This is a genomic window from Klebsiella sp. SWET4, from assembly GCF_024296565.1.
Lineage (GTDB): Bacteria > Pseudomonadota > Gammaproteobacteria > Enterobacterales > Enterobacteriaceae > Klebsiella > Klebsiella variicola.
On sequence record NZ_JANCOB010000012.1, the window covers coordinates 41,664 to 82,526 of the forward strand.

Below are 40,863 nucleotides of genomic sequence, written 5' to 3' on the forward strand. Positions count from 1 at the left end.
CGCCATCCGGCACAACCGCGGGTACGGCGTCTGATGTGTATCGCCCGGCGGCGCTGCGCTTGCACGGGCCTGGGGGATGAGGAAACGCCTGCGCAAACGCAGGCCGGATAAGACGAAGACGTCAGGCAAACGCCATGAAGAAATGGATTACTCGGCGGCCGTTTTCCCTTTGCCGGGCAGCCTGAACGCTTCGCCATAGGGCTTCGCGATACCCATGCGATATTGTGTCTCTTTGGCCGCCTGGTGGAGGTCGGCAAACTCCTCTTTCGGCGCTGGCGGACGTTGCGCCTTTTTCAGACACTGATTACGATGGTGACGGATCCACTCTCTGTCATCATCGTTCAGGCAGCGCTGCATCACCTCAATCCATCTGGATGCCGCTCGACGGTAGAGCCCACTCGCCTCTAACCGTTCAGCAATACTGTCCCTTATTCTCATCCACCTCGCTCCTCTGATGCTTTCACGATATCCCATGGTATTCCGACACCTGGGCCGGAATACCATGGTAGAGTTAATTTATGACAAAACTATTCCTGTGCAGCGCAAGGAATATATTCATTATAATAATCGCTGTGCATAGCAAACCGCATTCGCGGTAATTACTTCCAAAGAGCTCCGGAATTATATGTCGAATGCCGCCATGGATACCGGATGGTATCGACGGTTGTACCTATCAATAGCTATTTAATTTATTATATTTCCGTTATCAAATACCTTGCGATGTCATCCACTCCCTGTACAACCAAGCCTCATGGCGACCTAACGGAGTGCTCCAGCAGTTTATTTCTGAAGATAAATAAGCAGGCTTCATTAAAATTATCTAACCCCAGTCGCTCATAAAGCGCAGTGCGCTTCCGGTAAAGGCTTTTTACCGAGGTATTCAGATTCACCGCCACCTCCTCCATGGTCATACCCGCCCCAAGCAAACGTAGCATTAACTGTTCAGACAAACTTAAGCGCAGATCGTCAAACCACTCTTTGGTCAGCCGCTTGCTCTTCATCTCCAGAAAAAGCCCAAATAATGTCGCCATATCGGCGGGTGATAATGACATGTTTAAAAACGATTTCAGACTCAGTAAATGCTCTTCCCGATGGCGCATATCGAGGACGATACAACATATTCGCTTTCTGGATTGTGCCGCCTCCATCACCAGGTAATCGTAATGACAAAGCGGCGAACGGCTATCAACCAGCAGAGAGACCTCATCAACCTCATTATCTAAAATCGTTTTTCCGCTAGAATCTAACTGAATGATATCAGGAAAGAAATTCTTAACCCCTTGAAAAAGATAGTAATCCTGAGTAACCAATATCATTGAAGTTGCCACAAATCGTCCCTTTAACATTTAATCAACAAATTCTCGTCAACCAGACGTTTTCCTTCCCCCTTTGGACGCTTCGCATGGCGGTAAAAATAACGAGACCTGTGATTTATCATTAGCGCGGCATCTGACTCTGGCTGTGAAAACCCTCCTTGCGTTCTGATGGAAAATAAACGGATTAATTATAAATAAAAAAAATCCACAGAAAAGATGCTTTTTTTGGCATTGAGAATTTTTGTCAGAAATCATCTTAAATATCCAGTGAAAAACACCAACCCCTTCACAATATAAGCAGCACATCAATTTTGAAACAAAATTCCAACCCTCTTTCTTTTTTATTTATTTCAGTAAGTTAAAGAAATCAACTTCAACAACGCCGCTCGAATTAAGTCGATTTTACAGAATTATCTTAAAACGCAGCTCATCATTTATCCATATTTATCCGCTGCCGTATCGGGTATAAATTATCCATTCAATTATCAGCAGGAGATATGTTTATTACTTTGCAATAAGTCATTCACCCGCAGTGCCAGTCAGCTAAATGGGACCATCCTCATCCTTTAACTCACTGTCAAAGGACGGTCGTGTTGTGCAATGGATTCTTGATGAACATATGGCAAATAGAAATGGAAAGATCACCTTATTCAAATACGTTATTGTTTAATCGCAACACGAAACTCTCGCTGTCAATCGGCTTGCTTTTGCTCTTCCCGGCGCTGGTTCAGGGAGCAGATTCGCTCTATGACCAGCAGATCCTGCAAGCGCGTCAAGGCCAGTACGCCCCCTTTCTCTCTTATCTTCAGCAGTACCAGCTGCGGCATGCCTTAACCCCTTCTCAGGTGGCGGACTGGCTGCAGGTAGCTCTCTGGGGCGGCCAGGACGATGAAGTGGTGAAAGTCTGGCGACGCTATCAGGTTTATATGCCGCTTCCCGCACGCGGTACCGCCGCGGCGGCACAGGCCCTGCGTAACCAGAAACAGTGGCAAGCCTCGCTCACCCTCTGGCAGCAGTCTCTCAGCCAGGCCCCTGACAGTGACGATTATCGTATCGGCTATATCAAAACGCTGGCCGATGCCCGCAAGGACGGCGAGGCGCTCAGCGAAGCGCGTCGCCTGGTAGCGGAGCAGGCGAGCGTTGCCCACCTGCAGACGCTCTCTTATGTCTACCTGCGGCTTGGCAAAAGCTGGGACCAGCTGTTGGTGGACACGCAGATCCTCGATCGCGAACCGCAAAACAAAGCCGCGCTGGCCAGCCTGATGGCGACCCTTACCCGCAACCGGATCGATTCCCCTGCTCTCGGCCTGGCGGATAGCGTCGAACTGACGCCTGCGGAAAAGCGCAATCTGCAGTTGAACGCCGCCGCCGAACTGGTGCGCCTTGCCGATACCCCTTCCCGCGAAGAAAACGCGCGTTACGCGCTGGCCCGCACGGCGCTCACGCAGTATGACGCGATGATTGCCGCCTGGCACCCCGACCCACAGGCTGCGCCCGACATCATCCGGGCGCGCATTGATCGTCTGGGTGCGCTGTACGCCAATGCAGATTACGCGCAGGTCATCCGTGAATACCAAAATCTCATCGCGCAGCAGCAGACCGTTCCCGACTGGGCCATCGGCTGGGTCATCTCCTCTTATATCGCCCTTAAGCAAATTGAGCCTGCGCTGACGCTTATTCACCAGCATCCCTCGTGGCTGACAAGCCAACAGAATGAGGAACACGAGCTTTTCTACGCCCTGCTGGACACCGGTCAGTACCCGGCGGCGCAACAGTATGTCGCCCGCCTCACCCGGAATGCACCCTACATCCGTCGTCTCTACGGTTCGCCGACGCCGCAGCCGAATGACGACTGGCTCACCGCACAGTCGCTTAACGTGCACTATTTAGCGGCCACCAACGCCCTGCCGCAGGCCGAAGCCCGGATGCAGCGCCTGGCGGCAACGGCCCCCGGCAATCAGGGCCTGCAGATAGATTATGCCGCCCTTCTGCAGGACAGAGGGCTACCGCGAGCCGCCGAAAGCCAGCTAAAAGCAGCGGAATCTCTGGAACCCGCCAGCTTGCAGCTGGAGCGCCAGCAGGCCTGGGTCGCCCTCGATCTGCAGGAGTGGCGGCAAATGGATCTGCTGACTGACGACATCGTCGCCCGCTCGCCACGGGATCTGAATACCCAGCGCCTGGCCAGAGCGCGCGAGGTCCATCATCTTTCCGAACTTCGCCTGAGCGTTGGCAAAGGGCTGCACTCCGACAACCCGGTGAGCGGCACCCACGACCTCAGTTTTGAGACGGCGATCTACAGCCCGCCGCTAGCCGACAGCTGGCGGTTGTTCGGCGGGCACCGCTTCGCTGAAGGCAATTTTGAAGAGGGGAAGGGCAGCCGTCGCCAGCTGTTCGCCGGCGTTGAATGGCGCCCGCGCGACTACTGGGGCGAGCTTGAACTCTCCAGTGTCAATTTTCACGGCGAGAACAAGCCCGGCGTCCGCCTTTCCGCCGCCCACGACGTCAGCGATCGCTGGCAGCTGGGCGGCGAACTGGAGCGGATTTCGCAGCAGACTCCGCTGCGCGCGTTACGCAACGGCGTCAGCGCCAACCGCGGCGAAGGCTGGCTGCGCTGGTATCAAAACGAACGCCGGGAATACCGCGTCAGCGTGGCCGCCAGCCGGTTTACCGATCGTAACCGCCGCCAGGAGTACATCCTCTCCGGTAAAGAGCGCCTCTGGCAGACGCCGTGGTTAACGCTGGATCTGCAGCCCGGTCTGTCGGCCAGCGCCAATAGCCGCACCGACACCGCCTACTACAGTCCGGCACGGGACCTCGCTGCCACCGCGGCGCTGGCCGTCGATCACACGCTTTACCAGCGCTATGACACCGTCTGGAGCCAGCAGCTGCTCGCCGGCGGCGGCAGCTACTGGCAAAAAAATCACGCCGCCGGGGCGATCACGGTGCTGGGCTACGGGCAGCGCCTGCGCTGGAACAACGTCGTCGACACCGGGGTGATGCTGAACTGGGACAAACGCCCCTACGACGGTAAACGCGAAAACAACCTCGCCATCACTCTTGATGCAAATATACGGTTTTAAGGATGACCATGCTGAACACGACCCTGCGCAACGGCCTGATGCTTCTCGTCTGGCTGTGCCTTATCTTCAGCGTGCGTGCTGAGGAAGTCCCCTTCCTCGCCCCGCAGCAGCGCCCCCAACCGGAGGCCAATCAACCCTGGCCGGCGGATCGCTTTCTGGTGCTGGCCTACCATGACGTGGAAGACGATGCCGCCGACCAGCGTTATCTTTCAGTGCGCACCAGTGCGCTCAACGAGCAGATCGCCTGGCTGCTGCATCACGGGTACCATGCGGTGAGCGTCCAGGACATTCTCGATGCACACCATGGCATTAAGCCGCTGCCGGCCAAGGCTTTTCTTCTCAGCTTCGACGATGGCTATAGCAGCTTTTACACCCGCGTCTGGCCGCTACTTAAAGCCTGGAATGTTCCGGCGCTGTGGGCGCCGGTGGGCAGCTGGGTGGACACTCCCGCTGACCAGCCCGTTAATTTTGGCGGCCTGATGACGCCGCGCGAGCGCTTCGCTACCTGGGAGATGGTGCGCGAGCTCAGCCGCTCGCCGCTGGTGGAGATCGGCGCGCACACCTGGGCCTCGCACTACGGTCTGCCGGCCAATCCGCAGGGCAGCCGCGAGCCCGCCGCCGCCAACCGCGGCTGGGATAAAACCACCGGCCGCTATGAAAGCGACGCGCAGTTTACCCGGCGCATGGCCGATGACGTGCAGAAAGTGACGGCGAAAATCCACGAGGTCGCCGGGAAAGCGCCGCGCGCCTGGGTGTGGCCCTATGGCGCCGCCAGCGGCAGCACCCTGGCTATCGCCAAACAGCAGGGGTATCAGCTGGCGTTTACGCTGAACGACGGCCTGGGCAATGTGAAAGATCTGGACAATATTCCGCGCATGCTGATCGCCGGTAACCCGTCGATCAAGGCCTTTGCCAACGCCGTAACCCAGATTCAGGAAGCCGATCCTGTTCGGGTGATGCATGTGGATCTGGACTATGTCTATGACCCCAATCCCGTCCAGCAGGCGAAAAATATCGATAAGCTGGTGCAGCGCGTCTATGACATGAAAATCAGCCATGTCTTTCTGCAGGCCTTTTCCGACCCGCAGGGCGACGGCACGGTCAAGTCGCTCTATTTCCCCAACCGCTGGCTGCCGATGCGCGCCGACCTGTTTAACTTCGTCTCCTGGCAGTTGCAGACCCGCGGCGGGGTGAAGGTCTATGCCTGGATGCCGGTGCTGGCCTTCGATCTCTCGTCCGATCTGCCGCGCGTTCAGCGCTGGGATCCGCAAACCGGGAAGGCGTTACTTGCCCGCCAGCCGTACGTTCGCCTGTCGCCCTGGGATCCCCGGGTTCGCCAGCAGATCACCGACATCTACGAAGATCTGGCCCGGCACGCCAGCTTCAGCGGGATTCTGTTTCACGATGACGCCGTGCTGACCGATTTTGAAGACGTGAGCCCGGAGGCGGTCGCCGCCTGGCGGCAGACGGGTCTGGGGCACGATGCCGGCCCGGTGCCCCAACGTCCGCAAGAGCGCCAGGCATGGATGCGTTTCAAAAGCCAAACCCTGACCCGCTTCACTCTGGATCTACGCCAGGCGGTGCAGGCCATCCGCGGCCCGCAGGTGAAAACGGCGCGTAATCTCTTCGCCCTGCCGATCCTGGAGCCGCAGAGCGAAGCCTGGTTCGCGCAGAATCTGGATGACTTCCTTGCCGCCTATGACTGGACGGTACCCATGGCGATGCCGCTGATGGAGTCCGTACCGATTGACGCCAGCCAGGCCTGGCTGACGCGGCTGGTCCAGGCCGTCGCCAGCCACCCGGGCGCGCTGAAGAAAACCATCTTTGAACTGCAGGCCCGAGACTGGAACCGACGCCAGCAAAACGCCATTCCCGACCAGCAGCTGGCGGACTGGATGCGTTTGCTGCGGCTGAACGGCGTCAAAAACTACGGCTACTACCCTGACGATTTTATTAACAACCAGCCTGATATCTCCCGTATCAGGCCGCAATTTTCTTCCTGGTGGTACCCTGACCATGACTGATCGCATTATCGCATTGTGTATTTTATGCCTCGTATTCGGGCTGCCGTTAGGTGTCGCAGCGGTATTTACCGGCGAGCTTATCCTCGACTTTGTCTTTTTCTGGCCGCTGTTTATGTCAGTGCTGTGGATCACCGGGGGCCTTTATTTCTGGTTTCAGCTGGAACGCCACTGGCCGTGGGGGGAGGATACCCCGCCGCCGACGCTGCCGGGCAATCCGCTGATTTCGATCCTGATCCCTTGTTTTAACGAGGAGAAAAACGCTCGGGAAACCATCAGCGCGGCGCTGGCCCAGCGTTACGCCAATCTCGAAGTGATCGCCATTAACGACGGCTCTTCGGACAACACCGCCCAGGTGCTCCAGCAGCTGGCGCAGGAGGAGCCGAGGCTGCGGGTGATCCACCTTGCCGCCAATCAGGGAAAAGCGGTAGCGCTCAAAGCAGGCGCCGCCGCCGCCCGCGGCGATCTGCTGGTCTGCATCGATGGCGACGCCCTGCTGGACCGGGATACCGCGGCCTGGCTGGTCGCGCCGTTGATCCACTATCCGCACGTCGGGGCGGTCACCGGCAATCCGCGGATCCGCACCCGATCCACGCTGATCGGCCGCATTCAGGTGGGTGAGTTCTCGTCGATCATTGGGCTTATCAAGCGGACGCAGCGGATCTATGGCCGGGTCTTTACCGTCTCCGGTGTGATTGCCGCCTTCCGGCGCCAGGCGCTGGCGGACGTCGGCTACTGGAGCCCGGATATGATCACCGAAGATATTGATATCAGCTGGAAGCTTCAGCTCCGCCACTGGGACATCTTTTTCGAGCCGCGGGCGCTGTGCTGGATCCTGATGCCGGAGACCCTCAAAGGGTTATGGAAGCAGCGTCTGCGCTGGGCGCAGGGCGGCGCGGAGGTTTTTCTGGTCAACCTCCGTCGCCTGTTTCACTGGGAGCATCATCGGATGTGGCCGCTGTTTCTGGAGTATGCCTGCTCCACGCTGTGGGCCTTTGCCTACGCGGTTACCATTCTGCTGTTTATCCTCAGCCGCCTGATGCCGCTGCCTGACAATCTGGCGGTGCACAGCCTGTTTCCGCCGGAGTTCACCGGCATGCTGCTTGGCGTGATGTGCCTGCTGCAGTTCGTCGCCAGTCTGTATATCGAGCGACGCTACGAGAAAAAAGTCGCCAAATCACTGTTCTGGGTGATCTGGTTCCCGATGGTCTACTGGATGATCGGCCTGCTGACCACGCTGGTCGCTTTTCCGAAAGTGATGGTGAAACGTCAACGTTCCCGCGCGCGCTGGGTGAGTCCGGACCGGGGAAAAGGAAGCCTGTGATGAATGAAAATACGCTCATCTTAACCGAACACCGTGTGCTGCCCCGGCTGGTCGACGCCGGTTTAACGCTGCTGGCCTGGCTCGGTTTTCTGTTCTTTCTGTACGCCAATTTGCTGATGCAGTTCATCGCGCCGCCCTCTCCGCGCTGGGAGTCGCTGATGGCTTCACTGAATACGGCGCTGGTGTATCTGCTGATTGCCGCACTGAACGGCTGGCTGTTGATCCTCTGGTATCATTACAACCGGCGCCGCGCTCGCACCCGGCATCATACCGCGGTGCTCACCCTGCGACATGATGAGCTGGCGAGCAGCTTTAACGTTGCGCCGCAGATTATCTCGGAGATGAGCCGCTATAATTTGCTCACCGTTTACCACGACCAAATCGGGCAGATTATTGATTTAAAAAGCCACGCGTTACCGCCGCCGCAGGAAGAGAGCGATCGCGCATGAGAGCAAGGCCGCCGTCGGCGGCCTGTATGGGTTACGACGCCGTGGATCAGCCGCCGGCTTTTTTGATGGCGGCTTCCAGCGAGGCCTGATCCGCCAGCCCCGGGAAGACGGTGATGCTGGCTTCCGTGGCGCCGGTGGTCGGCATCACGATCACGCCCGGCGTGCCGCTCAGACCAATCTCCTGCGCCAGATCGTTAATGCTCTGCAGCACCGGTTCGACGTCGGTGGCCTTCTTCGCATCAAAGCCGGCTTTCTTCGCCTGCTGCTGGATATCCGCCGTCGTCAGCTTACCTTCGTTATGGCCGGTAGCGTAAATCCCGTTATGGTAGGCCAGATAGGCATCCGCCCCTTTCTGCTGATAGATCTGCAGGCCGGTTTTTGCCGCCTCCAGCGAGCTTTCCCAGCGGCCGCCGAAAATCGGCCACTCTTTAAAGGCGAAACGGGTCTGCGGGTGCGCTTTAATCACCTGCTCCATCACCGGCGCCAGACGGCTGCAGTACACGCACTGGTAGTCGAAGAATTCGATCACCGTGACTTTGCCGTTGGCCGGGCCGTAGGTCGGGGTATTTTTATCCTGGGTCAATACAGCCGCGTTTTTCAGCACTGCCTGAGTGGCCGCGCTGGCCTGCTGTTCAGCCTGTATTTGCTGCAATTTCTGGCTCGCCTGCAGGAGGACTTCCGGGTGGGCGACCAGGTAGTCGGCGGCGATTTTGCCGATTTTCGCCTCCTGTTCCGGGGTGAAAGTCGCCGGCGCGTCAGCGGCAGAGGCCATCGCCGGCAGTAAGACAGCGCTCAGCAGGGCGACAGAGAGGTATTTCTTGTGGCCAGACATAGTGGGGATCCTTGCGATAAGTGAACGGCAGGTGAGTCTGGGTGACAAAATATCACCCTTTTTCGCCGAAGCCTTGCCCAACGGCGCGTTGATTCGTAACTTTATTTTTCAGGCACGCTTTTCCCGCGCGACGGCGTGGGTCTGCGTCAGTGGTCAATGCGCCCCAGGCGGAGTACCCTGCGCAGCGGTTTTTCTTGCTCTTTTTTCAGGTGGTTTCTCTCGAAATGAATGCGTTACTCCAACAATGGGACATGGCGGTGATTATGCTGCAGATTGTCGCCATCGATTTACTGCTGGGCGGCGATAACGCCGTGGTGATAGCCATGGCTTGCCGCAAACTGCCGCCACAAAAGCGCACCAAAGCGATCATCATCGGTACCGTGGGGGCGATCCTGGCGCGCGTGCTGCTGCTGGCGCTCGCCCTGTATCTTCTGTCGCTACCGTGGCTGAAAATAGTCGGCGCGTTGCTCCTGCTGTGGATTGGTATGAAGCTGGTGAGTAATGAGGAAGAAGAGAGCGAGGTCGGCAGCTCCGCGAGCCTGTGGCGCACCGCGATCACCATCACCGTCGCCGATGTGATCATGTCGCTGGATAATGTGTTGGCGGTCGCTGCGGCGGGAAAAGGGCACATTGCGCTGGTCGCCCTCGGCGTGGCGATCAGCATTCCGATTATCGTCGCGGGCAGTAAACTGGTCCTGGTCCTGCTCACCCGCTTTCCCGCCGTGGTGCTGTTGGGCGGAATGCTCATCGGCTGGATTGCCGGCTCAATGCTGGTCAGCGATCCCACCATTCAGCAACTGTTTCCCGCCGCCGGGGACGGCACCGCGCGCGTGGCTGGCGCCGTCGGCGCGCTGCTGGTGCTGTTTGAAGGATGGCGCCGCCGCCCACGGCCGCAGGCGAAAGAGTAGCCTCGCCCACGACACCGCCGACCCCGACGGCGTCAAGTTTCCGCCACTTTTCTTCCCCTTCAGGGCGCATTTGCCCTACGCTTTATACTGACGCCTGTTCCAGGGAATATGTAACCACCGCACTGAGCATAGATGAGATAAAATCATGGAATTGAAGGATTATTATGCCATTCTCGGGGTGCAACCAACCGACGATCTGAAAACTATCAAGACCGCCTACCGCCGCCTGGCGCGCAAATATCACCCCGACGTCAGTAAAGAAAGCGATGCCGAAGCCAAATTCAAGGATCTCGCCGAAGCCTGGGAAGTCCTGAAAGATGAGCAGCGGCGCGCCGAATACGATCAGCTCTGGCAGCATCGCAACGATCCCGGCTTCGGTCGCCAGCAGCAGACACACGAGCAGAGCTACAGCCAGCAAGATTTCGACGACATCTTCTCCTCCATGTTTGGCCAGCAGGCGCATCAGCGTCGCCGTCAGCATGCCGCACGCGGCCACGATCTGGAGATCGAAGTGGCGGTGTTCCTTGAAGAGACGCTGGCCGAGCAGACGCGCACCATCAGCTATAACCTGCCGGTGTACAACGTGTTTGGCATGATCGAAAGTGAAACGCCGAAAACGCTGAATGTGAAGATCCCCGCCGGGGTAGTCGATGGTCAGCGTATCCGCCTGAAAGGCCAGGGAACGCCGGGCGAAAACGGCGGCCCGAACGGCGATCTGTGGCTGGTTATCCACATCGCCCCGCATCCGCTGTTCGATATTGTCGGCCATAACCTGGAGATCGTCCTGCCGCTGGCGCCATGGGAGGCCGCGCTGGGTGCGAAAGTCACGGTGCCCACCCTGAAAGAGAGCATTCTGCTGACGGTGCCGCCGGGCAGTCAGGCAGGGCAGCGACTGCGTATCAAGGGCAAAGGGCTGGTGAGCAAAACCCACACTGGCGATTTGTTCGCCGTCATCAAAATTGTCATGCCGCCAAAACCAGATGAAAAAGCGCGTGAGCTCTGGCAACAATTGGCCGCCGCCGAAGCCAGCTTCGATCCGCGTAAGACATGGGGGAAAGCCTGATGGCTACAGTAACAGTGACGTTTACCATTACCGAATTGTGCCTGCGTACCGGGGTATCGGAAGAGGAGCTGACGGAGATCGTCGGCTTAGGGATGATTGAACCGCACCAGCCGCAGGCGGAAACCTGGCTATTCGACGACAGCGCGGTGACGATTGTCCATCGAGCGGTGCGCCTGCGTAACGAGCTGGAGCTGGACTGGCCGGGGATCGCGGTGGCGCTGACCCTGCTGGATGAGAACGCGCGACTGACCCGCGAAAATCGCCTGCTGCAGCAGCGCCTGGCCCGCTTCCTCGCCCACGGATAGGGGCGACATCCCGGGTGGCAGCGTTCCGCCTTCGTGCCGGATGGCGGCTACGCCTTATCCGGCCTACAAACTAAGCACAGCGCAAGCCGGGGAATTTCCCGGGTCGCGGCGTTCCGCCTTACCCGGGCTACCGGACTGGGCCCACCATTGCACTGGATCCGTAGGCCCGCGCAAGCGTAGCGCCGCCGGGCATGGCCACAGCCAGGGAGCCGCCTGTATGCCGGATAGCGGCTAAGCCTTATCCGGCCTACAAACTAAGCACAGCGTGACCCGGGGAATTTCCCGGGCAGTGCAAACAGTAGCCCGGCTAAGCGCAGCGCAAGCCGGGGAGTTTCCCGGATAGCGCAAACCGGGAATAGCGCTTAATCCGGTAACGAACCGGCGAGATTACGCGCGGAGACGCTCTCGCTGACCGGCGCGGGCGGCTCCGGCGCCTTAGCTGGAGCCGCCGCTGGCGCGGATGCCGGGGCGGAAGAGGCCGGCTGGATCTCAAGGAACGAAGCCAGCATCTTACGCAGCGTTTCCGGTTTAGTATCTTCCGCCAGCAGCGCCGCCAGCATCGACGGCAGGCGGCTATCGACTTCCCCTAACGCCAGCCCCGCCAGCAGCGCCGTACGCGACATATCGCCGCGGTCGCCACGGTGGTGGGCCTCAATTTTTGCGTCCGCGAAGCGCTCGCTGGCGCTGATATCCGGGCGCAGGTAAATCAGCACTTTTCTGCGATCCAGAGTCATAGACGCTCCTTAACCAATAATTTTCAGACCACGCACCAGGGCAAACTGCGGCTCTTCAGCCACCACGAAACGGTCCTCGCGCAGCCCCATACGTTCACGAATCGCATCGGCCACCAGCGGCGCGCCGCCGCCAATCACGATGGCGTGCGAATAGCCTTTAAAGCTATCAATCGCCGTCAGGACGCGGGTGGTCAGACGTTCGATGCTGTTATTGATCACCTTCTTCACCTCAGAAACAGCATCCGGATCGTTGATGTTGTCGGTCAGGTATTCTTCGTCGTGGCGGTTGATGATTATCTGGTCAACGTTATAGCTGGAAGTGTCGGTATTCGCCCGGGCCAGCGCCAGCTTAACGGCATCGGTCACCAGCGATACCCCCAGCTTCGGATCGCCGTAAATGCGCGAAACCGAGGTCATCTGCCCGGCGACCATTGAAATATCCAGCGTGGTGCCGCCAAGGTCGATAATCAGCACCGAATGCGACGGTTTCAGTTCATCGCACAGGCTGATCCCCGCCGGAATGGATTCCGGGCGCACGGTAACTTTCGTGATATTGAACACCACGCCTTTGTTCAGTTTAACGTCGCGCAGCAGGCTCTTTTTCTTACGCTCAATGTTATCAAGACGATATTGCGCATCTTCGTCGTAAAATTCGGTCAGCGGCAGGGTGACCACAATCTCGACATCCTGCGGCTCAAGACCGCTGGTCAGCAGCGCGTGATGGACAGCGATGGAGTTCAACGGGCTATATTGCCAGTCAATGTTATTGGTGGGGAGCGCATCGGGGGTGATCAGGTCGAATGAGTACTTTTCATCATCCACGGTGTAGTTAAAAGGCTTCCCGGAACCGAAGGTGGCAGACCAGCCGCGTTTGAAACTGTTGGGGCTGATATGGGTGAAAGTTTCGCCATCTTGCTCCCACAGCATTTTGATATTGGTTGAACCATCATCGATAAAAATGCGCATCGCATTGCTCCATCACTGAGACAAATAAGAGAAAAATGTAAGACCCCAAAAGAGTAGCAAGAGTTAAAAAGCCGCGCAAGTGCACGAAAAAGAGACAATTCCGAGTTTTATTTGAGAAAAAATGGAGAAACGAACAATTCAATGCGCCCTGAAAGAGAAATAACTGAGACAAAATAGAGAAATACAGTTTCTCTCTTTCTGTCTGTTTCAGACACTGTTCTTGTACAAAAAGAGAGCATCCCTCCCCTCTTTCCTCAGCGGTTTTCGCACGCTTTTTACACCTGGTTGGGTACCACAATCGGCCGTTCCGGCTCGACGACATTTTCCGGTACCCGGCGATATTTATCCAGCAGGTGAATCTGAATACGGCGCAACATATCGCCATTCAGTTTGTAATAACGGAAATAGAGAAACAGCGTCAGGGCGAAAAAGAGCGTCGGCAGCGCAATCATAATCGCCTGCATCCCCAGCAGCGTGTGAGATGACTGCACAACATTCGGCACGTAGCCGATGATACCGAGCACGATGGCAATAAACCAGGCCGCAAACGCCGAGCCCGCTTTCACCACCAGCGTCTGTACCGAGTAGGCGATGCTTTCGCAGCGGATATTCATCGTATATTCGCCGTAGTCGACGGTATCGGCCACCATAATAACCTGCAGCACCCAGAACAGCGCGGTGCCGATATTCAACAGCACCCCGGCCAGCGAAATCAGCGCGATGTTGTAAACGCCGCTCAGCGCCATCAGCAACAGCACGCCGCAGCCCAGCACGGGCATGATCGAAGCACCCGCCCACAGAATGCGCCGCGACAGCCCTTTCACCAGTCGTGGGAACAGGATCAGCGTCAGCAAATTCGCCGCCCCCGCGTAGGACATGTAATACGGGAACATCTCCGCGCTGCCAATCACGTAGGTAAAGTAGTAAATGGCAAAGCCAGCGATAATGTTCGCCGCCGTGTTATAGGCCAGCGCCATGCCTAACAGGCAGGCCAGCTGATCGTTTTTATAGATGAGCGCCACCATCTGGCGCAGTGAAAGATGGCTGGAATCCTCGCTCACGCCGCTATCCGAGGAGTAAACCTCATGCACGTTACGCAGGGTGACCAGGGTGGAAATCACAAAGAAGGCAATCAGCACCAGGGTAAACATCTGGAAACCGAAACCGCGGTCGGCGCCGCCCACGGCGCTGACAAACGGCAGCGTGACGCCGGCCGTCACAAACCCAGCAAGGCTGGCGAAAAAGCGCGGGTAAGGCACCAGTTGTTCACGTTCACGTTTATCGAGGGTAATAGTCGGCACCAGCGACCAGAACGGCACATCCATGATGGTATAGGTGAAGCCCCACAGCAGATAGGTCAGCCACACCCACGCCAGTAGGGCCCCGCCGCTGAAGTGATGGGCGCTGAACAGCATATACAGCACCACCGAGTTGGTTATCGTGCCGATCAGGATCCACGGTTTGAACTTCCCCCATCGCGATCGCGTGCAGTTGACGATCCATCCCATGATCGGATCGGCTATCGCATCGAGGATCCTTGCCACCAGGAACAAGGTGCCGACCACCCCAACCGACAGGCCAACAATATCGGTGTAGTAATACATCAGATACATGTAGACGATACCGATAGCGAAATCTTTACCAAAGGCACCGAATCCGTAGCTGAGCTTTGTTGTCATTGAAATACTCATAGGGTACAGGTCGCTGTCGCCAGCGCCTCCTTCAGCGTTTGATAGAGCGTGACAGGCACCGCCGGGTTCGTTGCCCCCGGCGGCATGAGAGGATTAACGGTGCAGCCAGGCCGGCAGCCAGTCGCCGTGGCTGGCGATCAGATCGTCCACCAGCGCGTAGATCTCTTCGATCCCCAGCACCGCGGCGGTGTGCGGATCCATCATCGTGGCGTAATAGACGTAATCCCGGTCTTCGTTGAGGATCGCCTGCGTCAGCAGCGTTTGTACGTTGATGTTGGTCTGCATCAGCGCCGCCAGATGCGCCGGCAGCGCGCCCACTTTGGTCGGCTGAATACCGTTGGCGTCCACCAGGCAAGCCACTTCCACGCAGCAACCCTGCGGCAGGTTGTCGATGAGATTATCGTTGCGTACATTGCCGTACACCACGCTTGGCTCGCCGGTCCAGATGGCGTTCATGATGGTGCTGGCATACTCGCGGGATGGTTTCACCTCTATGCGCTCGCCGCGCTGATAGCTCTCCAGCTCCTGATGCCAGTTGGCCAGCTGCTCGACGCAGCGTTTAGGGTATTCATCCAGCGGCACTTTATAGTGAGCGATAAGGTCATCGCGGCCCGGCTTGATAAACCATGGCGTATATTCCGCGAAATGCTCCGACGATTCGGTGACAAAGTAGCCCAGCTTTTTGAACATTTCGTAGCGGACGATGTTTTCGCAACGCGGGTTGCCGTGCAGGTTAGGCTTCGGCGCCCGGCCCTCGGCGTAGGCCTGCAGCAGGTCGGGATAGAGACTGACGTAGCTGCCATCCGCGAGCTTTTTCTCCAGCGACAGATAGAACGCCATATGGTTGATTCCCGCGCAGCGGTAGCGTAAATCCGCCGGATCGAGATCGAGGTCGCGCGCCAGCTCTTCCGCCGTCCCCTGTACCGAATGGCAGAGGCCAACCTGCTTGATATGCGGGTAGCGGGCGTACATGGCCCAGGTATTCATCGCCATTGGGTTGACGTAGTTAAGCAGGGTGGCGTCCGGGCAGACCTCGGTCATATCGTCGCAGATAGCCCACAGGTGGGGGATGGTGCGCAGCGCGCGCATAATGCCTCCCGGCCCCAGCGTATCGGCAATGGTCTGCTCCAGGCCGTGGCGCTTGCAGACGGTAAAATCGGTGACCGTACAGGGCTCATAGCCGCCAATCTGGAAAGCGACCACAACGAAATCGGCACCCTGCAGGGCGGTTTTACGATCGCGATGGCAGCTGATTTCGCCGTTCGCGCCCACCGAATCCATCAGCTTGCGCACCACGATATGCGACTCTTCCAGCCGGGTTTCATCGATATCCATCAGCGCGATATGCGCCGATTTCAGCGCCGGGCGCTGGAAAACATCACCGAGAATATTTTTGACGAACACCGTCGAACCGGCGCCGATAAAAGTAATTTTTGGGGCGGTCATCACGCACTCTCCATCAGGTCATTGAACACTTGCAGAGTGGCACGCCGTTTAGCGTTGCGCTGCCCTGTTCCCACCGGAGCATTCCCGTAAACTCAGATCGGCCATTAAACGCCACAAAATCTGAGTTTTTGGCAATAGATCGACTTAAAAGGAGAGAAAACGGGCCGGTTATTCCGCTAAGCTGTAGTCAGTTCTGGCGAAAAATGCAGCCACTCTGACAATCCAGGAATAGGTTAATCATGGAACACCGCTTTACTTCCCTGCCCCCCGATCCCTTTATGTGCAGCAGCGACGAAAAGCAGAGCCGCAGCCCGCTGGCGCTCTACTCCGAGTATCAGCGTATGGATATCGAACTGCGCCCGCCGCACGCCATGCCCACCAGCCACTGGCACGGCCAGGTGGAGGTCAACGTGCCGTTCGACGGCGATGTAGAGTATTTGATTAATAACGAAGTGGTGCGCATTGAGAAAGGCTATATCACCCTGTTCTGGGCCTGTACGCCGCATCAGCTGACCCGCCCCGGCGATTGCCAGCAGATGGCGATATTCAACCTGCCGATGCATCTGTTTCTGTCGTGGCCGTTGGACCGGGAGCTTATCAACCACGTCACCCATGGAATGGTAATTAAGTCCCTCGCCGCGCAGCAGTTAAGCGCCTTTGAAGTGCGCCGCTGGCAGCAGGAGCTGAACCACGACAATGAACAGATTCGCCAGCTGGCGATCGATGAAATCGCCCTGATGCTCAAGCGGCTGAGCCTCTCCGGCTGGCAGCCGATTCTGGTCAACAAAACCTCGCGCACCCACAAGAATAGCGTCTCGCGCCACGCGCAGTTTTATGTCAGCCAGATGCTGGAGTTTATCGCCGCCCACTATGACCAGGCGCTGACCGTCAATGCCGTTGCCGAGCACGTGAAGCTTAACCCGAACTACGCGATGGGGGTCTTTCAGCGGGTGATGCAGCAGACCATGAAGCAGTATATTACCGCCATGCGGATCAATCATGTGCGGGCGCTGCTGAGCGATACCGACAAGACCATCCTGGATATTGCCCTTACCGCCGGGTTCCGCTCCAGCAGCCGCTTCTACAGCACCTTTACCCGCTACGTGGGCATGCCGCCGCAGCAGTACCGTAAACTTAGCCAGCAGCGACGTCACGGGCTGGCCTTGCCGGAGGCATAAAAAATGCCGCCGGGGTCTCCCCAGGCGGCATGATTAACAGTGAAAACGGTTAGTCGTTGATACGCGGATGCTGCTGCACCAGACGCGACCGTTTTGCCTGCAGATCGGCGATCTCCTGATCGATATCTTCGATTTTTTGTTCGATGTTATCGTAGTGCTCGCCAAGAATTTCTTTCGCTTCCTGGATATCCGACGCCGCCGGGGTCGCCCCTTTCAGCGGGCGGTTAGCCGTCTCTTTCATCGACAGACCCGTCGCCATCCCCACCACCGCGATGACCATCAGGTAGTACGCCGGCATCAACAGGTTCTGAGTGGTTTCCACCAGCCACGCCGCCAGGGTTGGCGTCAGACCAGCAACCAGCACCGAGATGTTAAAGGCGCTGGCCAGGGCGCTGAAGCGGATGTGCGTCGGGAACATCGCCGGCAACGAGGAGGCCATCACCCCGATAAAGCAGTTCAGCACGACCGCCAGCAGCAGCAGACCAGCGAAAATCAGGCCAATCACGTTGCTGTTAATCATAATGAAGGCCGGGATCGCCAGGGCAAACAGCGCCACGCTACCAATCAGGATGAACGGACGACGGCCAAAGCGGTCGCTGAGCATACCGATAACCGGCTGCACAAACAGCATCCCGACCATGATGGCGATGATGATCAGCACCCCATGATCTTCCGAGTAGTGCAGGTTATGCGACAGGTAGCTCGGCATATAGGTCAGCAGCATGTAATAGGTCACGTTGGTGGAAATCACCAGACCAATACAGGTCAGCAGGCTACGCCAGTGCTTGGTGGCAATCTCTTTAAAAGAGACCTTCGGCCCGTCCTGCAGTCCTTCACGGTCGCCCTGCTCCATGGTGTCCACATGCTGCTGGAACGCCGGGGTCTCTTCCAGCGCATGGCGCAGATAGAGACCGATGATGCCTAACGGCAGCGCCAGGAAGAACGGGATACGCCAACCCCAGTCGAGAAAGTTCTGTTCCCCCACCACGCTGGAGATGAGAACCACCACGCCGGCCCCCATCACAAACCCGGCGATGGAGCCAAAGTCCAGCCAGCTGCCCATAAAGCCGCGTTTACGGTCAGGAGAATATTCCGCGACGAAGATCGATGCCCCGGTATATTCACCGCCGACCGAGAAGCCTTGCGCCATTTTACACAGCAGCAGCAGGATCGGCGCCCAGATGCCTATCGTGGCATACGACGGAATCAGGCCGATACAGAAAGTACTTATCGACATGATCACGATGGTTATTGCGAGGATTTTCTGCCGACCATATTTATCGCCCAACATCCCGAAAAACAGGCCGCCTAACGGACGAATTAAAAATGGAACGGAGAAGGTACCCAGTGCGGCAATCATCTGCACGCTTGGGTTGGCATCGGGGAAGAAGACTTTACCTAAGGCGTAGGCCACAAAGCCATAGACGCCGAAATCGAACCACTCCATCGCGTTACCCAGGGAGGCCGCGGTGATCGCCTTTTTCAGTTTACCATCATCGATGATGGTCACATCCTTAAGGGTGATGGGCTTTATTTTTTTCCTTTTAAGCATATTTTTCCTCTGCTACTCCGCCTTGAGTACACGCATCATCGCCGAATGACAAGGCCATTCGTATCGTGCGTCAGGAGCGGTGAATTGCTGTGCTCCTCATTTCAAGCGTAGCAGGTTTGCCTGCACTGTCTGCTGACAGAATGTACAACCGAACCTGTTGACGCCTGCTCTGGCTACTGGTGAATAAATAGAGCGGCCGATCGTGATACCTGATGAAATTGACCTGCTCCCCTTTTTTACCCTAACAGCGTTTATATCTGCGATCAACTTCACATAAATTTACCGCCCTATTACAGAGTGTCCGAAAATAAATAAGTTCATTTTCCTGGCTGCTCGCAAAAATTATTTCCTCACTCCCCCTTATCCTCTGGCGGATAATTTTGGCGGTTATTCTGCTTTCACCCGAATAGTGTGATGGGTAATTTTTACTAAAAAAACACCCGACAAAAGTGGGTGATTGCGCTATAATCAGCCACACTTTCGGCTATCAGCCGCTGTTTAGAGGACCAACGTCCTGTTTTCCGACGACATCACGAGGAACGTCATGCAACTGCCACACTGCCCAAAATGCGATTCGACTTACACTTATGAAGATAACGGCATGTACATCTGCCCGGAATGTGCCCATGAGTGGAACCCTGCCGAGGCGACAGAAGAGAGCGACGTTCTGATCGTTAAAGATGCCAATGGCAATTTACTGGCCGATGGCGATAGCGTTACCGTCGTGAAAGATCTGAAGGTAAAAGGCAGCTCTTCGATGCTGAAAATCGGCACCAAAGTGAAGAATATCCGTCTGGTCGAAGGCGATCACAATATTGACTGCAAAATTGACGGTTTTGGTCCGATGAAGCTCAAGTCGGAATTCGTCAAAAAGAACTGATTTATTTCCGGGAGGTCGGCGTCATTATTTTCCTGCACCACCGTCGCCGCTCCCGATATCATCGTGCCCCACCCGCTCCCTGTGCAACCTGTTATTTTCCGCCTCAGTCCCCGCTATTTTCACTGACCATTTCGCCGCTATGCCGCTACACATTTTCGCGCTGCCGTCTGGCTCAACAGCGTCCCCGGCGACTACGCTTTACGGGTTACGGTCACTGAGGTATTCACCATGTCCTTAAGTCCCTACCTTGCCTTTGCAGGCAACTGCGCCGAGGCAATCGCCTTCTATCAGCAGACGCTGGGCGCGGAGCTGATGTTTAAAATGACCTTTGGCGAAATGCCGCCCCCGGCGCAAGAAGCGTCAGACGGCTGCCCGTCTGGCCAGAAGATGGCAGATGATGCCATCGCCCACGCCAGCCTGCGCATCAATAATGGCGAGCTGATGCTGAGCGACAGCGCCTTCGGGCCCGATGTGCATTACGCCGGCTTCACCCTCGTCCTCGATCCCAGCGATGTCGCTGAAGGCCAGCGCTGGTTCGACGCGCTGGCCGTCGGCGGGCGCATTGAGATGGCCTGGCAGGAAACGTTCTGGGCCCACGGCTTCGGCAAAGTCGTCGACCGCTTTGGCGTCCCCTGGATGATCAACGTGGTCAAACAAGGCTGACCCCGCCAGGGCGGCCCGGCCGCCCTGTCATCCGTCTGGCACCAACTCTTCATCCTTTGGTCATCATCACTTAACCGAAATGCAACATAAACCGGTCAGGATCGGCCCACAACGCGAGGGACCTCCTCGCCTATGCTGTGTGAGGCTTGATGACTATGCACCTGTCCAGACATCCGACCAGTTATCCCACGCGCTATCAGGAAATCGCCGCCCGACTTGAGCAGGAGCTGCGCCACCATTATCGCTGCGGCGACTATCTGCCCGCCGAGCAGCAGCTGGCGACGCGCTTTGACGTTAACCGCCATACCCTGCGCCGGGCTATCGACCAGCTGGTGGAACGCGGCTGGGTCCAGCGCCGTCAGGGCGTCGGCGTGCTGGTGCTGATGCGACCCATCGATTACCCACTCAATGCCCAGGCGCGATTCAGCCAGAACCTGCTGGAACAGGGCAGCGATCCCACCAGCGAAAAGCTACTGTCGGTGCTGCGCCCCGCCAGCGCGCATGTTGCCGAGGCCTTTGGCATCAATGAGGGCGAGAACGTCATCCACCTGCGCACCCTGCGCCGGGTCAACGGTGTGGCGCTGTGCCTGATCGACCACTACTTCGCCGACCTGCGCTTCTGGCCGGTATTGCAAACCTTTAGCCACGGATCGCTGCACGACCTGCTGCGCGATGAGCTCGACGTCAAACTGACCCGGGCACGCACCAAAATCAGCGCCCGCCGCGCGCAGGCGAAAGAGAGCAAGCTGCTGGAGATCCCCAACATGGCGCCGCTGCTCTGCGTACGCACCCTCAACAGCCGCCAGGGCGAGCAGACCCCCATCGAATACTCCGTCAGCCTGACCCGCGCCGACATGATTGAATTTACCATGGAGCACTGAATGCACTTCGATACCGCCACCCGCCAGCGCTGGATGTCCGTGCTGGCCCACAGTGAACCGCAAGATCTTCTGGCGCGCATGCAGTCCCTGCAGCTGGCGCCGGCGTATGAATTGATTCGCACCCCGGAAACCGGGCTGGTACAGCTCCAGGCCCGCATGGGTGGCATCGGCGACCGTTTCTTTGCCGGCGACGCCACGCTCACCCGCGCGGCGGTACGTCTGGCCGACGGGACGCTCGGCTACAGCTGGATCTTAGGCCGCGACCGCCCGCATGCCGAACGCTGCGCGGTCATCGACGCCCTGCTGCAGTCGCCCCGCCATTTTCACACGTTAATGGAAACCCTGATAACCCCGCTGGAAGCGCTACGCAGCGCGCGCATTGAAGCCCGACGCGCCGAAGTCAATGCCAGCCGGGTCGACTTCTTTACCCTGGTTCGCGGAGATAACGCATGACCTTACAACCCGCTTTTACCCTGGCTGTGCAGGATGCCCAACACAGTTTTCGTCGCCTGCTGAAAGCGATGAGCGAGCCGGGGGTGATTGTCTCCCTGCAGCAGCTTCAGCACGGCTGGCAGCCATTGAACGTGGCCTCCACCAGCCTGCTGTTGACCCTTGCCGATCATGAAACGCCGGTCTGGCTCGCCAGCGCTCTGCATAACGATCTGGTGGGACAGAATCTGCGCTTTCATACCGGCGCGCCGCTGGTGGATCAGCCGCAGCAGGCGGTTTTTGCCGTCGCCAATGACGGCATCAGCGCCGAGCAGCTCAACGTCCTTTCCGCTGGCACCGTCACTGCTCCGGAAACCGGCGTCACGCTGATTGTTCAGCTCGCCAGCCTCAGCGGCGGACGCATGCTGCGCCTGACCGGGGCAGGCATTGCCGAAGAGCGAATGATTGCGCCGCAGCTGCCGGACTGCATCATAGACGAATTAACTGAACGCCCGCATCCGTTCCCGCTGGGCATCGACCTGATCCTCACCTGCGGCGAGCGCCTGCTGGCGATCCCGCGCACCACCCACGTGGAGGTTTGCTAAATGTATGTAGCCGTCAAGGGCGGCGAGAAGGCGATCCTCGCCGCTCACGCCTTACAGGAACAGAAACGGCGGGGCGATGGACGGCTTCCCGAACTGAGCGTTGATCAGATAGGCGACCAGCTCAACCTGGCGGTGGACCGGGTGATGACCGAGGGCGGCATCGCCGACCGCGAACTGGCGGCACTGGCGCTCAAGCAGGCCAGCGGTGATAACGTCGAAGCGATCTTCCTGCTGCGCGCCTACCGCACCACCCTGCCGCGGCTGGCGGTCAGCGAACCGATTAACACTGCGGAGATGCGCCTCGAACGCCGCATCTCCGCAGTGTACAAAGACATTCCCGGCGGCCAGCTGCTGGGCCCCACCTACGACTACACCCATCGCCTGCTCGATTTTACCCTGCTGGCCAACGGCGAAGCGCCGTCTGTGCAGCAAGCCGATGGCGAAGCAGAGCCGACGCCGCACGTCTTTAGCCTGCTCACGCAGCAGGGGCTGGCGAAGGCCGAGGAAGATCGCGGCACGCCGCCCGACGATATCACCCGCACCCCGCCGGTCTACCCCTGCTCGCGTTCCTCGCGCCTGCAGCAGCTGATGCGCGGCGATGAAGGTTACCTGCTGGCGCTGGCCTATTCGACCCAGCGCGGCTATGGCCGCAACCATCCGTTTGCCGGCGAGATCCGCAGCGGCTACGTGCAGGTGGAAATCGTGCCAGAAGAGCTGGGCTTTAGCGTCAATATTGGCGAGCTGCTGCTCACCGAATGCGAAATGGTCAACGGCTTCGTCGCCCCGCAGGATGAGCCGCCGCACTTCACCCGCGGCTACGGTCTGACCTTCGGCATGAGCGAGCGCAAAGCAATGGCCATGGCCCTCGTCGACCGCGCCCTGCAGGCGCCAGACTATGACGAAGAGATTGCTGGCCCGGCTCAGGATGAAGAGTTTGTGCTGGCCCATGCCGATAACGTCGAAGCGGCCGGCTTCGTCTCGCATCTGAAACTACCGCACTATGTCGATTTCCAGGCCGAACTGGCGCTGTTGAAACGCCTGCAACGGGAGAACGAACGTGGCTAACCCACTGACTGGCTATAACTTTGCTTATCTCGACGAGCAAACCAAGCGCATGATCCGCCGGGCGATCCTCAAAGCGGTGGCCATTCCCGGCTACCAGGTGCCGTTCGGCGGTCGCGAAATGCCAATGCCCTACGGCTGGGGCACCGGCGGCATCCAGCTGACCGCCAGCGTCATCGGCGAGAACGACGTGCTGAAGGTGATTGACCAGGGCGCGGATGACACCACCAACGCGGTGTCGATTCGTCAGTTCTTTAAGCGCGTCACCGGTGTCGCCACCACCGAGCGTACCGAAGACGCCACCCTGATCCAGACCCGCCACCGGATCCCGGAGACGCCGCTGGTGGAGGATCAGATCCTGATCTATCAAGTGCCGATCCCGGAGCCGCTGCGCTTTATCGAGCCGCGCGAAACCGAAACCCGCACCATGCACGCGCTGGAAGAGTACGGCGTCATGCAGGTGAAACTGTATGAAGATATCGCCCGCTTCGGCCATATCGCCACCACCTACGCCTACCCGGTGAAGGTCAATGGCCGCTACGTGATGGACCCTTCGCCGATCCCGAAATTCGATAACCCGAAAATGCACATGATGCCGGCGCTGCAGCTGTTCGGCGCCGGGCGCGAAAAGCGGATCTACGCGGTGCCGCCCTATACCCCGGTGGAAAGTCTCGATTTCGATGACCATCCATTTACCGTGCAGGAGTGGGATGAGCCCTGCGCCATCTGCGGCTCGCGCCACAGCTACCTCGACGAAGTGGTACTGGATGACAGCGGCCAGCGGATGTTTGTCTGCTCCGATACCGACTATTGCCGCCAGCAGAGCGAGGGGCAGAAAAAATGAGCCAGCCATTACTTGCTGTGAATAACCTGACCCATCTCTACGCCCCGGACAAAGGTTTTCGCGATGTCTCCTTCGAACTGTGGCCGGGAGAAGTTCTCGGCATCGTCGGGGAATCCGGCTCCGGTAAAACCACCCTGCTGAAGGCGATCTCTGCCCGCCTGACGCCGCAGCAGGGCGAGGTGCTGTACCAGCAGCGCTCGCTGTATGCCATGAGCGAAGCCGAACGCCGCCGCCTGCTACGTACCGAATGGGGCGTGGTGCATCAGCACCCGATGGACGGCCTGCGTCGCCAGGTCTCCGCCGGGGGCAACATCGGCGAACGGCTGATGGCCACCGGCGCCCGCCACTACGGCAACATTCGCGCCACCGCCGAAAAGTGGCTGCAGGAGGTGGAGATCCCGCCCTCACGCATCGACGACCTGCCCACTACCTTTTCCGGCGGCATGCAGCAGCGTCTGCAGATCGCCCGCAATCTGGTTACCCAGCCGAAGCTGGTGTTTATGGATGAACCCACCGGCGGGCTGGATGTGTCCGTGCAGGCGCGGCTGCTTGATCTGCTGCGCGGCCTGGCGGTGGAGCTGAATCTCGCGGTGGTGATTGTTACCCACGATCTCGGCGTCGCCCGTCTGCTGGCGAACCGTCTGCTGGTGATGAAGCAGGGCCAGGTAGTCGAGAGTGGCTTAACCGACCGGGTGCTCGACGATCCGCATCACCCTTATACCCAGCTGCTGGTGTCGTCGGTGTTGCAGAATTGATGCTGTTTTGCCGGGTGGCGGCTACGCCTTACCCGGCCTACAGGTGCGTTATTCGTAGGCCGGGTAAGCGAAGCGCCACCCGGCAACCCAACCCCGCGAGGGCTAACATGATCCGCGTTGAAAACATCCATAAAACCTTTGTTCTGCACCAGCAGCACGGCGTGCGCCTGCCGGTGCTGGCCGACGCCTCGCTGACCGTTAACGCCGGGGAGTGCGTGGTACTCCACGGTCACTCCGGCAGCGGCAAATCGACGTTGCTGCGTTCGCTGTATGCCAATTATCTGCCGGACAGCGGCCATATCCACATCCGCCACGGCGAGGAATGGGTGGATCTGGTCACCGCCACCCCACGCAAGGTACTGGAAGTGCGCAAAACCACCATCGGCTGGGTCAGCCAGTTTCTGCGGGTGATCCCGCGCATTTCAGCGCTGGAGGTGGTGATGCAGCCGCTGCTCGACCTTGGGACGCCGCGTGAAGCGAGCGCCGCGAAAGCCGCCCAGCTCCTGACCCGCCTCAACGTTCCGGAACGCCTGTGGCACCTTGCGCCGTCGACCTTTTCAGGCGGCGAGCAGCAGCGGGTCAACATCGCCCGCGGCTTTGCGGTCGACTATCCGATTCTGCTCCTTGATGAGCCCACCGCCTCACTGGATGCCAAAAACAGTGCTGCCGTGGTCAACCTGATCCATGATGCCAAAGCGCGCGGCGCGGCCATCGTGGGGATTTTCCATGACGAAGGGGTACGCCGTCAGGTCGCCGACCGACTGCACCCCATGGGAATGACAGCATGATTATCAATAACGTAAAACTGGTTCTCGACGACGATGTGGTCCACGGTTCACTGGAAGTCCAGCACGGTCGCATCCTCGCTTTCGCCGAAAGCCAGAGTCGGCTGCCGCAGGCGCTGGATGGGGAAGGCGGCTGGCTGCTGCCGGGCCTTATCGAACTGCATACCGATAACCTCGACAAGTTCTTTACCCCGCGACCGAAGGTGGACTGGCCGGCCCACTCGGCGATGAGCAGCCATGACGCCATGATGGTCGCCAGCGGCATCACCACCGTGCTCGACGCCGTGGCGATTGGCGACGTGCGTGATGGCGGCGATCGTCTTGAGAATCTGGAGAAGATGGTCAATGCGGTGGAAGAGACGCAAAAGCGCGGCCTCAACCGCGCCGAGCATCGCCTGCACCTGCGCTGCGAGCTGCCGCATCACACCACGCTGCCGCTGTTTGAAAAGCTGATTGACCGCGAGTCGGTGAGCATGGTCTCTCTGATGGACCACTCGCCAGGCCAGCGTCAGTACGCCGATCGCAGCAAGTACCGCGATTACTATCAGGGCAAATACCATCTCACTCACGACGAAATGGACCGTTTTGAAGCCGAGCAGATGGCCCTGGCCGCCACCTGGTCGCAGCCGAATCGTCAGACCATCGCCGCCATGTGCCGCGCCCGTCGTATCGCCCTCGCCAGCCACGACGACGCCACCGAGGCGCATGTGGCCGAATCCCGTCAGTTAGGTAGTGTCATCGCCGAGTTTCCCACCACGCTGGCCGCAGCGCAGGCTTCACGTCAGCATGGGATGCACGTCCTGATGGGCGCCCCCAATATCGTGCGCGGCGGTTCCCACTCTGGCAACATCGCGGCGCACCAACTGGCGAGCAGTGGTTTGCTGGACATTCTCTCGTCTGACTATTACCCCGCCAGCCTGCTGGATGCCGCTTTCCGCATCGCCGACGCCGAGGATAACGCCTTCACCCTGGCGCAGGCGATCCGTCTGGTCAGCAAGCATCCGGCGCAGGCGCTGGGCCTTGACGATCGCGGCGTCATCGCCGAGGGGAAACGCGCCGACCTGGTGCTGGCGCACCGTCGCGGCGAGCATGTGCACATCGACCATGTCTGGCGCCAGGGAACGAGGGTCTTTTAATGCCGGGAAAACTGATTTGGCTGGTGGGCCCCTCTGGCTCCGGTAAAGACAGCCTGCTGGCGGCGCTGCGCGAGCGCGAGCACCCGCAGCTGCTGGTGGCCCATCGTTACATTACCCGCCCGTTTAACGCGGGCAGCGAGAATCATATCGCCCTCAGCGAACATGAATTTTTTACCCGCGCCGAGCAGCATCTTTTTGCTCTCAGCTGGCACGCCAACAATACTTACTATGGCATTGGCGTGGAGATCGACCTGTGGCTACACGCTGGCTTTGACGTGGTAGCCAACGGCTCCCGCGCCCACCTGGCGCTGGCCCGGGAACGCTACGGCGAGGTGCTGGTGCCGATCTGTCTCGCCGTCTCGCCGCCGGTGCTCCGCCAGCGGCTGGAGCAGCGCGGCCGGGAAAACGCACTGGAAATCGCCCAGCGTCTGGATCGCGCCGCGCGCTATAAGCCCGACAATTGCCTGACGTTGAATAATGACGGGAGTCTTCGACAATCGGTTGACGATTTCTTCCGCCTGCTGCGCAGCCACGTGGCACGCGTAGAAGATCAGCCGGTATGAGTGAAAGGTGACACGATGAGCCTGACAATCCGTTTAACCGGCACCGGCGGCGCCCAGCTGGTGCCCGTCTTCGGTTGCGACTGCGCGGCCTGCCGCCGCGCCCGCCGCGAGGAGAGCCACCGACGCCGCCCCTGTAGCGGCGTGGTCACGTTCAACAGCGCCGTGACGCTGCTTGATGCCGGACGACCGGATCTGATGGAACATCATCCCGCCGGTAGTTTTCAGCAGGTGCTGCTGACCCACTACCATCTGGATCATGTGCAGGGGCTGTTTCCGCTGCGCTGGGGAGTCGGCGCGTCGATCCCGGTCTATGGCCCGCCGGACGACGCCGGCTGCGACGATCTGCTCAAGCACCCCGGCCTGCTCGATTTTAGCCATACCGTCACGCCGTTTGTGGTGTTTGACCTGCAGGGGTTGCGGGTAACGCCCCTGCCGCTCAACCACTCGAAGCTCACCTTCGGTTATCTGCTGGAGTCGGCCCACAGCCGGGTGGCCTGGCTCTCGGATACCGTCGGGCTGCCGGACAAGACGCTGAAGTTTTTACTCAACAACCGCCCGCAGGCGATGATCATCGATTGCAGTCATGAGCCGCGCGCGCAGACCCCGCGTAACCATAACGATCTAAACACCATCCGCCACCTTAACCAGGTGATAGGCTGTCCGCGGGTGATCCTCACCCATATCAGCCACCAGTTAGATGTCTGGATGATGGATAACCCGCTGCCGACAGGTTTCGAAGCGGGATATGACGGGATGGAAATCGTGCTGGATTAAGTGCAGGTCCGTTGCGGAGCGATCAGTAGCTATCATCCAGACGACGCTGGTCGCTTTCTAACTGGCGACGATCCTGATCGAGCTGGCGCTGGCGTTCGTCAAGCTGGCGGCGGCGATCGTCCAGTTGCCGTTGTCGATCGTCATACTGACGCTGGCTGTCGCGGCTCTGCTGACGGCTCCCCTGATAGCGCCCGTCATCATACCGGCCATCATCATCGTATCTGTCGTCGTCATCGGAGCGGTTGCTACCCGGGTTATAGGCGTCGTTAATGGCTTGCTGAATATTGCCGATCGCGTCATCGATAATATCGGCGCGAGCGGCCAGGCTGGTCAGCGACAGGGTGCAAAAGAGCAGTGCGGTTGCGTAACGTTTCATCGGGGCCAATCTCGTCAGAGTCCTGCCGCTACCTTAATCAAGCGTACACCCCCCGAGTAGCGGAGGAATCTCAAATCCTCGCGTACGCCGCGCTCAGCGCCTGCGCCAGCTGGGCGCGGGTAAACGGCTTACGCAGCCACTCCACTTCCGGCAGGGCCGGATTCTGCGCCGGACGCAAATCCTGGCCGCTGATCAGCAGCACCGGCAGCGCCGGAAAGCGGCGTCGGGCGGTATGGATCACGTCGGCGCCGCTCAGCGCGCCGGGCAGCATCAGATCGCTAATCAACAGCGCGATATCCGGCGACGCCTCCAGCAGCTGCAGCGCCTCTTCGCCACTCGGCGTCTCCAGCGTCAGCCAGCCCAACTGATGCAGCTGTTCACACAGCGTCTGGCGTACATCTTCTTCATCTTCCAGCACCAGCGCCAGCCGTTCTCCCGCCGGCAGCGGCTCGTCCTCCGCTGGCGCCACCGTCGTCTCAACCTCGGTCATCGCCCGCGGCAGCTGCAGCCGCACCGTCGTCCCCTGCCCCGGCGCGCTCTCCAGCGCCACCCGGCCGCCCGACTGGCGCACAAAGCCATACACCATCGACAGTCCCAGACCGCTGCCGCTGCCGGTGGCTTTGGTGGTGAAGAACGGTTCAAACACCCGGGCTTTCACCGCCTGCGACATCCCGCTGCCATGATCGATCACCTCCAGGGCCACCATATCCTGCCGCTGACCGCTGCTGCGGGTGACCCGCTGATTCCAGGTGCGTATTTTGATAACCCCGTCGCGCCCGGCCATGGCGTCGCGGGCGTTCATCACCAGATTGATCAGGGCGTTTTCCAGCTGGCCAACGTCTATCCATGCCGGCCACGCCGGCGACTGCGCCTCAATCTCCAGACTTAAGGTTGCCGGCAGGGAGTGACGCATCAGCTCGCTGAGGTTCTCCAGCAGCGGCGCCATCGCCACCGCCTGGGGATGCAGCGCCTGTTTGCGCGAAAAGGCCAGCAGCCGCTGAGTCAGAAGCGCCCCACGTTCCGCCGCCTTCAGCGCCCTGGAGAGGCGCGGCGCATCGCGTGCGTCCGGTTCCACCAGCTCGAGGCTGCCGATGATCACCGCCAGCAGGTTGTTAAAGTCATGCGCCAGCCCCCCGGTCAACTGGCCGACGGCCTTCATCTTCTGGCTGTGCAGCAGCGCCTCTTCCAGCTCCTGGCGCTTAATCCGATCGATCTCCATCTGGGTGGTCTTCTCTTTCAGCAGCCGGGTGGTGTGCTCCAGCGACGCCGTATTGCGGGCGAAAACGTTAAAAGCTCGCGCCAGCTCGCCCAGCTCATCGCGCCGCTGCAGGGCCGGCACCGAGACGTTCGGCTCCCCCTGAGCCAGCCGCGACATCGCCAGGGAGATGGCGGTCAGGTTCGAGCCAAGGTTACGGTAGATATACCACCCGGCGCAGCCGGTGATCGCCAGCGCCAGCAGCGCGGAAAGCAGAATAAACATACTGATGGAGCGCAGCTCCCGATGGCTTTGCGCCGCCCGCTGCTCTGAGGCTTCCGCCACCCGGGTCACGTACTGATTGATGTCCTCGTTAAGCAACGCGACCAGCGCTTTGATGTGGTACATGTACCAGCTGATCGTCAGATCGCTCTCCTCCAGCTGGGCCGACAGCGGGGCCAGCGTCGCCAGTTCCCGGTTGACGTCGGGCAGGAAAAACGCCAGCGCGGGATCGGCGCTGCCTGCCGGCAGGTCGCCGCGCAGCTGGTCGAGCTGCAGAACGATCGACCGCGGCGTAACGGTATGGATCGCGGCCACGATCAGCCGGTCCATCTCGGCCAGCCGGCGCGGATCGATCGCCTTATCCCCGCCGCGATCGTTAAGATCGGCGAGATGGCGCAGGTTGCTCTGATTCTGGTAAAGCGAACTCAGCAGCGCATTGCGCTGCAGATGGCGGCGCTGGCCGCGCTCCAGCATCTCCGCCACGCTCTGCTGCAGCGCGTTGCTGCGGCGAATAATATTGGCCACCCGCGCCTGCTCCTGCTGCGCCAGCGGGGCCGCCGCCAGCTGGGCCAGCGAGTGCTTCAGCGCCTGCTGCGTCGCCAGCAGCCGTTCCGCTTCGCTTTTGTACTCCAGCGCCCCCACCACCTGCGACAGGCGCACCGCCGCCGTGGCGACATTCGCCGTGTCCCGCGCCAGATCCATACTGCCGCGCATGTCGTTGAGAGTCTGGCGCTGCACCTGCTCCTGCAGCTGGCTGGCGTGGTGAAAGCCGAACACCGCCACGCCGCTCACCAACAGGGTGACCACGCCCATCAATAGATTAAAGGAGAGCAGGCGGCCACGGGCGCTGGTGAAAAACGGGTGTCGGCGAGCGGTCATAGCAACTCCGGTGAAGGATCGGTCGGCAGATAAGCGTGACGGTGCAGAAAATGACGCCGCGTAACTGTGATCGCGGTTAACTATTTATCACTATGACAAATATGAATGGATTCTGACATTCTGCATTTATTTTCCGGTGGTGGACTGCAGCTATTGTTCTCATAGACAGGAGCGCCGCGATGACCGCCACCCCGGTACTGGAAATGCGCCATATTGCCAAAGCCTTTGGCAAATTCTACGCGCTGAAGGGCGTCGACCTGACGGTCTGGCCAGGGGAGATCCATGCCCTGATGGGAGAAAACGGCGCCGGAAAAAGCACGCTGATGAAGATCCTTGCCGGCGCCTATACCGCCACCAGCGGCGAGATCCTGATCGACGGAAAACCGCAAACCATCCGCGGCCCCAAGGACGCGCTGGCCGCCGGGATCACGTTGATCTATCAGGAGATGCAGCTGGCGCCGAACCTGACCGTCGCGGAAAACATTTTCCTCGGCAGCGAGCTGGCGCGCGGTGGCCTGGTGCAGCGCAAAGCCATGCTCAGCCAGGCGCAGGCGGTGATCGACCGTCTCGGCGCCCAGTTCAAAGCCAGCGACCGGGTGATGACCCTGACCATCGCCGAACAGCAGCAGGTGGAGATCGCCCGGGCGCTCCACCGTCAAAGCCGCATTCTGGTAATGGATGAACCCACCGCCGCCCTCTCCTCGCGGGAAACCCAGCGCCTGTTCGAGCTCATCCTGCGCCTGCGCGATGAGGGGATGGCGATTATCTATATCAGCCACCGCATGGCGGAAGTGTATGAGCTCTCCGACCGCGTCAGCGTCCTGCGCGACGGGCAGTATGTCGGCAGCCTGGTGCGTGACAAGCTCAACGCGCCGGAGCTGGTGCGCATGATGGTCGGCCGCCCGCTCAGCGATCTGTTCAATAAAGAACGTGACATCCCCCGCGGCCAGCCGCGCCTGCGGGTCGAGGATCTGACCGATGGCGGCAAGGTGAAGCCCAGCAGCCTCGTGGTGCATGCTGGCGAAATCGTCGGCCTCGCCGGGCTGGTCGGCGCCGGACGGTCCGAACTGGCGCAGCTGATCTTCGGCGTGCGCAAAGCCACTGGCGGGGTGATTGAGATCGACGGCGAGCCGGTGGTGATCCACTCGCCGCGCGAAGCCATCGACCTCGGGATCGGCTTTCTGACCGAAAACCGCAAAGAACAGGGGTTGTTTCTCGAACTGGCAGCCCAGGAAAACATCACCATGGCGACGCTGGAGCGCGACGCGAACTGGGGGATGCTCAACCGCCGGAAGGCGCAAACCATCTCCGATGACGCCATCCAGTTGCTTAACATCCGCGTGCCGCACGCCCAGGTGCGCGCCGGCGGGCTTTCCGGCGGCAACCAGCAGAAATTATTGATTTCACGCTGGGTAGCGATTGGCCCGCGAATTCTGATCCTCGATGAACCCACCCGCGGCGTCGACGTCGGCGCGAAAAGCGAGATTTACCGCATCATGAACGACATGGCGCGCCAGGGCGTCGCCATTCTGATGATCTCCAGCGAACTGCCCGAAGTGGTGGGCATGAGCGACCGGGTCTATGTGATGCGCGAGGGCGCTATCGCCGGCGAGTTACAGGCCGGCGATATCAGCCAGGAAAGTATCATGACGCTGGCCACCGGCGTGAACGATTCTCACCTTAAGGCAGGGCAACTATGAGCATACCGAAAGAGACCTCCGCGCCAGTCGCGAAATCCGCTTCGGCGAAAAAAATGTTGATGGGCGACCTGATGCAGACCGTCGGCATTCTGCCGATCCTCATCCTGATCGTCGCCGTTTTCGGCTTTATCGCCCCCAACTTTTTCACGGAAAGCAATCTGCTGAATATCACCCGCCAGGCCTCGATCAACATTGTGCTGGCGGCGGGAATGACCTTCATCATTCTTACCGGCGGCATTGACCTCTCCGTTGGCTCCATTCTCGGCACCACCGCGGTGGCGGCAATGGTGGTGTCGCTGATCCCGGAGCTGGCGTTGCTGTCGATTCCGGCGGCGCTGATGCTCGGCCTGCTGCTTGGGCTGTTCAACGGCGCGCTGGTCGCCTTCGCCGGGCTACCGCCGTTTATCGTCACCCTCGGCACCTACACGGCGCTGCGCGGCGCCGCCTATCTGCTGGCCGACGGCACCACGGTGATCAACTCCGATATCAGCTTTGAGTGGATCGGCAATGACTACCTCGGCCCGGTGCCGTGGCTGGTGGTCATCGCCCTGGCGGTGATCGCGGTGTGCTGGTTTATCCTGCGCCGAACCACCCTTGGGGTGCATATCTACGCGGTGGGCGGCAACATGCAGGCGGCGCGGCTGACCGGCATCAAAGTCTGGCTGGTGCTGCTGTTTGTCTACGGCATGAGCGGCCTGCTCTCCGGTCTTGGCGGGGTGATGAGCGCCTCGCGGCTGTACAGCGCCAACGGCAACCTCGGCGTCGGCTACGAACTGGATGCCATCGCCGCGGTCATTCTCGGCGGCACCAGCTTCGTCGGTGGTATCGGCACCATCACCGGTACGCTGGTGGGGGCGCTGATTATCGCCACCCTCAATAACGGCATGACCCTGATGGGGGTCTCCTACTTCTGGCAACTGGTGATCAAAGGGGCGGTGATCATCATTGCGGTGCTGATCGACAAATACCGTACCCGACACCATCAAAGTGCATAACAACACCATCTTACCTGCGAGGAAAAGCGAATGCGTTTAAAACCGATAGTGACCGCGCTGTGTGCTGGCGCGCTGCTGGCCGCCTCCCCCTTTGCGTCGGCCAAAGAGCTGAAAGCGATTGGCGTGACGGTGGGCGACCTTGCCAACCCGTTCTTTGTGCAGATCACCAAAGGGGCGGAGCTGGAGGCCCGCAAGCTGGCGGGAGATAATGTCAAAGTGACGCTGGTCTCCAGCGGCTACGATTTGGGCCAGCAGGTGGCGCAGATCGATAACTTTATCGCCGCCAAAGTCGATATGATCATCCTCAACGCCGCCGATTCGAAGGGCATTGGCCCGGCGGTGAAGCGGGCCAAAGAGGCCGGGATCGTGGTGGTGGCGGTTGACGTCGCCGCCGAAGGCGCCGACGCCACCATTACCTCCGATAACACCCAGGCGGGCGAGCTGGCCTGTAAATACATTAGCGACCGCCTGAACAACAAAGGTAGCGTGGTGATCATCAACGGGCCGCCGGTATCTGCGGTACAAAACCGCGTCGAAGGCTGCGAAACGGAGTTCAAAAAACACCCGGATATAAAAATCCTCTCCTCCAACCAGAACGCTAAAGGCAGCCGGGAAGGCGGCCTGGAGGTGATGACCTCCCTGCTGGCGGCCAATCCGAAGATTGACGGCGTGTTCGCGATCAACGATCCGACGGCGATTGGCGCCGATCTGGCGGCGAAACAGGCGCAGCGTAGCGAGTTCTTCATCGTGGGCGTCGACGGCAGCCCGGACGGCGAAGAGGCGCTGAAGCGTAAGAACTCACTGTTCGTCGCCACGCCGGCGCAGGATCCGCAGGTCATGGCGGCGAAGGCGGTGGAGATTGGCTACGACATCCTGCAGGGCAAACCGGCGCCGACCGCGCCAGTGCTAATCCCGGTGACGATGATCGACAAAAACAACGTCAGCTCTTACAAAGGCTGGACCGTGAAATAAGCGCAACCCGGCGCACAATCGTTCCGCCGATTGTGCGCTACGCTTAACGAGTATGACGGCGCGGAGTAGCGATCATGGAACGTAAAGGGATTATTGCCGCAGGCAACATGCTGGTCGATCATGTCCACCAGATCAGGCAGTGGCCGGAGCGCGGCTGGCTGGTGGAAATTGTCCATAGCGAACGCGCCACCGGCGGCGCCCCGCTGAATGTCCTGCTGACCCTGGCTAAAATGCATGCCGGACTGCCGCTGCAGGCGGTTGGCCTGATTGGCGAGGATAACGACGGCGACTACATTACCGCCATGCTCGATCAGTACCATATCAATCGCCAGCTCGTGCAGCGCACCAGCTCCGCACCCACCTCGATGACCCAGGTGATGACCGACGCCGACGGCCAGCGCACCTTCTTTCACTCTCCCGGCGCCAACCGACTGCTTGACCTCCCGGCCTTTGAGCCGCTGGATACGCCGCTGAAGATTTTTCATCTCGGCTATCTGCTGCTGCTCGAAAGCCTTGATCGGCCCGACGAGGCGTTCGGCACCCGCAGCGCGCGACTGCTGGCGCAGATGCGCGATCGAGGCTATGAAGTGTCCCTCGACCTGGTGTCGCGCAAAGGCGATCCGCACTACCGCCCGCGGGTCCTGCCGGCGCTGGCGCATCTCGACTACCTGACCATCAATGAGCTGGAGGCCAGCGAGTTTAGCGGGCTGGAAATCCGTCTGCCCAACGGTGAGCCGCACGTCGCTAATATCGCCCGCGCCGCCAGCGCATTACTTGACGCCGGCGTGCGCCAGCGGGTGGTGATCCATTGTCCGGAGGGCGCATGGGGCGTATCCCGCACGGAAGCCGGGCGCTGGGTACCGTCATGGCGGCTGCCGCCGGAGGAGATTATCGGCAGCGTCGGAGCCGGGGACGCCTTCTGCGCCGGCCTGCTGTACGGCAGCCACGAACGCTGGCCGTTAACCGACAGTCTGCAGCTGGCCCACGCCTGCGCCCGCGCCAGCCTGCAGGCCGCCAACGCGATCGACGGCGCCAAAACGCTCCCTGAGCTGCAGGCGTTTATTCAGTTGCAGAATGGTTAGACTGGGTAGATCCCGCTATCAGGGCGATGCCACAGGAGAACGACGTATCATGGCGAGAAAAGGGATACGGTTTATTCAAATCACGCCTGTTTTACGCTGAGTTCAACAAGGGCGGGCCAGATGACTAACTGCGCCACTCGGCCAACACCTTTTCCAGTTTATCTAACGACTCAGCGCGTTTTATCGCTGGCATCTGATGAATATTGCGCAATTTCCACTGCACGGCAGGCAAATCCTGAATACGTGTTTCCGGCGCTAAACGCCAGTCTGGTTCGCCTCGTTTAAATGACAGCAAAAAATCGATATCCTGTTGCGTGAAACAGGATTTTAACGCATCAATCATCCTGTAGGGGACTGCTGTCAGTTCCTCCAGGGCTATCGTCTCAAATGTCATCCCGCTGAATTCACGGTAAAAGGGTTCAGCAATATCTTTCCAGCGAGGACTAAGCACTTCAGCCAGAGGCCGATTATGGCTAAGTAAATACGCGATAAACCCATTGAAAATGGGACGGTTAAGCTCCTGCGCATCAAGAAGTAATTTCACATCATAAAAATCTCTGGGATGCTGGCGATCCAGCGCCGCGCATAATTTTCCACCGTAGAGATCGGGCAACGAAACCACCGGAAGGCTGGCATAGCCAAAAACGTCCTCTACCGCCCCCACCACCTCTCGCTCCTGTGGTGGATATAATGTTCCCCGTGCGACCGGTGAGACCTCTATCTTTATTTGTGCGCTATCGGTAGTAACAACGACACGCATCTCATCGGAACGATTAGCTTGTAATACAGCGTTCATACCCGCCTGTTGTTGCAGATTAGCGGCAATACGTGCAAGCGCATCCCGTATATGAGGTAAAGCGATCGCTCTGCTTTCCAGGGGCACCCAGGCGAGGTCGATATCCACCGATAATCGTGGGAAATCACGGATAAAGAGATTGATTGCCGTGCCACCTTTCAGCGCAAATTCCCGTTCGACGGCAACATAGGGTAAAACCTGCATTAACAGAGCAACCTGCCGATAATAGGGCGCCTGTATATCCATATTTTTTATTCCTTTTGAAAGCGTTCAGGCACAGTGATTTGGTATTGAGCATTGAACTTGCCATTTACCACGATTTGCCGCTTACCCGCTCCCAGATCGATTTTTTGGCTATCGATTCGTCTGAGCCAACCATGCTCGTAAAAACTGGCGAAAAAGAGATACAAACGCTTGGTCTGCACAGACTGGCTGACAGAAAGCAGATACTCTACTTTACGAGGATTAAGATTAACTAGTCCCTGGAAAAGCTCTGCCGCGTGGTTAAATGAGAGGGTCCCCGGTACCGCGCTCAACAACTCGTAAGCAGCCAGTTCCGGCGCACTGCCGGTGAGTCTTTTCCCTTTTACATCAAGCGTTACGCGGTATTTATCATCCAGCACCGGCAGTTTTTGCCCCGATATGACTATCCACTCCACACCCGGGAATTCCCTGAACCATTTTGGCAGCAGCGCTTTATTTTCCATACTCAACCAGCACTGGTTTTGTTTGAGCTGTAGATAGTGTGAACGACCCTGCCAGACTAAGCTACTGAGCCCCGCGACATACACCGGAGCGGCTAGCTGATTTTGCAAACATGCTAATGCATCGTTCCACTCCGGCTCACGTCCCGCACGCGCGTATACGCCGTTGCCTCGTTTTTTTAACCAGCCACTTTGCGTGTATTTAAAGGCCAGAGAGGGAGAGATGGCATGCCGGCTTAACCAGGACTGAAGGATCACATCTCCGGGAGCACTGTTTTGCAGCAGCCAGTTTAATTTTGATGGCATAGATTAACCCAAGGTGTCACTTTAATAAAAAAAGTAAACTCGCCGCGCTAAATAAAGTCAAGAGCAGGTTGGCAGCACCTCGCCCTACGCCGCCTTATCGCTGTGGGTCACATCGGCGGAAAAGACATAGCCCAGACCGCGTAGGGTTTTAATCAACGTCGGCTGATGCGGGTTTAACTCGATTTTGCGGCGCAGGCGCATGATCAGCACGTCGATAGTCCGGTCGAACACCTCAGTGCTTTCATTATGAGTCAGCGCCAGCAGCTGTTCGCGATTCAATACCCGGCGCGCGTTCTGCGCCAGCGCCAGCAGCAGGCCATATTCTCCCTGGGTCAGCGGGATCGCCTGCTGCTGCGGGTTATACAGTTCGCAGCGCGTGGTATCCAGCCGCCAGCCGTTAAACGTCAGGCCGCTGCCGACGCCCGACGTCTCGCCGGCCAGCGCCCCGCTGCGTCGCAGTACCGCTTTCACCCGGGCGACCACCACCCGCGAGCTAAAAGGTTTGGCGATGTAATCATCGGCGCCCATCTCCAGGCCCACCACTACATCAGACTCACTGCCCAGACCAGACAGCATCACCACCGGCAGCTCAGGCCGCGTGCGCTGCAGCTGCTGAAGCACCTGCAGACCATGGGTATCCGGCAGGATCATATCCAGCAAAACCAGCGCGATGTCTGCCCGCTGCGCCACCCTCGCCAGCGCGTCGCCGCCGGTCTGGCAGACCAATACTTCAAACGCTTGCGCGCCAAGCACATCGCTGAGCAGTTCGCCCATCGCTATGTCGTCATCCACCACCAAAATGACTGGTTTCATCTTTGCCTCTGCCCGCGGGGAATTAGTGTCAGTCTGATCGATTCTGCAAGCCTGCGCCGACAAATTCCTCTCCCGGTGACATTTTTTCAAGCGCCGTCACATCTCCGGCGTATCGACACGTCAAATCTGTCGACAGGCTGTTTTTCGTCAGCATTTCGCCCAAAAAAGCCGCGTATCATCAAGGAATATCCACAATGAAAATATGGCATAGAAGATGCATAGTGACGGCGCGATAGCGCAAACGCGCCCATTGAATAACTGGAGCAAGACCGATGAAAAAAGTCGTCACGGTTTGCCCGTATTGCGCATCAGGTTGCAAAATCAACCTGGTGGTCGATAACGGCAAAATCGTTCGGGCTGAAGCGGCGCAGGGGAAAACCAACCAGGGAACCCTGTGCCTGAAGGGCTATTATGGCTGGGACTTTATTAACGATACCCAGATCCTGACGCCGCGCCTGAAAACCCCCATGATCCGTCGTCAACGCGGCGGCAAGCTGGAAGCTGTCTCCTGGGATGAGGCGCTGGATTACGTCGCCACTCGCCTCAGCGCCATTAAAGCCAAATATGGCCCGGATGCGATCCAAACCACCGGCTCCTCCCGCGGCACCGGTAATGAAACCAACTATGTGATGCAAAAATTCGCGCGCGCCGTTATTGGTACCAATAACGTCGACTGCTGCGCTCGCGTCTGACACGGCCCTTCGGTTGCAGGTCTGCACCAGTCGGTCGGTAACGGCGCCATGAGTAATGCCATCACGGAGATTGATAACACCGATCTGGTGTTTATCTTCGGTTACAACCCGGCGGATTCCCACCCTATCGTGGCGAATCACGTCATTAACGCCAAACGCAACGGGGCGAAAATCATCGTCTGCGACCCGCGCAAAATTGAAACCGCGCGCATCGCCGACATGCACATTGCGCTGAAGAACGGCTCGAATATCGCGCTGCTCAACGCCATTGGCCACGTGATTATTGAAGAGGATCTGTACGATAAATCCTTCGTCGCCAGCCGTTCCGAGGGCTTCGAGGAGTATCGCAAAATCGTTGAAGGCTATACGCCGGAGTCGGTGGAAGCGATCACCGGGGTCAGCGCCCAGGAGATCCGCGCCTGCGCCCGGATGTACGCCAGCGCCAAATCCGCCGCCATCCTGTGGGGCATGGGTGTCACCCAGTTCTACCAGGGCGTGGAGACCGTGCGGTCGCTGACCAGCCTGGCGATCCTCACCGGCAACCTCGGCAAGCCGAGCGTCGGCGTCAACCCGGTACGCGGCCAGAACAACGTCCAGGGGGCCTGCGATATGGGCGCGCTGCCGGATACCTATCCGGGCTACCAGTACGTCAAATTCCCGGAGAACCGCGAGAAGTTCGCCAAAGCCTGGGGCGTCGACAGACTGCCGGAACATACCGGCTATCGCATCAGCGAGCTGCCGCATCGCGCGGCGCACGGTGAAGTGCGGGCAGCGTACATCATGGGTGAGGATCCGCTGCAGACCGATGCCGAACTCTCGGCGGTCCGCAAAGCGTTCGACGATCTGGAACTGGTTATCGTCCAGGACATTTTCATGACCAAAACCGCCTCCGCGGCCGACGTCATCCTGCCGTCCACCTCGTGGGGCGAGCACGAAGGCGTGTATACCGCAGCGGACCGCGGCTTCCAGCGCTTCTTTAAAGCCGTGGAGCCGAAGTGGGACCTGAAAACCGACTGGCAGATCATCAGCGAAATCGCCACCCGGATGGGCTATCCGATGCACTACAACAATACCCAGGAGATCTGGGATGAGTTGCGGCATCTGTGCCCGGACTTCTACGGCGCCACCTATGAAAAAATGGGCGAACTCGGCTACGTCATGTGGCCATGCCGCGATGAGTCCGACGCCGACCAGGGGACGTCGTATCTGTTTAAAGAGAAGTTCGATACCCCGAACGGGCTGGCGCAGTTCTTCACCTGCGACTGGGTCGCGCCGATCGATAAGCTCACCGACGAGTACCCAATGGTGCTGTCGACGGTGCGCGAAGTCGGCCACTACTCGTGTCGTTCAATGACCGGTAACTGCGCGGCGCTGGCGGCACTGGCGGATGAACCTGGCTATGCGCAAATCAACACCGCCGACGCCGAACGGTTAGGCATCGAAGATGAAGCGCTGGTGTGGGTGAATTCGCGTAAGGGTCGGATCATCACCCGCGCGCAGGTCAGCGACCGGCCGAACAAAGGCGCGGTGTATATGACCTACCAGTGGTGGATCGGTGCCTGTAACGAGCTGGTCTCAGAGAACCTGAGTCCGATAACCAAAACGCCGGAGTACAAGTACTGCGCGGTCAACGTTGAGCGGATTGCCGATCAGCGCGCGGCGGAACAGTACGTGATCGATGAGTACAACAAGCTGAAAGCCCGCCTGCGCGAAAGCGCGATGGGTTAAGGTTCGAACCTTTGTACCATTGAGTAGCCCCGGTAAGCGGTAGCGCTACCGGGGATTTTCCCCGGAGGCGGCGCATTGCGCCTTCTCCGGGCTACCAAATC

The 40,863-nt window shown here is 59.1% G+C and carries 38 protein-coding genes and 3 pseudogenes; 26 read left to right on the forward strand and 15 right to left on the reverse strand.

The annotated features are described in order from the left end of the window. Positions 1–147: 147 nt before the first annotated feature. Entirely contained in the window at positions 148–504 is a 357-nt protein-coding gene (locus tag NKJ21_RS22415) for a PerC family transcriptional regulator (protein ID WP_306307738.1), read from the reverse strand. A gap of 128 nt (positions 505–632) precedes the next feature. Between NKJ21_RS22415 and NKJ21_RS22420 the strand changes: the two are divergent. Further along, a pseudogene (locus NKJ21_RS22420) lies at positions 633–752 on the forward strand (hypothetical protein); the annotation flags it as partial. Here NKJ21_RS22420 and NKJ21_RS22425 read toward each other — a convergent pair. Beyond that, a complete protein-coding gene (locus NKJ21_RS22425; RefSeq protein ID WP_012969132.1) occupies positions 750–1,316 on the reverse strand; it encodes a LuxR C-terminal-related transcriptional regulator in 567 nt (188 codons plus the stop codon). The pseudogene NKJ21_RS22420 and the gene NKJ21_RS22425 overlap by 3 nt on opposite strands. Positions 1,317–1,948: 632 nt before the next feature. Here NKJ21_RS22425 and pgaA point away from each other — a divergent pair. Genes pgaA through pgaD form a run of 4 tightly spaced genes read left to right on the forward strand, consistent with a single transcriptional unit; the run spans position 1,949 to position 8,190 of the window. Continuing rightward, positions 1,949–4,396, forward strand: a complete 2,448-nt coding sequence (gene pgaA, locus NKJ21_RS22430; RefSeq protein WP_254733220.1) for a poly-beta-1,6 N-acetyl-D-glucosamine export porin PgaA — start codon at positions 1,949–1,951, stop codon at positions 4,394–4,396. Positions 4,397–4,404: 8 nt separating this feature from the next. After that, positions 4,405–6,420: a poly-beta-1,6-N-acetyl-D-glucosamine N-deacetylase PgaB gene (pgaB, locus tag NKJ21_RS22435; protein WP_023339430.1), complete on the forward strand. Its 2,016-nt coding sequence runs from the start codon at positions 4,405–4,407 to the stop codon at positions 6,418–6,420. Next, positions 6,413–7,741, forward strand: coding sequence for a poly-beta-1,6-N-acetyl-D-glucosamine synthase (pgaC, locus tag NKJ21_RS22440; RefSeq protein ID WP_008807230.1), 1,329 nt, complete (start codon positions 6,413–6,415; stop codon positions 7,739–7,741). The genes pgaB and pgaC overlap by 8 nt, the downstream gene beginning before the upstream one ends. Then, positions 7,741–8,190 carry a poly-beta-1,6-N-acetyl-D-glucosamine biosynthesis protein PgaD gene (gene pgaD / locus NKJ21_RS22445; RefSeq protein ID WP_012543140.1) on the forward strand — a complete coding sequence of 150 codons (450 nt, stop codon included), beginning with the start codon at positions 7,741–7,743 and terminating at the stop codon, positions 8,188–8,190. Before pgaC ends, pgaD begins: the two co-directional genes overlap by 1 nt. Positions 8,191–8,236: 46 nt before the next feature. Here the strand turns inward: pgaD and NKJ21_RS22450 are convergent, their stop codons facing one another. After that, entirely contained in the window at positions 8,237–9,022 is a 786-nt protein-coding gene (locus tag NKJ21_RS22450) for a DsbA family protein (RefSeq protein ID WP_008807232.1), read from the reverse strand. 224 nt (positions 9,023–9,246) lie between these two features. Here NKJ21_RS22450 and NKJ21_RS22455 point away from each other — a divergent pair, with 224 nt between their 5' ends. Further along, positions 9,247–9,930: a TerC family protein gene (locus tag NKJ21_RS22455; RefSeq protein ID WP_008807233.1), complete on the forward strand. Its 684-nt coding sequence runs from the start codon at positions 9,247–9,249 to the stop codon at positions 9,928–9,930. Here the strand turns inward: NKJ21_RS22455 and NKJ21_RS22460 are convergent. Beyond that, positions 9,893–10,000: pseudogene (locus NKJ21_RS22460) on the reverse strand (hypothetical protein); the annotation flags it as partial. The gene NKJ21_RS22455 and the pseudogene NKJ21_RS22460 sit on opposite strands and share 38 nt — an antisense overlap. Before the next feature lie 75 nt (positions 10,001–10,075). On the opposite strand from NKJ21_RS22460, the gene cbpA reads away from it, so the two are divergent. Continuing rightward, entirely contained in the window at positions 10,076–10,993 is a 918-nt protein-coding gene (gene cbpA, locus NKJ21_RS22465) for a curved DNA-binding protein (RefSeq protein ID WP_008807234.1), read from the forward strand. Continuing rightward, positions 10,993–11,298, forward strand: coding sequence for a chaperone modulator CbpM (gene cbpM / locus NKJ21_RS22470; protein ID WP_012543142.1), 306 nt, complete (start codon positions 10,993–10,995; stop codon positions 11,296–11,298). Before cbpA ends, cbpM begins: the two co-directional genes overlap by 1 nt. A 362-nt stretch (positions 11,299–11,660) precedes the next feature. On the opposite strand, the gene NKJ21_RS22475 is transcribed toward cbpM, so the two are convergent. From NKJ21_RS22475 to NKJ21_RS22490, 5 genes and pseudogenes are all read right to left on the reverse strand, one after another. Next, positions 11,661–12,032: a plasmid partitioning/stability family protein gene (locus NKJ21_RS22475; RefSeq protein WP_016160127.1), complete on the reverse strand. Its 372-nt coding sequence runs from the start codon at positions 12,030–12,032 to the stop codon at positions 11,661–11,663. Positions 12,033–12,041: 9 nt separating this feature from the next. Then, entirely contained in the window at positions 12,042–12,998 is a 957-nt protein-coding gene (gene parM, locus NKJ21_RS22480; RefSeq protein WP_004146678.1) for a plasmid segregation protein ParM domain-containing protein, read from the reverse strand. A gap of 138 nt (positions 12,999–13,136) precedes the next feature. Beyond that, positions 13,137–13,268 (reverse strand): annotated as a pseudogene (locus NKJ21_RS27875) (hypothetical protein). Positions 13,269–13,273: 5 nt separating this feature from the next. Beyond that, positions 13,274–14,689, reverse strand: a complete 1,416-nt coding sequence (gene melB, locus NKJ21_RS22485; protein WP_008807237.1) for a melibiose:sodium transporter MelB — start codon at positions 14,687–14,689, stop codon at positions 13,274–13,276. Between the two features lie 93 nt (positions 14,690–14,782). Continuing rightward, complete coding sequence (locus NKJ21_RS22490; RefSeq protein WP_032741341.1) at positions 14,783–16,135, reverse strand: alpha-glucosidase/alpha-galactosidase; 1,353 nt, start codon at positions 16,133–16,135, stop codon at positions 14,783–14,785. Positions 16,136–16,374: 239 nt separating this feature from the next. Here NKJ21_RS22490 and melR point away from each other — a divergent pair, with 239 nt between their 5' ends. After that, positions 16,375–17,313, forward strand: coding sequence for a transcriptional regulator MelR (gene melR, locus NKJ21_RS22495; protein WP_008807239.1), 939 nt, complete (start codon positions 16,375–16,377; stop codon positions 17,311–17,313). Positions 17,314–17,362: 49 nt separating this feature from the next. Here melR and proP read toward each other — a convergent pair whose 3' ends face one another. Continuing rightward, entirely contained in the window at positions 17,363–18,865 is a 1,503-nt protein-coding gene (gene proP / locus NKJ21_RS22500) for a glycine betaine/L-proline transporter ProP (protein ID WP_254733222.1), read from the reverse strand. A gap of 544 nt (positions 18,866–19,409) precedes the next feature. Here proP and NKJ21_RS22505 point away from each other — a divergent pair. The 12 genes from NKJ21_RS22505 to phnP all read left to right on the forward strand — a co-directional run bounded on the left by NKJ21_RS22505 (position 19,410) and on the right by phnP (position 28,242). Beyond that, positions 19,410–19,745 carry a zinc ribbon domain-containing protein YjdM gene (locus NKJ21_RS22505; RefSeq protein WP_008807241.1) on the forward strand — a complete coding sequence of 112 codons (336 nt, stop codon included), beginning with the start codon at positions 19,410–19,412 and terminating at the stop codon, positions 19,743–19,745. Positions 19,746–19,973: 228 nt separating this feature from the next. Beyond that, positions 19,974–20,408, forward strand: coding sequence for a VOC family metalloprotein YjdN (gene yjdN / locus NKJ21_RS22510; RefSeq protein WP_002885221.1), 435 nt, complete (start codon positions 19,974–19,976; stop codon positions 20,406–20,408). A 155-nt stretch (positions 20,409–20,563) separates the two neighbouring features. After that, positions 20,564–21,289, forward strand: a complete 726-nt coding sequence (gene phnF, locus NKJ21_RS22515; protein ID WP_012543146.1) for a phosphonate metabolism transcriptional regulator PhnF — start codon at positions 20,564–20,566, stop codon at positions 21,287–21,289. Next, positions 21,290–21,742 (forward strand): phosphonate C-P lyase system protein PhnG, encoded by a 453-nt coding sequence (gene phnG / locus NKJ21_RS22520; protein ID WP_064180247.1) that lies wholly within the window; start codon positions 21,290–21,292, stop codon positions 21,740–21,742. Then, positions 21,739–22,323 carry a phosphonate C-P lyase system protein PhnH gene (phnH, locus tag NKJ21_RS22525; protein ID WP_008807244.1) on the forward strand — a complete coding sequence of 195 codons (585 nt, stop codon included), beginning with the start codon at positions 21,739–21,741 and terminating at the stop codon, positions 22,321–22,323. The genes phnG and phnH overlap by 4 nt, the downstream gene beginning before the upstream one ends. Beyond that, a complete protein-coding gene (locus NKJ21_RS22530; RefSeq protein WP_008807245.1) occupies positions 22,324–23,388 on the forward strand; it encodes a carbon-phosphorus lyase complex subunit PhnI in 1,065 nt (354 codons plus the stop codon). Then, the gene (locus tag NKJ21_RS22535) at positions 23,381–24,229 is read left to right on the forward strand and encodes an alpha-D-ribose 1-methylphosphonate 5-phosphate C-P-lyase PhnJ (RefSeq protein ID WP_002885202.1); all 849 of its coding nucleotides are present in this window, start codon (positions 23,381–23,383) and stop codon (positions 24,227–24,229) included. The genes NKJ21_RS22530 and NKJ21_RS22535 overlap by 8 nt, the downstream gene beginning before the upstream one ends. Beyond that, on the forward strand, positions 24,226–24,984 hold the full coding sequence (phnK, locus tag NKJ21_RS22540; protein ID WP_012543148.1) for a phosphonate C-P lyase system protein PhnK: 759 nt from the start codon (positions 24,226–24,228) through the stop codon (positions 24,982–24,984). Before NKJ21_RS22535 ends, phnK begins: the two co-directional genes overlap by 4 nt. Positions 24,985–25,091: 107 nt before the next feature. After that, on the forward strand, positions 25,092–25,772 hold the full coding sequence (gene phnL / locus NKJ21_RS22545; RefSeq protein WP_008807247.1) for a phosphonate C-P lyase system protein PhnL: 681 nt from the start codon (positions 25,092–25,094) through the stop codon (positions 25,770–25,772). Then, positions 25,769–26,905 carry an alpha-D-ribose 1-methylphosphonate 5-triphosphate diphosphatase gene (gene phnM, locus NKJ21_RS22550; RefSeq protein ID WP_012543149.1) on the forward strand — a complete coding sequence of 379 codons (1,137 nt, stop codon included), beginning with the start codon at positions 25,769–25,771 and terminating at the stop codon, positions 26,903–26,905. The genes phnL and phnM overlap by 4 nt, the downstream gene beginning before the upstream one ends. Next, complete coding sequence (phnN, locus tag NKJ21_RS22555) at positions 26,905–27,468, forward strand: ribose 1,5-bisphosphokinase (protein ID WP_012543150.1); 564 nt, start codon at positions 26,905–26,907, stop codon at positions 27,466–27,468. The genes phnM and phnN overlap by 1 nt, the downstream gene beginning before the upstream one ends. 15 nt (positions 27,469–27,483) lie before the next feature. Next, positions 27,484–28,242 carry a phosphonate metabolism protein PhnP gene (gene phnP / locus NKJ21_RS22560; RefSeq protein ID WP_254733224.1) on the forward strand — a complete coding sequence of 253 codons (759 nt, stop codon included), beginning with the start codon at positions 27,484–27,486 and terminating at the stop codon, positions 28,240–28,242. Between the two features lie 22 nt (positions 28,243–28,264). On the opposite strand, the gene yjdP is transcribed toward phnP, so the two are convergent. Together yjdP and NKJ21_RS22570 are read right to left on the reverse strand one after the other, a co-directional pair. After that, positions 28,265–28,618 carry a DDRRRQL repeat protein YjdP gene (gene yjdP / locus NKJ21_RS22565; RefSeq protein ID WP_012543151.1) on the reverse strand — a complete coding sequence of 118 codons (354 nt, stop codon included), beginning with the start codon at positions 28,616–28,618 and terminating at the stop codon, positions 28,265–28,267. Between the two features lie 70 nt (positions 28,619–28,688). Next, positions 28,689–30,974: an ATP-binding protein gene (locus tag NKJ21_RS22570; protein WP_012969140.1), complete on the reverse strand. Its 2,286-nt coding sequence runs from the start codon at positions 30,972–30,974 to the stop codon at positions 28,689–28,691. Positions 30,975–31,153: 179 nt separating this feature from the next. On the opposite strand from NKJ21_RS22570, the gene NKJ21_RS22575 reads away from it, so the two are divergent. The 4 genes from NKJ21_RS22575 (at position 31,154) to NKJ21_RS22590 (ending at position 35,723) form a co-directional block, all read left to right on the forward strand. After that, a complete protein-coding gene (locus tag NKJ21_RS22575) occupies positions 31,154–32,674 on the forward strand; it encodes a sugar ABC transporter ATP-binding protein (RefSeq protein WP_008807253.1) in 1,521 nt (506 codons plus the stop codon). After that, positions 32,671–33,669, forward strand: coding sequence for a ribose ABC transporter permease (locus tag NKJ21_RS22580; RefSeq protein ID WP_004206363.1), 999 nt, complete (start codon positions 32,671–32,673; stop codon positions 33,667–33,669). The genes NKJ21_RS22575 and NKJ21_RS22580 overlap by 4 nt, the downstream gene beginning before the upstream one ends. A gap of 30 nt (positions 33,670–33,699) precedes the next feature. Continuing rightward, positions 33,700–34,641, forward strand: a complete 942-nt coding sequence (locus NKJ21_RS22585; RefSeq protein ID WP_012543155.1) for an ABC transporter substrate-binding protein — start codon at positions 33,700–33,702, stop codon at positions 34,639–34,641. A 74-nt stretch (positions 34,642–34,715) separates the two neighbouring features. Continuing rightward, a complete protein-coding gene (locus tag NKJ21_RS22590; protein WP_022065799.1) occupies positions 34,716–35,723 on the forward strand; it encodes a carbohydrate kinase family protein in 1,008 nt (335 codons plus the stop codon). Positions 35,724–35,847: 124 nt separating this feature from the next. Here the strand turns inward: NKJ21_RS22590 and NKJ21_RS22595 are convergent, their stop codons facing one another. From NKJ21_RS22595 to NKJ21_RS22605, 3 genes are all read right to left on the reverse strand, one after another. Further along, the gene (locus tag NKJ21_RS22595) at positions 35,848–36,765 is read right to left on the reverse strand and encodes a nucleotidyl transferase AbiEii/AbiGii toxin family protein (RefSeq protein WP_012969143.1); all 918 of its coding nucleotides are present in this window, start codon (positions 36,763–36,765) and stop codon (positions 35,848–35,850) included. A 5-nt stretch (positions 36,766–36,770) separates the two neighbouring features. Next, positions 36,771–37,529 carry a type IV toxin-antitoxin system AbiEi family antitoxin gene (locus NKJ21_RS22600; RefSeq protein ID WP_008807257.1) on the reverse strand — a complete coding sequence of 253 codons (759 nt, stop codon included), beginning with the start codon at positions 37,527–37,529 and terminating at the stop codon, positions 36,771–36,773. An 84-nt stretch (positions 37,530–37,613) separates the two neighbouring features. After that, the gene (locus NKJ21_RS22605) at positions 37,614–38,342 is read right to left on the reverse strand and encodes a response regulator (protein WP_254733226.1); all 729 of its coding nucleotides are present in this window, start codon (positions 38,340–38,342) and stop codon (positions 37,614–37,616) included. 272 nt (positions 38,343–38,614) lie between these two features. Here NKJ21_RS22605 and fdhF point away from each other — a divergent pair, with 272 nt between their 5' ends. Beyond that, positions 38,615–40,762: a formate dehydrogenase subunit alpha gene (fdhF, locus tag NKJ21_RS22610; protein WP_077598908.1), complete on the forward strand. Its 2,148-nt coding sequence runs from the start codon at positions 38,615–38,617 to the stop codon at positions 40,760–40,762. The last annotated feature ends 101 nt before the right edge of the window (positions 40,763–40,863 follow it).

Excerpts from the sequence above, each read along its gene's own strand:
- cbpM (WP_012543142.1), top strand. The coding sequence starts at position 10,993 with ATGGCTACAGTAACAGTGACGTTTACCATTACCGAATTGTGCCTGCGT.
- melR (WP_008807239.1), top strand. The coding sequence starts at position 16,375 with ATGGAACACCGCTTTACTTCCCTGCCCCCCGATCCCTTTATGTGCAGC.
- pgaB (WP_023339430.1), top strand. The coding sequence starts at position 4,405 with ATGCTGAACACGACCCTGCGCAACGGCCTGATGCTTCTCGTCTGGCTG.
- NKJ21_RS22580 (WP_004206363.1), top strand. The coding sequence starts at position 32,671 with ATGAGCATACCGAAAGAGACCTCCGCGCCAGTCGCGAAATCCGCTTCG.
- NKJ21_RS22595 (WP_012969143.1), bottom strand. The coding sequence starts at position 36,765 with ATGGATATACAGGCGCCCTATTATCGGCAGGTTGCTCTGTTAATGCAG.
- melB (WP_008807237.1), bottom strand. The coding sequence starts at position 14,689 with ATGAGTATTTCAATGACAACAAAGCTCAGCTACGGATTCGGTGCCTTT.
- proP (WP_254733222.1), bottom strand. The coding sequence starts at position 18,865 with ATGCTTAAAAGGAAAAAAATAAAGCCCATCACCCTTAAGGATGTGACC.
- phnF (WP_012543146.1), top strand. The coding sequence starts at position 20,564 with ATGCACCTGTCCAGACATCCGACCAGTTATCCCACGCGCTATCAGGAA.
- pgaD (WP_012543140.1), top strand. The coding sequence starts at position 7,741 with ATGAATGAAAATACGCTCATCTTAACCGAACACCGTGTGCTGCCCCGG.
- NKJ21_RS22450 (WP_008807232.1), bottom strand. The coding sequence starts at position 9,022 with ATGTCTGGCCACAAGAAATACCTCTCTGTCGCCCTGCTGAGCGCTGTC.
- pgaA (WP_254733220.1), top strand. The coding sequence starts at position 1,949 with ATGGAAAGATCACCTTATTCAAATACGTTATTGTTTAATCGCAACACG.
- yjdP (WP_012543151.1), bottom strand. The coding sequence starts at position 28,618 with ATGAAACGTTACGCAACCGCACTGCTCTTTTGCACCCTGTCGCTGACC.
- NKJ21_RS22455 (WP_008807233.1), top strand. The coding sequence starts at position 9,247 with ATGAATGCGTTACTCCAACAATGGGACATGGCGGTGATTATGCTGCAG.
- NKJ21_RS22570 (WP_012969140.1), bottom strand. The coding sequence starts at position 30,974 with ATGACCGCTCGCCGACACCCGTTTTTCACCAGCGCCCGTGGCCGCCTG.
- NKJ21_RS22590 (WP_022065799.1), top strand. The coding sequence starts at position 34,716 with ATGGAACGTAAAGGGATTATTGCCGCAGGCAACATGCTGGTCGATCAT.
- NKJ21_RS22415 (WP_306307738.1), bottom strand. The coding sequence starts at position 504 with ATGGTATTCCGGCCCAGGTGTCGGAATACCATGGGATATCGTGAAAGC.
- NKJ21_RS22585 (WP_012543155.1), top strand. The coding sequence starts at position 33,700 with ATGCGTTTAAAACCGATAGTGACCGCGCTGTGTGCTGGCGCGCTGCTG.
- parM (WP_004146678.1), bottom strand. The coding sequence starts at position 12,998 with ATGCGCATTTTTATCGATGATGGTTCAACCAATATCAAAATGCTGTGG.
- yjdN (WP_002885221.1), top strand. The coding sequence starts at position 19,974 with ATGTCCTTAAGTCCCTACCTTGCCTTTGCAGGCAACTGCGCCGAGGCA.
- NKJ21_RS22475 (WP_016160127.1), bottom strand. The coding sequence starts at position 12,032 with ATGACTCTGGATCGCAGAAAAGTGCTGATTTACCTGCGCCCGGATATC.
- phnN (WP_012543150.1), top strand. The coding sequence starts at position 26,905 with ATGCCGGGAAAACTGATTTGGCTGGTGGGCCCCTCTGGCTCCGGTAAA.
- phnP (WP_254733224.1), top strand. The coding sequence starts at position 27,484 with ATGAGCCTGACAATCCGTTTAACCGGCACCGGCGGCGCCCAGCTGGTG.
- cbpA (WP_008807234.1), top strand. The coding sequence starts at position 10,076 with ATGGAATTGAAGGATTATTATGCCATTCTCGGGGTGCAACCAACCGAC.
- phnM (WP_012543149.1), top strand. The coding sequence starts at position 25,769 with ATGATTATCAATAACGTAAAACTGGTTCTCGACGACGATGTGGTCCAC.
- NKJ21_RS22600 (WP_008807257.1), bottom strand. The coding sequence starts at position 37,529 with ATGCCATCAAAATTAAACTGGCTGCTGCAAAACAGTGCTCCCGGAGAT.
- NKJ21_RS22530 (WP_008807245.1), top strand. The coding sequence starts at position 22,324 with ATGTATGTAGCCGTCAAGGGCGGCGAGAAGGCGATCCTCGCCGCTCAC.
- pgaC (WP_008807230.1), top strand. The coding sequence starts at position 6,413 with ATGACTGATCGCATTATCGCATTGTGTATTTTATGCCTCGTATTCGGG.
- NKJ21_RS22490 (WP_032741341.1), bottom strand. The coding sequence starts at position 16,135 with ATGACCGCCCCAAAAATTACTTTTATCGGCGCCGGTTCGACGGTGTTC.
- NKJ21_RS22425 (WP_012969132.1), bottom strand. The coding sequence starts at position 1,316 with ATGATATTGGTTACTCAGGATTACTATCTTTTTCAAGGGGTTAAGAAT.
- NKJ21_RS22505 (WP_008807241.1), top strand. The coding sequence starts at position 19,410 with ATGCAACTGCCACACTGCCCAAAATGCGATTCGACTTACACTTATGAA.
- phnH (WP_008807244.1), top strand. The coding sequence starts at position 21,739 with ATGACCTTACAACCCGCTTTTACCCTGGCTGTGCAGGATGCCCAACAC.
- NKJ21_RS22605 (WP_254733226.1), bottom strand. The coding sequence starts at position 38,342 with ATGAAACCAGTCATTTTGGTGGTGGATGACGACATAGCGATGGGCGAA.
- phnG (WP_064180247.1), top strand. The coding sequence starts at position 21,290 with ATGCACTTCGATACCGCCACCCGCCAGCGCTGGATGTCCGTGCTGGCC.
- phnK (WP_012543148.1), top strand. The coding sequence starts at position 24,226 with ATGAGCCAGCCATTACTTGCTGTGAATAACCTGACCCATCTCTACGCC.
- phnL (WP_008807247.1), top strand. The coding sequence starts at position 25,092 with ATGATCCGCGTTGAAAACATCCATAAAACCTTTGTTCTGCACCAGCAG.
- NKJ21_RS22575 (WP_008807253.1), top strand. The coding sequence starts at position 31,154 with ATGACCGCCACCCCGGTACTGGAAATGCGCCATATTGCCAAAGCCTTT.